General features: G+C 63.7%; 42 protein-coding genes, 1 tRNA gene and 1 pseudogene (1 of these 44 only partly in view). 19 read left to right on the top strand and 25 right to left on the bottom strand.

All coding sequences use genetic code 11. The features are described 5' to 3' along the window. The first annotated feature begins 77 nt into the window (after positions 1-77). Positions 78-1,547 (top strand): DUF349 domain-containing protein, encoded by a 1,470-nt coding sequence (locus tag AC1A0G_RS05005; RefSeq protein ID WP_476528008.1) that lies wholly within the window; start codon positions 78-80, stop codon positions 1,545-1,547. Between the two features lie 475 nt (positions 1,548-2,022). Here AC1A0G_RS05005 and AC1A0G_RS05000 read toward each other — a convergent pair whose 3' ends face one another. The 3 genes from AC1A0G_RS05000 to AC1A0G_RS04990 all read right to left on the bottom strand — a co-directional run bounded on the left by AC1A0G_RS05000 (position 2,023) and on the right by AC1A0G_RS04990 (position 6,071). Beyond that, complete coding sequence (locus AC1A0G_RS05000) at positions 2,023-2,778, bottom strand: creatininase (RefSeq protein WP_476528006.1); 756 nt, start codon at positions 2,776-2,778, stop codon at positions 2,023-2,025. A 186-nt stretch (positions 2,779-2,964) separates the two neighbouring features. Continuing rightward, positions 2,965-4,335 carry an MFS transporter gene (locus AC1A0G_RS04995; protein ID WP_476528005.1) on the bottom strand — a complete coding sequence of 457 codons (1,371 nt, stop codon included), beginning with the start codon at positions 4,333-4,335 and terminating at the stop codon, positions 2,965-2,967. A 236-nt stretch (positions 4,336-4,571) separates the two neighbouring features. Next, positions 4,572-6,071: a PucR family transcriptional regulator gene (locus AC1A0G_RS04990; protein ID WP_476528004.1), complete on the bottom strand. Its 1,500-nt coding sequence runs from the start codon at positions 6,069-6,071 to the stop codon at positions 4,572-4,574. A gap of 173 nt (positions 6,072-6,244) precedes the next feature. Between AC1A0G_RS04990 and AC1A0G_RS04985 the strand changes: the two genes are divergently transcribed. Further along, entirely contained in the window at positions 6,245-7,567 is a 1,323-nt protein-coding gene (locus AC1A0G_RS04985) for an amidohydrolase family protein (protein WP_476528002.1), read from the top strand. A gap of 386 nt (positions 7,568-7,953) precedes the next feature. On the opposite strand, the gene AC1A0G_RS04980 is transcribed toward AC1A0G_RS04985, so the two are convergent. After that, a complete protein-coding gene (locus AC1A0G_RS04980; protein ID WP_476528000.1) occupies positions 7,954-10,578 on the bottom strand; it encodes an ATP-dependent Clp protease ATP-binding subunit in 2,625 nt (874 codons plus the stop codon). A 149-nt stretch (positions 10,579-10,727) separates the two neighbouring features. Between AC1A0G_RS04980 and AC1A0G_RS04975 the strand changes: the two genes are divergently transcribed. Continuing rightward, positions 10,728-11,690 (top strand): universal stress protein, encoded by a 963-nt coding sequence (locus AC1A0G_RS04975; RefSeq protein ID WP_476527999.1) that lies wholly within the window; start codon positions 10,728-10,730, stop codon positions 11,688-11,690. A gap of 538 nt (positions 11,691-12,228) precedes the next feature. On the opposite strand, the gene AC1A0G_RS04970 is transcribed toward AC1A0G_RS04975, so the two are convergent. From AC1A0G_RS04970 to AC1A0G_RS04950, 5 genes are all read right to left on the bottom strand, one after another. Beyond that, the gene (locus AC1A0G_RS04970; protein WP_476527997.1) at positions 12,229-13,287 is read right to left on the bottom strand and encodes a DUF3027 domain-containing protein; all 1,059 of its coding nucleotides are present in this window, start codon (positions 13,285-13,287) and stop codon (positions 12,229-12,231) included. 11 nt (positions 13,288-13,298) lie between these two features. Further along, complete coding sequence (locus AC1A0G_RS04965; RefSeq protein ID WP_476527995.1) at positions 13,299-13,688, bottom strand: cold-shock protein; 390 nt, start codon at positions 13,686-13,688, stop codon at positions 13,299-13,301. A gap of 92 nt (positions 13,689-13,780) precedes the next feature. Then, positions 13,781-15,748 carry a sensor histidine kinase gene (locus tag AC1A0G_RS04960; RefSeq protein ID WP_476527993.1) on the bottom strand — a complete coding sequence of 656 codons (1,968 nt, stop codon included), beginning with the start codon at positions 15,746-15,748 and terminating at the stop codon, positions 13,781-13,783. A 50-nt stretch (positions 15,749-15,798) separates the two neighbouring features. Beyond that, positions 15,799-16,542: a response regulator transcription factor gene (locus tag AC1A0G_RS04955; protein WP_214373240.1), complete on the bottom strand. Its 744-nt coding sequence runs from the start codon at positions 16,540-16,542 to the stop codon at positions 15,799-15,801. Between the two features lie 54 nt (positions 16,543-16,596). After that, positions 16,597-17,463, bottom strand: a complete 867-nt coding sequence (locus AC1A0G_RS04950; RefSeq protein ID WP_476527992.1) for a TPM domain-containing protein — start codon at positions 17,461-17,463, stop codon at positions 16,597-16,599. 86 nt (positions 17,464-17,549) lie between these two features. Between AC1A0G_RS04950 and AC1A0G_RS04945 the strand changes: the two genes are divergently transcribed. Beyond that, entirely contained in the window at positions 17,550-17,840 is a 291-nt protein-coding gene (locus AC1A0G_RS04945) for a WXG100 family type VII secretion target (RefSeq protein ID WP_476527990.1), read from the top strand. A gap of 338 nt (positions 17,841-18,178) precedes the next feature. On the opposite strand, the gene groL is transcribed toward AC1A0G_RS04945, so the two are convergent. From groL to AC1A0G_RS04930, 3 genes are all read right to left on the bottom strand, one after another. Continuing rightward, positions 18,179-19,795 (bottom strand): chaperonin GroEL, encoded by a 1,617-nt coding sequence (gene groL / locus AC1A0G_RS04940; RefSeq protein WP_476527989.1) that lies wholly within the window; start codon positions 19,793-19,795, stop codon positions 18,179-18,181. A gap of 246 nt (positions 19,796-20,041) precedes the next feature. Continuing rightward, positions 20,042-20,245, bottom strand: a complete 204-nt coding sequence (locus AC1A0G_RS04935) for a cold-shock protein (protein ID WP_476527988.1) — start codon at positions 20,243-20,245, stop codon at positions 20,042-20,044. Positions 20,246-20,438: 193 nt separating this feature from the next. Then, entirely contained in the window at positions 20,439-21,212 is a 774-nt protein-coding gene (locus tag AC1A0G_RS04930) for a LytR C-terminal domain-containing protein (protein WP_476527986.1), read from the bottom strand. A gap of 221 nt (positions 21,213-21,433) precedes the next feature. Here AC1A0G_RS04930 and AC1A0G_RS04925 point away from each other — a divergent pair, with 221 nt between their 5' ends. From AC1A0G_RS04925 to AC1A0G_RS04895, 7 genes are all read left to right on the top strand, one after another. Then, the gene (locus AC1A0G_RS04925; protein WP_476527985.1) at positions 21,434-22,138 is read left to right on the top strand and encodes a uracil-DNA glycosylase; all 705 of its coding nucleotides are present in this window, start codon (positions 21,434-21,436) and stop codon (positions 22,136-22,138) included. 142 nt (positions 22,139-22,280) lie between these two features. Beyond that, on the top strand, positions 22,281-23,366 hold the full coding sequence (locus AC1A0G_RS04920; RefSeq protein WP_476527983.1) for an AAA family ATPase: 1,086 nt from the start codon (positions 22,281-22,283) through the stop codon (positions 23,364-23,366). After that, complete coding sequence (locus AC1A0G_RS04915; protein ID WP_476527981.1) at positions 23,363-24,295, top strand: DUF58 domain-containing protein; 933 nt, start codon at positions 23,363-23,365, stop codon at positions 24,293-24,295. Before AC1A0G_RS04920 ends, AC1A0G_RS04915 begins: the two co-directional genes overlap by 4 nt. Beyond that, positions 24,295-24,831 carry a hypothetical protein gene (locus AC1A0G_RS04910; protein ID WP_476527979.1) on the top strand — a complete coding sequence of 179 codons (537 nt, stop codon included), beginning with the start codon at positions 24,295-24,297 and terminating at the stop codon, positions 24,829-24,831. Before AC1A0G_RS04915 ends, AC1A0G_RS04910 begins: the two co-directional genes overlap by 1 nt. Then, entirely contained in the window at positions 24,828-25,892 is a 1,065-nt protein-coding gene (locus tag AC1A0G_RS04905) for a vWA domain-containing protein (RefSeq protein WP_476527977.1), read from the top strand. The genes AC1A0G_RS04910 and AC1A0G_RS04905 overlap by 4 nt, the downstream gene beginning before the upstream one ends. Before the next feature lie 17 nt (positions 25,893-25,909). After that, complete coding sequence (locus AC1A0G_RS04900; RefSeq protein WP_476528032.1) at positions 25,910-26,941, top strand: vWA domain-containing protein; 1,032 nt, start codon at positions 25,910-25,912, stop codon at positions 26,939-26,941. Positions 26,942-26,951: 10 nt separating this feature from the next. After that, entirely contained in the window at positions 26,952-27,569 is a 618-nt protein-coding gene (locus AC1A0G_RS04895) for a DUF6466 family protein (RefSeq protein WP_476527976.1), read from the top strand. Positions 27,570-27,898: 329 nt separating this feature from the next. Here the strand turns inward: AC1A0G_RS04895 and AC1A0G_RS04890 are convergent, their stop codons facing one another. From AC1A0G_RS04890 to AC1A0G_RS04865, 6 genes are all read right to left on the bottom strand, one after another. Next, positions 27,899-29,170, bottom strand: coding sequence for a glutamate-cysteine ligase family protein (locus AC1A0G_RS04890; RefSeq protein WP_476527973.1), 1,272 nt, complete (start codon positions 29,168-29,170; stop codon positions 27,899-27,901). A gap of 493 nt (positions 29,171-29,663) precedes the next feature. Next, positions 29,664-34,862: an acyl-CoA dehydratase activase-related protein gene (locus tag AC1A0G_RS04885; protein WP_476527971.1), complete on the bottom strand. Its 5,199-nt coding sequence runs from the start codon at positions 34,860-34,862 to the stop codon at positions 29,664-29,666. Positions 34,863-35,035: 173 nt separating this feature from the next. Then, positions 35,036-35,242, bottom strand: a complete 207-nt coding sequence (locus AC1A0G_RS04880; protein WP_476527969.1) for a hypothetical protein — start codon at positions 35,240-35,242, stop codon at positions 35,036-35,038. 215 nt (positions 35,243-35,457) lie between these two features. Next, on the bottom strand, positions 35,458-36,300 hold the full coding sequence (locus AC1A0G_RS04875; protein ID WP_476527967.1) for a carbohydrate ABC transporter permease: 843 nt from the start codon (positions 36,298-36,300) through the stop codon (positions 35,458-35,460). Position 36,301: 1 nt separating this feature from the next. Further along, a complete protein-coding gene (locus AC1A0G_RS04870; protein WP_476527965.1) occupies positions 36,302-37,288 on the bottom strand; it encodes a carbohydrate ABC transporter permease in 987 nt (328 codons plus the stop codon). 189 nt (positions 37,289-37,477) lie between these two features. Continuing rightward, positions 37,478-38,722, bottom strand: coding sequence for an ABC transporter substrate-binding protein (locus tag AC1A0G_RS04865; protein WP_476527964.1), 1,245 nt, complete (start codon positions 38,720-38,722; stop codon positions 37,478-37,480). Between the two features lie 382 nt (positions 38,723-39,104). On the opposite strand from AC1A0G_RS04865, the gene AC1A0G_RS04860 reads away from it, so the two are divergent. Then, positions 39,105-40,652 (top strand): glycoside hydrolase family 31 protein, encoded by a 1,548-nt coding sequence (locus AC1A0G_RS04860; protein ID WP_476527962.1) that lies wholly within the window; start codon positions 39,105-39,107, stop codon positions 40,650-40,652. Positions 40,653-40,808: 156 nt separating this feature from the next. After that, positions 40,809-41,861 carry a LacI family DNA-binding transcriptional regulator gene (locus tag AC1A0G_RS04855; RefSeq protein WP_476527960.1) on the top strand — a complete coding sequence of 351 codons (1,053 nt, stop codon included), beginning with the start codon at positions 40,809-40,811 and terminating at the stop codon, positions 41,859-41,861. Positions 41,862-42,048: 187 nt separating this feature from the next. On the opposite strand, the pseudogene AC1A0G_RS04850 reads toward AC1A0G_RS04855, so the two are convergent. Further along, positions 42,049-42,189 (bottom strand): annotated as a pseudogene (locus tag AC1A0G_RS04850) (anaerobic ribonucleoside-triphosphate reductase activating protein); the annotation flags it as partial. A gap of 244 nt (positions 42,190-42,433) precedes the next feature. Here AC1A0G_RS04850 and AC1A0G_RS04845 point away from each other — a divergent pair. After that, positions 42,434-43,708, top strand: a complete 1,275-nt coding sequence (locus tag AC1A0G_RS04845) for an MFS transporter (protein ID WP_476527958.1) — start codon at positions 42,434-42,436, stop codon at positions 43,706-43,708. Positions 43,709-43,823: 115 nt separating this feature from the next. Here the strand turns inward: AC1A0G_RS04845 and nrdG are convergent, their stop codons facing one another. Then, a complete protein-coding gene (gene nrdG / locus AC1A0G_RS04840; protein WP_476527957.1) occupies positions 43,824-44,537 on the bottom strand; it encodes an anaerobic ribonucleoside-triphosphate reductase activating protein in 714 nt (237 codons plus the stop codon). A gap of 236 nt (positions 44,538-44,773) precedes the next feature. Further along, the gene (nrdD, locus tag AC1A0G_RS04835; protein WP_476527955.1) at positions 44,774-47,170 is read right to left on the bottom strand and encodes an anaerobic ribonucleoside-triphosphate reductase; all 2,397 of its coding nucleotides are present in this window, start codon (positions 47,168-47,170) and stop codon (positions 44,774-44,776) included. 315 nt (positions 47,171-47,485) lie between these two features. On the opposite strand from nrdD, the gene xseA reads away from it, so the two are divergent. Continuing rightward, the gene (xseA, locus tag AC1A0G_RS04830) at positions 47,486-48,736 is read left to right on the top strand and encodes an exodeoxyribonuclease VII large subunit (protein WP_476527954.1); all 1,251 of its coding nucleotides are present in this window, start codon (positions 47,486-47,488) and stop codon (positions 48,734-48,736) included. 292 nt (positions 48,737-49,028) lie between these two features. After that, positions 49,029-49,319 (top strand): exodeoxyribonuclease VII small subunit, encoded by a 291-nt coding sequence (locus AC1A0G_RS04825; RefSeq protein WP_476527952.1) that lies wholly within the window; start codon positions 49,029-49,031, stop codon positions 49,317-49,319. An 874-nt stretch (positions 49,320-50,193) separates the two neighbouring features. Here the strand turns inward: AC1A0G_RS04825 and AC1A0G_RS04820 are convergent. After that, positions 50,194-51,285, bottom strand: coding sequence for an endonuclease/exonuclease/phosphatase family protein (locus AC1A0G_RS04820; RefSeq protein WP_476527950.1), 1,092 nt, complete (start codon positions 51,283-51,285; stop codon positions 50,194-50,196). A 169-nt stretch (positions 51,286-51,454) separates the two neighbouring features. Here AC1A0G_RS04820 and AC1A0G_RS04815 point away from each other — a divergent pair. Further along, positions 51,455-51,527: transfer RNA gene (locus tag AC1A0G_RS04815), tRNA-Arg, on the top strand. A gap of 386 nt (positions 51,528-51,913) precedes the next feature. Here the strand turns inward: AC1A0G_RS04815 and AC1A0G_RS04810 are convergent. Together AC1A0G_RS04810 and AC1A0G_RS04805 are read right to left on the bottom strand one after the other, a co-directional pair. Next, entirely contained in the window at positions 51,914-52,702 is a 789-nt protein-coding gene (locus tag AC1A0G_RS04810) for a hypothetical protein (protein WP_476527949.1), read from the bottom strand. 162 nt (positions 52,703-52,864) lie between these two features. Continuing rightward, complete coding sequence (locus tag AC1A0G_RS04805; RefSeq protein WP_476527948.1) at positions 52,865-53,800, bottom strand: FxLYD domain-containing protein; 936 nt, start codon at positions 53,798-53,800, stop codon at positions 52,865-52,867. 201 nt (positions 53,801-54,001) lie between these two features. Here AC1A0G_RS04805 and AC1A0G_RS04800 point away from each other — a divergent pair, with 201 nt between their 5' ends. Continuing rightward, on the top strand, positions 54,002-54,733 hold the full coding sequence (locus AC1A0G_RS04800) for a response regulator (RefSeq protein ID WP_476527946.1): 732 nt from the start codon (positions 54,002-54,004) through the stop codon (positions 54,731-54,733). Positions 54,734-54,737: 4 nt separating this feature from the next. Next, a complete protein-coding gene (locus tag AC1A0G_RS04795) occupies positions 54,738-56,174 on the top strand; it encodes a hypothetical protein (RefSeq protein ID WP_476527944.1) in 1,437 nt (478 codons plus the stop codon). Between the two features lie 622 nt (positions 56,175-56,796). On the opposite strand, the gene AC1A0G_RS04790 is transcribed toward AC1A0G_RS04795, so the two are convergent. Beyond that, positions 56,797-57,671: the end of a beta-galactosidase gene (locus AC1A0G_RS04790; RefSeq protein ID WP_476527943.1), read on the bottom strand. Its footprint extends 1,477 nt past the window's final position; 875 of the gene's 2,352 nt are visible here — the last part of the coding sequence; its start codon lies beyond the right edge, outside the window; its stop codon occupies positions 56,797-56,799.

Genomic DNA, 57,671 nt, shown 5'->3' with positions numbered 1-57,671 from the left:
GAAAACGCGGCAGGGTTTTCGTTGCCCTGCGCGCAGTCCGAAACCCCTCTACCACCTTGTAGCTTAAGGAGCTGGCCATGGCCGACGAGAACGTCACCGAATCCGAGAACACCACCGAAACCACCGAGCAGGCAAGCACGCCCGCTCCCCAGGAGCAGGCCAGCGCCGCCGCAACACCGTCACCCGCAGCAGCCGCGAAGCCGTCTCCGGCCGCGCTGGCGAAGCCGCACGCGCCGTCGCCGGCCGTCTTCGCGAAGAAGCCGCAGCACACCGCCGCCCCGGCTCCGACCGCCACCGGCTACGCCGAGGATCAGGTCAAGGCCGCCGAGGCGTTCGGCCGCGTGGACGACAACGGCACCGTCTATGTCAAGGACGGCGAGTCCGAGCGCGAGGTCGGCCAGTTCCCCGACGTGTCGAAGGAGGAGGCGCTGGCGCTGTACGCCCGCCGTTTCCTCGACCTCAAGGGCAAGCTGAACATGTTCGCCGGACGCCTCAAGTCCAACAACGTGAAGGCGCATGAGATCGACGAGACGATCAAGTCGCTCGCCGAGGAGACCGCTCAGCCGGCCGTCGTCGGCGACATCGCCGCGCTCAAGGCGCAGTTCGAGGCCCTGAAGGCCGAGGGCGAAGCCAAGAAGGCGAAGATCACCGAGGCCCGCAAGGCTGCGGTCGCCAAGGCCGTCGAGGAGCGCACCGCGATCGTCGTCAAGGCCGAGGAGCTGGCCGCCTCGCTGGGCGACAGCACGAACTGGCGTTCCACCGCCGACAAGTTCCGCGCTCTGTTCGACCAGTGGCAGGAGCACCAGCGCACCACGGTCCGCATCGACAAGGCCGACGCGGACGCGCTGTGGAAGCGTTTCTCCGCCGCCCGCACCACGTTCAACCAGGCTCGCCGCAAGTGGGCGCAGGCCCGCGACACCGAGCGCAACGCCGCGAAGGAGGCCAAGGAGGCCATCATCGCCGAGGCGAACGCACTTAAGGATTCGACCGCGTGGGGCGAGACGTCGCGCAAGTTCAACGAGCTGATGGACCGCTGGAAGCAGGCCGGCCGCGCTGGCCGCAGCGAGGACGACGCCCTGTGGGCGCAGTTCCGTGCCGCCGCCGACGCGTTCTTCAACGCGCGTCAGGCCGACCGCGACCAGATCTCCTCCTCCGAGAAGGAGAACCTCGCCAAGAAGGAGGCCCTGCTGGTCAAGGCCGAGGCGCTCGTGCCGGTTGCCGACGAGGCCGCCGCGAAGAAGGCCCGTCAGGCCCTCGCCGCCATTCAGGAGGAGTGGGATCAGATCGGCTACGTGCCGCGTGACGACATGCGCCGCATCGAGGGCCGTCTCGACGCGGTCGACAAGCAGATCAAGGCCGTCGAGGACGCCGCGTGGAAGAAGACCGATCCGGAGGCCGACGCCCGCAAGTCCAGCTTCGAGGAGCAGCTCAACGCGCAACTCGCCGAGCTGAACGAGAAGATCGCCGCCGAGTCCGATCCGAAGAAGAAGGCCAAGCTCGAGGCCGAGAAGGCCACCAAGGAGCAGTGGCTCAACGCCATCAAGTAAGGCCCTGAAGTCATACTGATACGGACTGACAGAAAGGGGCGGTCACCGGAAGCACATTCCGGTGACCGCCCCTTTGTCATACATGAAGACTGGGGAGGATTGCAAAGCTGGTGTGACACAGTTTGCTGTCACGCATCTCGGAGATGGGAGGTTTTGTGGGTTGTGTGACAGCGAATCTGTCATACAACCCACAAAACCTGATTTTCAGACGAAACGTGACAATCAAGAGACGTCAAGACCCCTGCAATACCAACAATTCTCAGGCAACAAACCGAACGCGGCCATTGGAAGCCTGTCACGCTTACGCAAAACCGCCCGCTTTCGCCAAAGCATGACACGATATCCAGCCACACCCGGCATGTAATCGTGCGCAACAGCAAAGCGTGACATCACACAAAGGCCCCTGCAGGACGAACCTTGCAGGGGCCATGCGGCTATCGACCGTTCAACCGGTTCTGCCAATCGCACGTGACGATCACGCGAACTCGGCCTCGCAGATGCGGGCCACCTCGTCCACGCACGCGTCGGCGATGAGCTTGCCGCGCTCGTCGGACGAACCGGCCGGATTCGCCAGGCCGCCGTGCGCCGGCACATCGCCCTGTCGCACCGGGTAGCGCACATACGACTTCGCTTCCGCGCCGGCCTCCTCGACCGCACGGTCCATGTGCACCAGCTCGGGCGCGTAGTGCAGCATCAGCGACGTCTCGGTCACGGCCGCATGTTCCAGCGCCCAGCCGGGGAACACCAGCCCGTCGAACACCTCGTCCACCACGGACTGCGGCAGCGGGTCCCACCAGTTCGTCTCGACGATGGTGGCCACTCCCCCGGTCTCTCGCGTGATCAGGTCGATCGCCTCCACGATGAACGCCTCGTTCTCGAAGTGCGCGTTCATCACCACGATCTTGGTGAAGCCGTCCGCGATCAGTTCGCTGAGCACGTCGTGCATCTGGTTGATGACGGTCACGCCGTTCATGTCGATGGTGCCGGGGAACAGCGGGCCGCCGCCGGACAGCGGCTTGGACTTGTACCCGTAGCTCAGCGTGGGCAGTACGGTGCCGTCGATCTTCTCGGCCAGATCTTCGGAGATGCGCGTGGCGAGCACCGCGTCGGTACCGATGGGCAGATGCTGCCCGTGCTGTTCGGTGGACCCGATCGGCACGATGACGGGACGGTTCTTCGCCTCCTTGAATTCCGGCCAGGTCATGTGGTCCATACGACGGTTGCTGCCCATTGCTGTACTCCTTTGCATTGCGGCGTGCGGTTTGTGGTTGGTTGAACAAGATAGTCGGGTTGCGTTAACGCGATGAGTTAACGAAACAAGATAACGCAGTAAGTTAACGCACATGACGAGCCCCCCTCGCCAAGGAGGGGAGCCGATCAGCGGGATATGTGCGTATCAGGATGCGAGACGCACCGATCAGATGTGGTTCAGATCCTTGTCCGTGTTCTCGTGGGAGAGGATCATGGCGACCAGCGCGATCGCGGCCACGCCCACCATGTACCAGGCCGGAGCGATGGACGAACCGGTCAGCGCGATCAGGCCGGTGGCGATGAAGGACGCGGTGCCGCCGAAGATCGCGTTCGCGAGGTTGAAGCTGAACGCGAAGCCGGTGAAGCGCACGGAGGTCGGGAACGTTTCGGTCAGATAGCTGGAGAGCGTGCCGTCGTTCGCGGTGAGCGTGGCGCACATGAGCAGCTCGACGATCAGCACCGGCCAGAACTGGGAGGTGTTGAGGATCAGGAAGGCCGGCACGGTGAGCGTGATGAACGCGACGCATGCGCCGATGAGCACCTTCTTGCGGCCGAACTTGTCGGAGATGTGGCCCATGCCGAACACCATGAACACGTAGGCGACCAGGCAGATCGTGGTGATGGTGCCGGACTGGGTGGCGTTCATGCCGACGGTGTCGGACAGGTAGGTCGGCAGGTAGGTGAGCACGGTGTAGAAGCCGACGGCGTTGAGCACGCAGGCGCCGAAGCTGATGGCGAGCGCCTTGAAGTGGCCGCGGAACAGCTCAGCCAGCGGGGCGAACATGCCGCCTTCGGCCACGGCCTTGTCGCCGGTGTTCTTGTCGGTCTTGGCTTCGAGCGCGTCGTTCATCTGCTGGTAGACCGGCGAGTCGGAGAGCTTGGTGCGGATGTAGAGCACGATCAGGCCGAGCGGACCGGCCATGAGGAACGGCACGCGCCATCCCCAGCCGACCATGACGAACTGGTCGAGCTGCGCGGTCATGACGGTGGCGAGCGTGGAGCCGGCGAGCAGGCCGATGGCGGTGGAGGCGGGGATCAGCGAGCAGTAGATGCCGCGCTTGCTGGTCGGCGCGTATTCGCCGAGGAACGTTGCGGCGCCGGCGTATTCGCCGGATGCGGAGAAGCCCTGCACCATGCGCAGGATCAGCAGCAGGATCGGCGCGCCCACGCCGATGACCGAGTAGGACGGCAGGCAGCCGATAAGGAAGCTCGCGCCGGACATGAACAGGATCGAGTGGGCCAGCGCGGCCTTGCGTCCCTTCTTGTCGCCGTAGCTGCCCCAGAACAGCGCGCCGATCGGGCGCAGCACGAAGGACAGCGCGAACACACCGAAGGTCTGGAGCATGGCGACGGTGTGGTTGCCGGTCGGGAAGAACACGAGCGCGATCGTGGTGGCGAAGTACGAGTAGGACGCGTAGTCGAACCATTCGATGAAGTTGCCGAGGAAGGAGGATACCGCCACCTTCCTGACCATCGCCTGTTCTTCGGTTTGCGGTGTGTTCATCAGTCGTGCGGAGGTGATCGTTGCCGAGCTCATGATGTCACGTCCTTTCGGGTGGGTGCAGATTTCGAACGTCTGTAAAGCTTGTGTTGTGCGGTTGTGTCTGTGGGGATGCGGTTCGTCGCCGTGAGGCGGCCGGATATCGTTCGCTTCGGATTGGCCTTGTCCGTTGCGGTAGTCCTGACTATGCCGCACAAGATTTGCCGGAAGATGAACCTCGGATTACGTCGTTCGCGATCATGCTGGACAGTCTGTCCGTACTGTTCCAGCGGTCATCTGCGGTGCGCGGATTGCCATGCCTGCGCCAGTTTCGCGGCGAACAGCAGCGTGGACCAGTCCCGATGATCGTTGTGGTCGACGCCGATCATCTGCGTCACTTTGTCCAGTCGGTTGTACAGGGTCTGCCGTCCGATGCCCAATTGCTCGCATGCGCCGGTCTTGTTGTCGAGGTTGTCGAAGCATGCGCACAGCGTGTCGAGCAGCATGGGCTGCGAGACGATCTCCATGCCGATGGTCTGCACCATGAGCGTGCGGATGGCGTGGTCCATGTCGTCGGTGGCGACGAACCGGTCGATGGCGGCGGACATGGCGCCCGTCACCTGCCCGTAGCGGGCGTCGCCCTGCATGACCGCGTTGACGCCGGCGAATCCGTCCACCAGGGCGACGGTGTCGGTGGCGACCTTGCCGTACACGACGTATATGCCGTCGCCGCCGAGGCCGCGCAGTGCCGCAAGGCATCGCTCGTTGAACGCGGACACGCCGCCTGTGGAGTCCTCGGCCGACATCCAGCCGGTCATCGTGTCGCCGTTGAGCATGCAGGCGATCTCGTATCCCGGCTGTTCGCAGAACCGTTCGATCATGTCGGAGACCGCATCGAGTCCTTCCACCAGCGAACGGAACCGCAATGCGAACGGCAGGTAGATGCACGAGCCGGCGAAGCCGAGCGCGGCGAGCATGGCGTGGGCGTCCTTGGCTTCGGATGCCGAGACGTGGATGCCGTCCGCGGGCCCGCATGTCAGGTGACGGATCATGCCGATGCGCGCGCCGCCGTCGATGTACAGTGCGGCGACCGGCGAGACGACGGCCGCGATCGTGCTGAGTTTGCTCCGGTCCAACGTCATCGCACGCTGGGAGATCTCCAAGGCTCCGATCGGACGGGATTGTCCGGTCAGCGCGACCGTCACGGTCGTCTCCCCAGGCCGGATCGGTCCGCCGGCTTCGGCCGCGAGCAGTCCGTCCGCGTCGAAGATCGCCACGGACTGTCCGAACAGTTCCGCGACGGTCGCGGCCACGGCGTCGATATTGTCCGCGTGAGACAATCCTTCCCGCAGCGAGGTGGACATAGTGTCCACCTCCAGTTGGAAGCTCATCTGCTCGCGCACGATCGCCGTATTGACCTCCTGACACAGGTCCACGAACGGCACGCGGGCCTTCAGGCCGATCAGCGTCAGCCGTCGCGCGCGGGCCGCGGCCAGCAGATTCGCCGGCATCTGCCGCACGCCTTCGACCAGCTCGACCACCAACGCAGCGACGTTCACCGACGTCAGGCTGCGTACGTATTCATCAATGGTTCCAGACCATCCGGCACCGCGCAGCGCGTTGCCTTCGACGATGAGCATCTCGCCGCCGGACAGGAAGTTCGCCACGTCCTCGCGCTCATTGGTGAACACCCATCGCACCGGGCGGTCAAGCCCTTTGCCCTCGACCTCGACCACGGGCCGTGCGCGGCGGAACCACTCCTCATCCAAGGCGTCTCGAATCGAAATGACCATACAATCTGTCCAATCTCCGGTAATACACCGGTTGCATCGGTTAAACGTCATCGCAAAGCGCTGTGCCGACAATAACCGCAGTTGGTTACGTAAACCCTTGACGCACGTAACCAGTCGGCAACACATCCGGACACATTGACCGGAACTAGGACCCGAGGAGCAAGGAGCTTCGCATGACCGCCACACTGTTCACCAACGCACATATCGCCACCGGCAACCCGGGCAGCACCGCGGCGGACACCGCGCCGCTGCAGGACATTCTGGTCGAGGACGGCACGTTCGCGGCCATCGGTCCGGATCTCGCCGCAAGTCTTGCCGCGCAGGGCAAGGATCTGAGCGGCGTGGAGACAGTGAATCTGGGCGGCAAGCTCGTCTGCCCGCCGTTCTGCGACACGCACCTGCACCTCGACTACGTGTTCACCGCGCGCAAGCCCGGCGCCGTGAACGAGACGGGCACGCTGTTCGAGGGCATCCAGCGCTGGAGCGAGACGAAGTCGGATCTGACGGTGGACGAGGTCAAGGAGCGCGCGAAGATCGGCATCAAGAAGGAGATGCTGCACGGCGTGCAGTTCATCCGTTCGCATGCAGATGTCACCGACCCGAATCTGACGTCGCTGAAGGCGCTGCTGGAACTCAAGGAGGAGTTGAAGGACACGGTCACGATCCAGATCGTGAGCTTCCCGCAGGAGGGCATGTACTCGTACGAGGGACCGCACGGCGAGTCCGGCGCGGACCTGGTCGAGGAGGGTTTGAAGATGGGCGCGGACTGCGTGGGCGGCATTCCGCATTTCGAGCAGTGCCGTGAGTTCGGCGAGCGTTCGATGCACACGGTGGTGGAGCTGGCGTCCAAGTACGGCAAGCTCATCGACGTGCACTGCGACGAGACCGACGACCCGAATTCGCGTTACGTGGAGCTGCTGTCCGCACTGGCGTACAAGGCGGGCATCGGCCCGAAGGTCACGGCCAGCCACACCTGCTCGCTGGGATCGGCCGACAACGCCTACTTCTTCCACCTGACCAAGCTGCTCAAGGCCGCGCACATCAACTTCGCGTGCGCCCCCACCGAGAACCTGTATTTGCAGGGCCGTCAGGACACGTTCCCGAAGCGCCGCGGCATCACGCGCGTCAAGGAGCTGACCGAGGCCGGCGTGAACGTGTCGCTCGGCCAGGATTCCATGCAGGACCCGTGGTATCCGGTCGGCAATGGCAATATGATGCTGATTCTCGACTACGTGCTGCACTTGGCGCAGATGATGAGCTTCGAGGAGATCGACGACGCGCTGAAGTTCCTGACCGTCAACGGTGCCACGACGCTGGGCCTGCGCGATTCGTACGGTCTGGAGGCGGGCAAGCCGGCGAACTTCATCGTGCTGGACGCCTCGAGCGTGTTCGATGCCGTGTACGAGCGCTGCTCCGTGCTGCGTTCCGTGCGTGGAGGCCGCACGCTGTTCACCCGTCATGAGTCGGTGGACACCCCGCTCGACCTGCTGCGCTGATCGGCATCATCCGACTCTCTCAGCGCAACTATTCCCGGAAATCAACCCTATCGTCCGGGAATAGTTGCGCTGTCATCTTTTCAGCGCAACTGTTTCAGGAAATCAACCCCATCATCCGAGAATAGTTGCGCTGCCGGCTTCTCCGCGCAACTATTTCAGGCAATCAACCCTGGTTTCCGGGAATAGTTACGCTACCGACTTTCCAGCGCAACTATTTTCGGAAATCAACCCAATCATCCGGGAATAGTTGCGCTACCATCTTCCCAGCGCAACTATTCCCGGCAAACGGCACATCGTCGTGTCGCCCGGATGTCCCACCACGAGAAAGGGGTTCAGCCCGAAAGGACTGAACCCCTTACCCTGTGACGCTACCCGTCAGATCACCATTACTCGGCGGCGTTCTCCTGAGCGGCATCGCCGTCGGCGGCAACCGGCTGCGGCTGGTCGCCCGCGGCGTCGCCGGCGTTCTCAGCCGTCTCGCCGGACGCGTCGGCAGCTTCGCCAGCAGCCGCCTTGTCGGTCGCCGGCTCCTCGAACTTCTCGCCCTTGAAGGTGAACTCCTCTTCAAGCACGTTGTCGCCCTCGGTGCCCACGATCACACGCTGGCCGTCCTCCAGCTCGCCCATGAGGATCTTCTCGGAGATCGCATCCTCGATGTCGCGCTGGATGACGCGGCGCAGCGGACGCGCGCCGAGCAGCGGGTCGAAGCCCTTCTGCGCAAGCAGGTCCTTGGCCGCATCGGTCAGTTCGAGCGACATGTGACGGTCGAACAGGCGGTCGTTGAGCTGCTTGACGTCCAGGTCGACGATCTGGCGCACCTGCGGCTCGGTGAGCTGCTTGAACACGATGATGTCGTCCAGACGGTTGAGGAACTCGGGGCGGAACTGCTGCTTGAGCTCCGTGCTCACCTGGTCCTTCATGCGCTGGTAGCTCGACTCGGTGTTCGTGCCGAGGTTGAAGCCCGTGTTCGCCATCTTCGCGATGTCGCGCGTGCCGAGGTTCGTGGTCAGGATGATGATGGTGTTCTTGAAGTCCACCTTGCGACCCTGGCCATCGGTCAGATGACCGTCGTCCAGCACCTGCAGCAGCGTGTTGAAGATGTCCGGATGAGCCTTCTCGATCTCGTCGAACAGCACGACGGAGAACGGCTTGCGGCGCACCTTCTCGGTGAGCTCGCCGCCCTCCTCGTAGCCGACGTATCCCGGGGGCGCGCCGAACAGACGAGACGCGGCGTACTTCTCGGAGAACTCGGACATATCCACGCGGATCAGCGCATCCTCGTCGTCGAACAGGAACTCGGCGAGCGCCTTGGCCAGCTCGGTCTTGCCGACACCGGTCGGACCGGCGAAGATGAACGAGCCGGCGGGGCGCTTCGGGTCCTTGAGGCCCACGCGGGCGCGGCGGATCGAACGCGACAGCGCGGAGACGGCCTCGTCCTGACCGATGATACGCTTGTGCAGCTCGGCCTCCATGTTCATGAGCTTCTTGGACTCGGCCTGCGTGAGCTTGAACACCGGGATGCCCGTGGTGTTCGAGATCACCTCGGCGATCACGTCCTCGTCCACGGTCATCTTGACATCGGATTCACCCTGCTTCCAGGCCGTTTCCTTGTCCTTGCGCTCGGCTTCCAGCTTCTCCTGGCTGTCGCGCAGCGTGGCCGCCTTCTCGAAGTCCTGGGCCTTGATGGCCTCGTCCTTGTCGGCGGCGAGTTTGGCGATGCGGTTGTCGAGCTCCTTGAGTTCCGGCGGCGCGGTCAGGCGCTTGATGCGCAGTCGTGCGCCGGCTTCGTCGATCAGATCGATCGCCTTGTCCGGGAGGTTGCGGTCCTGAATATATCGTGCCGACAGTTCGGCCGCGGCCTGCAGCGCACCGTCGGTGATGGTCACCTTGTGGTGGTTCTCGTAGCGCGAGCGCAGACCTTTGAGGATTTCGATGGTCTCCGCGATCGACGGCTCGTGCACCTGGATCGGCTGGAAACGACGTTCCAGCGCCGCGTCCTTCTCGATGTACTTGCGGTACTCGTCGGTCGTGGTCGCGCCGATGGTCTGCAGCTCGCCGCGCGCGAGCATCGGCTTCAACATATCGGATGCGCCGAGCGCGCCGTCGGCCGAGCCGGCGCCGACGATCGTGTGAATCTCGTCGATGAACAGCACGATGTCGCCGCGCGTCTTGATCTCCTTGAGCACCTTCTTGAGGCGCTCCTCGAAATCGCCACGGTAGCGCGAGCCGGCCACCATCGAACCGAGGTCGAGCGAGTAGACCTGCTTGCCCTTGAGCGTTTCCGGCACATCGCCCGCGTTGATCTTCTGCGCGAGGCCCTCGACGACGGCGGTCTTGCCGACGCCGGGCTCGCCGATCAGCACCGGGTTGTTCTTGGTGCGCCGCGAGAGCACGACCATCACGCGTTCGATCTCCTTGGAACGTCCGATGACCGGGTCGAGCTTGCCTTCGGCGGCCTCGGCCGTCAGGTTGCGGCCGAACTGGTCGAGGATCGCGGAACCGGTCTGCGCGCGCTTGTCCTGCACGCCGCCGGCGTTCGCGAGGTCACCCTTGTTCTGGCTGTCGGAGGATGCGGAGTTGCCGCGGATCATGTCGATCGTCGTCGAACGCAGTTCGCCCAGATCGACGTCCATCTTGATGAGCACCTGCGTGCCGACGCCCTCGCCTTCGCGAATCAGGCCGAGCAGGATGTGCTCGGTGCCGATGTAGCTGTGCCCCAGCTGCAGCGCCTCACGCAAGCTCAGTTCCAGCACCTGCTTGGCGTGCGGCGTGAAGGGTATGTGCCCGCCGGGCGCCGCATTGCCCTTGCCGATCATCTCTTCGACCTGTTTGCGGGTGTCCTCCAAAGTCACGCCCTTGGATGCGAGCGCCTTCGCGGCCACGCCGTCGCCTTCGCGGATCAGGCCGAGCAGCAGATGCTCGGTGCCGATGTAATTGTGCTGGAGGGCACGAGCCTCTTGCTGCGCCAGCACGATCACGTGCCGGGCACGGTCGGTAAACCGTTCGAACATGCTTGTCCTTCCACTCTTGTTAGTCCATAACACTCTACCGATTTGCGGTGACGTTTATTGCGTTTCTTCCATGAATTGCGCTGTGGACGCAACCCGATTCGTTATGCTGGGACTAACGGTTGTTACGCACGTTGCACAAAGGAGGCATCATGGCTGACAATACGGTTCTCGCCGACATCGTGGTCGGCGTGGACGGTTCCGATGAGTCGTTCGCCGCGCTGCGCTGGGCGTTGCGCGAGTCGCAGCTGACCGGCCAGCAGGTGAACGCGGTGTATGGCTGGACGCGGTCGTGGGACATGGGTTCCGAGCCGGACAGCGAGGAGGGCTGGCAGCAGTTGCGCGCCCGGATCGCGCAGCGGCTCAAGTCGTGGGTCGACGAGGCGGTCGCCGCGACGCCGGGAGTCGATACGGATCGCATCAAACTGACGTCGGTGCATGCGTCCGGTTCGGCGGCGCTGCTGCGGATCGGCAAGGACGCGCAGCAGTTGGTCGTCGGACGACGTTCGCTGGGACGCGTGGCACGCTGGTTCACCGGATCGTTTTCTGCTTCGCTCGCCGAGGAGGCGACCGTTCCGGTGACGGTGGTGCGTATCTTCTCCGACGAGGACGAGTCGATGCAGGATGCGATCGCGAACGCGTTGACGCCGGCGAACGTGACGACCGGCTATGATCGACCGCGGTTGGCCGACAGCGGACGGCCCGTGGCGGTGGGCGTGGACGGTTCGGCCACGTCGCGCCGCGCGTTGGAGTTCGCCGCGCATGAGGCGCGCGTGCATGGCGTGCCGCTGCATGTGCTGTTCTGCTGGCAGCTGCGTGACTTGGGAGTGGTGCCCGGCTATGAGAACGCGGTCGCGCCGGTCGAGGCCGGTCAGGCGCGGGCCGAGCAGATCCTTGCCGACATGCTGGCCGATGCGCCGTTTGCCGAGGGGCTTGACGTGCAGCCGCACGCCTTCCATATCTCCGCGGCGAAGGGCCTGATCGCGGCATCCCGCTATGCGAGCCATCTGGTGGTCGGCTCGCGCGGCCTGTCGGGCTTGGACGCGCATTTCCTCGGCTCGGTCTCCAAGCAGCTCGTCGCCCTATCCGAGTGCACCCTCACCGTCGTGCACTGACGGGATGAGCGGATAAGCGCACATGGTATCGTCCGCGCTTTCGCGCGTCCGATGCTGTGTGATAGTCGAACGGCCTATGCCGTTCGACAGTACCCCAACCCGGCGGCTTCGCCGCCACCCTCCCCTGAGAGGGGAGGGAAGTGTTCACCCCCTCGTTGAACGGGGAGGGAGAGGCTCGATTGGGTTCCTCAGTGGTGAGGTAATGGGATCGCGCTTCGCGCGATGCTGTGTTGATGAGCGGCTTCGCCGCGTACCCCACCCGCCCGGCCTACGCCGGGCACCCGTCCTGCAATTATGGACGGACTTCGTCCGCGCTGTTGCTGGCTCGCCTGTCAGCTCGCACTTCGCCTACAAACGGCCGCCGGCGTTTGCTTCACGGCAAAGTCCCTGAAAGGGGAGGGAAGTGCTGTAACCTTTCCCTCCCCTTTTAGGGGAGGGTGTCAGCGAAGCTGACGGGTTGGGGTACTGCGGCGCCAGCCGCCGATAATACAGCATCGCGCGAAGCGCGATCCCGCTATCCTGCGCTACAGGCACACCCCTACAGCTGCGACTTGAGGACGATGACGCCCTTGCCGACCTTGATGCCGGCGTCGGCGAGGCGCTCGAGCAGTTCGATCTGGCCACGCTCCTCGCGCGGGGCCTGGGCGATGATGTCGATGTGGTAGTCGTCGTATGCCGGCTTGGACTGCACCCATAGATGCGTCGGCTCCGGCGGTTCGATTTCGGAATGTTCGCCGCAGCCGTGGTCGATCGACACCACGCGACCGTCATCCGGACTCCACTTGTTCGCGCACACGCCGAACAGCATGTTCAATTCGCCCTTGAGCTGGATGAAGAACCCGCAGTTCGCGCAGATGTTGCCGTCCGCGGTCTTCGTGGACAGCGACTTGGGGCCGTGCGGGCCCTCGTACCAGCGCTTCGCGGTCTGCGAACGGCCGAGCGCGCTCAGCACATGGCGGCGCGACAGATCGAACTCGGCCACGGCATCGTCCACATCCTCTTCGGACGTGACGGCCGGCGCCGGCTCGTCATCGGATTGCGAGGGCTCCCCCGCGGATTCGGACGCACCGGCGGCATCAGTGGCATCAGCTGCAACGGCGTCGGCAGACGCATCAGCATCACCGTCGGCCGCCGAAGCCGCATCGCCGGCATCATCGGCCGCCGACGTACTGTCAGCCAGCCCATCGGCCACGGCATCGCCCGCACCGGCATCCGTCACCGGCTCCGTCTTGCGGAACCCGTCCTCGATGCGCGGATCGTCCGGATCGGTGCCGATCGAATCGGTCACCGACAGGTCGGTCGGCTCCAACCGGTCCTTCCAGGGCACCCACTGCGGCGGGCGCAACGCGGCGGACGTCGGAATCAGCGACGATTCGTTGACCGTCCACCGTTCGGCTTCCTCGTCATGGTAGAGCGTGACCGACCACTGCCAGCCCTCGTATCCCTTGATACCGCAGACGAACCGGAAATCGGTCACATGATCGCCCATGTCAATCGATTCAACGAACGCACCCACCTGATCGGCGGTGTCGGCCATATCCAGCGCCACGGATCGGGCGAGCTCGGTCGGCTCCTGCAGGGTCATCTCATCGCTCATGCGTGTTCCTATTACTCCTGAACGTCGAAGTTGTCGGCCACGGCGCGCATCAGCGTGGCCAGCTTGCGGCTGTCCGCGGACGACGGATAGTGGTGGCGGCGCAGGTCGTTGCCGGCCGCGTCGAGCAGCTTGATGAGATCCTCGACGATGGCGGCCATGTCGTCAGGCTTCGGACGGGTCGCCTTGACCAGCGACGGGGCGCTTTCCACCAAGGTCACGCCCATCGCCTGCGGCCCGCGACGGCCGTCGACCACCGAGTACTCCACCTTCGCGCCCTTGCGCAGCGTGGTGACTCCAGCCGGCAACGCGGCGGCGGGCAGGAACACGTCCTTACCCTCCTCGTTGATGATGAAACCGTACTTCTTGTTCGCATCAAACCAGCGCACTCGTCCACTGGGCATCGTGATTCACACCTCGTTCTTCGCCTCACAGGTCAGCGGGCCCCGTGTCCGCCGACGTTCAAACCAAAGTAACAGTTTACCTCAAGGTCTGTTCAGCGAACACGGGTTTTCTTGTCGGGCTTAGCGCCGTGCGGGCGCGACGCGACCACGCCGTTGACGATGCCGGCCGGAGCGGACGATGCCGAGGCTGCGACCGGGCCGACCTGCGGTTCGACCGGTGCGACCGGCAGCACGACGGTCAGCGTCAGGCCGCCGCCCTCGGAACCGGACGCGCAGATGAATCCGCGGTGCGCCTTGACGACCGACAGCGCGATCGCCATGCCGAGACCGGTGCCGCCCTTGAGCCGGGCGCGCGACGGGTCGGCGGTGTAGAACCGCTCGAAGATCTGCGAGCGCGACGCCTCCGGAACGCCGGGCCCGTGGTCCGAGAACCGGACGAACGCGTAGTTCATGCCGACGTGCATGGTCTGGCCGACCTCGACCGCCTCGACCAGGTGCTTCATCGAGGCTTCGGTGGCGGGCATGCGGGCCAGCGACTCGGGGCTGATCGATGCGGGCAGCACGCTCATCGACACTTCGACCGGCGAGTCGGCCGGCGTGTAGCGGTGGATGTTGCCGACGATGTTCGTGACGACCTGGCGCAGGCGCGAACCGTCGCCGGAAAGCGTGATCTGCGGCATGTCGCCTTCGGTGAACATGAACCGGGAACCGGAACCGTCCTGCGCCGGCACGAGGTCGAGCCGGCCCTTGCGGATGCCGCGTTCGGGGTCGAGCGCGTGCAGGTCCTCGGTGGCGTCGGAGACGATCGACGTGAGCGGCACCTGCTGGGTCAAGTCGATGCCGCGGCCTTCGTCGAGTCGCGCGAGCGAAAGCAGGTCCTCGACGAGCACGGTCATGCGGGCGCTGGACGCCTCGATGTGCTCGATCGACTCGTCGGCACGCTCCAAGGCCCCCGGGAATTCGCGCTGCATCTTGTACAGCTCGGCGTAGCCGTGGATGGCGGCGAGCGGCGTGCGCAGCTCATGGCTGGCGTCGGAGACGAACCGTTTCATCTTCTCGGTCGTCTCCTGCTGCTCGTGGAAGCTCTGCTCGATGCGGGCGAGCATGGCGTTGAGCGACGCGGCGAGCGAGCCGACCTCGGTGTTTTCCGGCGCGGACGGAACGCGCTGGCTCAGGTCGCCGGCGGCGATCTTCGCGGCGGTTTTCTCGATGCGCTTGAGCGGGGTGAGCGTGGTCTGCACGAGCAGCGTGCCGATCGCCGCGCCGAGCAGCACGACCGCGATGCCGACCATCGCGCTGTACCGGGTGAGCGTGTTGGTGGTGTCGACCACGTCCTTGAGCGGCAATGCGATGAACGCGTAGCCGTTGGGTGTGCCGTTCTTGTCGGCGGTGGGCAGCACGAGCACGCGCCACGGCGCATTCGACTTGGTGACGGTGATCTGGCCCTGCTGGGTCTGCGTGTTCTGATTGTTCTGGCTGTTCTGGCTGTCGGAGCCGTTCTGCGAGCCGCTGTTCGAGTCGCCCTGACCGTTGTTCTGGCCGTCGCCTTGGCTGCTGTTCTGGCTGGACATCGTCGCGGTCGTCACGACCGCGGTGGTGGTGAACGGCACGCCGAGCTGCACCGATCCCATCGACCCGTCGTCCGGCAGCAGCGGCGCGATGCTGGTCGTACCGTTCGCGGACGTGGGCTTGAGCGGCACGCGCACGATCTTGTAGTCGAGGTCGCGCAGCTGCACGTAGTAGTCGTTGAGTCCGAAGTTGGATTGGCTGGGGTCGGCCTTGGCGAGGATGTCGGCCGCGTTGACGACCAGCTCGCTTTGGTTGGACAGCTGTTTGTCGGTTTTCTCCATCAGGTAGCTGCTGACGAGCTGGCGGATGGAAAACGACAGTGCGAACGATCCGATGGTGAGCAGCACGATGATACAGGCGACGAGTTTGGTGCTCAGCGGGACCGCGTCGATGCGGCGGCGCACGTGACGCTGGAACCAGTTCGGCTTGGCCGGCGCTGCGTTCGGCGCGGGAGACGGCTGCGGCGCACCGTTCGTCGGGTTCCCGTTCATGGAAGTGCCGTTCGATGGTGCGCCGCCCGTGGGTTGCTGCGATGCGTTGCTCATGCGCCGGGTGCGGTCTTCGGTTCGCGGATCATGTAGCCGATGCCGCGCTTGGTTTCGATCAGCGGGGTGACCTTGCGCGTCTCGCCGTTGGCGTCGGTGTAGGTGATGCCGTCCACCTTCTTGCGCAGATACGAGATGTACGATTCGACGATGGCCGCGTCGCCGCCCCAGTCATACTGCCAGACATGGTCGAGGATCTGCGCTTTGGAGAGCACGCGCCCCTCGTTGTCCATGAGGTAGCGCAGCAGCTTGTATTCGGTGGGGCTCAGGTCGATCGGCTGGCCGGCACGGGACACGTCGTGCGAGTCCTCGTTGATCTCGAGGTCGCCGACGCGGATGATCGGATCGTCCTCGACCTGCTCGCGGGTGCGGCGCAGGATCGCGCGGATGCGGGCGACGACCTCCTCGAGGCTGAACGGCTTGGTGACGTAGTCGTCACCGCCGACGGTCAGGCCCATGACCTTGTCCTGCGTGTCGTCGCGCGCGGTGAGGAACAGCACCGGCGCGCTGATGCCTTCCTGACGGATGCGACGCGTCACGGTGAAGCCGTCGATGTCAGGCAGCATCACGTCGAGCACGATGAGATCGGGATCGGTCTTTTCGATGACTTCGATGGCTTCGGAGCCGGATGCCGCGGTGGCGACCTCGAAACCGGCGAAATGCAATGAAGCGACGAGCAGCTCGCGGATGGAGGGCTCGTCGTCCACAACTACAATCGATGCTTCAATAGGCTTACTCATGCCTCCCAGCATGTCGCGCCCATCTGAAGGTTTCCTGAATGCCGTCTGTAGGTTTTATTGTTTCCACATGCCGGCCTTGCGGCGCATGCGGATCTCCCTGCGGCTCAGGCGCTCCTCGCCGTTGTCGTCATCGTCGCCGGCCTCCTCGGCGCGCTTCTTGCGCTCGGCCTCCATCTGCTTCACCTTGCGCTTCATGCGGCGGCGGATCACGATCGCGGCCGCGATGATCGCCACCAGCACCGCCAGCACGATCACCATCACGACGATGCCGACCGCCACCGAGGAACTCGAGGTCGCGGTTTTGCTCTGCTTGACCAGCTCGTCCATCATCGCGGTGGCCGCCCCGGCCCAGTCCGGCGTGCTTTCGAGCAGCGGATCGGCCGCGGCCTTCGACAGATCGTCGACGGTCTGCTGTTTCTTGAGCCATTCGTCGGAGTTCGACGAGACGGCCACCACCAGATTGCCGTCGTTGGAGGCCACCGCCAGCATCACCGTGTTCTTGGCCGGGGTGACGGCTTCCAGCACGCTGCTCGCCCACTTCGCTGGCTTTTCCGTGGAGCCGAAGCTCGGCAGGTACATGAGTCGGACAGTGACGCCGGTCTCGTCCTTGGTCTTCTTGATCGCGTCGGTGACTTTGGTCAGGTCCGCGCCGAGCAGATTGTTGACGTCGGTGACGTCGTCGGTGAACGTGGACGATGTGCCGGACGTATCGGACGACGACGAATCGGACGACGTACCGCTGGTCGAGGAGGAATCAGATGACGTTCCCGCATCGTCCGCTACGGCGATCGCGGAAAAATTTCCACATCCGAACATCAGGGTTAGTAGCGCTACAAGCACTGCGACCAGCCGCGACACGCCGTGCGAATACCGTTCGACCACATAGGTCGGTTTTGCCTCTGCGATTGCTCGTTTTGTCATATCGTCCACCTTAGCGACCGGGTTCGCCAAGCATCCGGGCGCGCATATAACCCACACATCATCCGTTCTTTGGAAAGGAGAACACCATGCCGCAGTACCAAGTGGATTCCGAACAGATCCAATCCTCGTCCGCAGCCGTGAACGCGTCGGTCGGCGCGATCCGGCAGGCCGTCGACGGCATGTATGCGAACCTCAACAACCTGCAAAGCGTGTGGCGCGGCGGCGCGGCCACGCAGTTCGCGTCGGTGGCCGAACAGTGGCGTGCCGCGCAACTGCAGATGGAGCAGTCGCTCCAATCGATCCAGCACGCGCTGGCCTCCGCCTCCGCCGTCTACGCCGACGCAGAGGCCCAGGCCTCCCGCCTCTTCGCGGGTTGATCCACCCGGCTGCGCAGCATGCGCCCTATATATCGGGATCGTGCCGCGCACGATGCGGTGTATATTGGCGGCTTTCGCCGCAGTACCCCACCCGTCAGCTTCGCTGACACCCTCCCCTGAAAGGGGAGGGAAGTGTTTTGGCCTTTCCCTCCCCTTTCAGGGGAGGGTGCCCGGCGCAGGCCGGGCGGGTTGGGGTACTGCGGCGAAAGCCGCCAACAACACAGCATCGCGCAAAGCGCGATTCCGCCCCTTTGCAAGCCAAGCCGCAAAAACGCAAAAAGGAGGCTCCCCTTGCGGGGAGCCTCCTCAAACTCACTCAGCGAGCGATGAGCCTACGATCAGTAGCCCATGTCAGCGCCGGCGGCCGGAGCGGCGGTCTTCGGCTCCGGCTTGTTGGCCACCACAGCCTCGGTGGTCAGGAACAGGCCGGCGATGGAAGCCGCGTTCTGCAGCGCGGAACGGGTCACCTTGGCCGGGTCGGCAACGCCGGCGGCCAGCAGGTCCTCGTAGGTGTCGGTCGCGGCGTTCAGGCCCTGGCCGGCAGGCAGCGAACGCACCTTGTCGATGACCACGTCACCGGACAGGCCGGCGTTCTCGGCGATCTGCTTGATCGGGGCTTCGATCGCGCGGAACACGATCGCGGCACCGGTGGCCTCGTCGCCTTCGAGCTTGACGTCCTTCTCGGCCTTGGCGGCAGCCTGAATCAGGGCCACACCACCACCGGGCAGCAGGCCTTCCTCAATGGCGGCCTTGGCGTTGCGCACGGCGTCCTCGATGCGGTGCTTGCGCTCCTTGGCCTCGACCTCGGTAGCGGCGCCGACCTTGATGACGGCCACGCCACCGGCGAGCTTGGACAGGCGCTCCTGCAGCTTCTCGCGGTCGTAGTCGGAATCGGTGTTGGCCATTTCGCCACGGATCTGCTCGACGCGAGCGGCGATCTCGTCGGCGGAGCCGGCACCGGACACGATGGTGGTCTCGTCCTTGGTGACGGTGACCTTCTTGGCGGAGCCCAGCATGGACAGGTCCACGGAGTCGAGCTTGAGGCCCAGATCGTCGGAGACGACCTGGCCGCCGGTCAGGATGGCCATATCCTGCAGCATGGCCTTGCGGCGGTCGCCGAAGCCCGGGGCCTTGACGGCGCAGCACTTGATGGCGCCACGGGTGTGGTTGATGACCATGCCGGCCAGAGCCTCGCCGTCGACGTCCTCGGCGATGACCAGCAGCGGCTTGCCGGTCTTGACGACCTGCTCGGCGATGTGGGTGAAGTCGTTCATGCTCGACATCTTGCTGGTGGTCAGCAGGATGTACGGGTCGTCGAACGACACGGTCTGGTTCTCGGAACCGGCCGCGAAGTAGCCGGAGATGTAGCCCTTGTCGAAGCGCATGCCCTCGGTGAACTCGAGGTCCAGGCCGAAGCCCTGGTTGTCTTCGACGGTCACGACGCCGTCCTCGCCGACCTTGTCGAGCGCCTCGGCGATCTTGTCGCCGATCTCCTCGTCACCGGCGGAGATGGTCGCGGTCGCGGCGATCTCGTCCTTGGTCTCGACTTCCTTGGCGGAAGCCTTCAGCTCCTTGACGATGGCCTCGGTGGCCTTCTCGATGCCGCGGCGCAGCGCGATCGGGTTGGAACCGGCGGTCACGTTCTTCAGGCCTTCGTGCACGAGGGCCTGGGCCAGCACGGTGGCGGTGGTGGTGCCGTCGCCGGCGACGTCGTCGGTCTTCTTGGCGACTTCCTTGACCAGCTCGGCGCCGATGCGCTCGTACGGGTCCTCAAGATCGATTTCCTTGGCGATGGAAACGCCATCGTTGGTGATGGTCGGCGCACCGTAGGCCTTGTCGAGCACCACGTTGCGGCCCTTCGGTCCGAGGGTGACCTTGACGGTGTCGGCGAGCTTGTCGAGGCCCGCGAGCATTCCCTGACGAGCTTCCTCGTCGTACGAAATGATCTTTGCCATGGTTGATATCCTCCACATGACTTCACATGTACTTGTACTCACTGCGAGAGGCGTCGGGCGAGCCGGCCGTCAGCTGCCGGTTATCACTCTCACCTCCCGAGTGCTAATTGGGAGATTAGCACTCTCGGTGCCCGAGTGCCAACCGGGTGCGCGGCGATTGTGCTCACGGCATACGAAAAAGCCCCGGCACGCACCTGAATGCGTCCGGGGCCCGATTGCGGAGAACTGCTCGAATCAAGGCGATCCCTACAGCTTGATCACCTTGGTGGCCTGCATGCCCTTTGGGCCACGCTCGGCCTCGTATTCGACCTTGTCCCCCTCGTCCAGCGTCTTGAATCCATCGGCCTGTATCACCGAGTAGTGGACAAACACATCCTCGCCACCATCGTCCGGGTTGATGAAGCCGTAACCCTTTCCTGCGCTGAAGAACTTCACGGTTCCGTGTGCCATAACCATTCTTTCTTAGTAATCCGAACATCGCAGACTCAAAGGAAGAGAACACACACAGCACAAATCGCACTCCCCCCGCCTTGCGACTATCCCTATTGTAGCGAGCCGCGGGACGAATGGATACCGCCGGGGCGCGAATCTACGCGCCGCCGGAACCGAATCGTTCGATCAGTGGACCAATCGACCGGCCGTATCAGTTGAGCAGCACGACCACGACCGGTACGTCCAGACCGCTGACCTGCTGCACGGCGGTGATGCCGAGCGTCGATGCGACGTCTTCGGCGGTGGCCTTGTCGGCATCGTTCTGATACCACACGACCGTGGATGCCGGCAGATTGGTCGACGTCGGGTTCGATGCCTCGACGGCAGTGTATCCGGCCGACTCCAGCGCGGTCTTCTTCTGCGCGGCGTATCCGCTGATGCCGGCCGCGTTCACCACGCGCACGGACGTGGACTTGTTGACCTGCGCGCTCTGGTCGGTCGACTGATCGGACTTGTTGTCCGTGGTCGACGAGTCGGTGTCAGTATCGGACGAGTTCGAGTCGTTGTTCGACGAGTCGGTATTGTCGGACGACGAACCGTTCGTATTGTCCGTGGACGACGAACCGTTCGTATTGTCCGTGGACGACGAGCCCTTCGACGAATCGGTGGAATCGGACGAGTTCGTATCGTTGGAGCCGGAGCCGGACGACGAGTCGTTCGTGGTCGACGATCCGCTGCCATCCGTCGTGTTGGTCTGCGCGGTGTTCGTCGTGCCGCCCAGTCCGGTGATCTTCGAGAATTCGCCGGTCACGAGGCTCCATGTGAGCGCGCCGGCAAGCACTGCGATCACCAGTACGATGAAGTACGGAGCGATACGGGCACCGGCCGATCGCTGACCGCGATGCACGCCGACAGGTCCGGCAGGCGGGTTGTCGAACATATCGGGAGCATACGAATCGTAGGTCGCTTTGTCTTGTTTCGCCATATCAGCCCTTCCATACACAGCTAGTCATGAGTCTAACCGCCACCTTGGCCAACGGCCATGACTACGTTGGCTTCGCCGGCGTGCAGCCGGCCCGGATCGTATGTCCCGCATCGTCTTGCCTCGCGTCTCGCCCGCGCCTCGCATCGTGCAGTGCGGCACCTCGACCGCGCCCGGACGGCAGGCCGTGTCGCACGACCGGCGGTGCGCTTACAGTGGCTGATATGAATGAACCTCATGTCAAACCGCTGTCCGCGCTGATCGAGGCCGGATGGGCCGAGGCGCTGGCACCCGTCGAGCCGGACGTGCACCGGATGGGTGATTTCCTGCGCGGCGAGATCGCCGCCGGACGGCCGTATCTGCCGGCGAGCCGCAATATCCTGCGCGCGTTCACGATTCCGTTCGATTCGATTCGCGTGCTGATCGTCGGGCAGGACCCGTACCCGACGCCGGGCCATCCGGTGGGATTGAGCTTCTGCGTGGCTCCGGACGTGCAGCCTCTGCCGAAGAGCCTGATCAACATCTACAAGGAGCTCGTCGACGACTTGGGCGTGCCGATGCCGTCGAACGGTGATCTGACGCCGTGGACCGAGCATGGCGTGATGCTGCTCAACAGGTGTCTGACCGTGGGCGTGGGCCGGCCGAACTCGCATCAGGGCAAGGGCTGGGAGAAGATCACGGACGCCGCGATCCGCGCGCTGAACGCGCGCACCGACGAGCATGGCAACCCCAAGCCCCTGGTGGCGATTCTGTGGGGGCGCAACGCGCAGACCCTCGAACCATTGCTGTCGAACGCCTATGTCATCAAATCCCCGCATCCGAGCCCGTTGTCCGCCTCGCGCGGCTTTTTCGGCTCCAAGCCCTTCTCCCGCGCCAACGCCGCCCTCACCGCCATGGGTGCCGATCCTGTTGATTGGACGCTGTCGTAAAGAAAATAGTCCTGTGGACTGTTTTCCGACAGCGTGCGAGCCGACAGGCGAACCAGCAAACAGCCAGCCGAAGGCTGTCCGTAATTGCACTTCCCTCCGTAAGCTGAATGAGTTCTCAGCAACTGCGGTTACAGTGGGGCGCATGCCTGTATTCCCATTGCAATCGAATCTTCCCCCGCAGCCGGCACAGCCCGGCCCGGCCATGCCGGCCGTCCCGCAGCCGACCGCGGCGGTCGGCCTGGCCGCGGACGACGTCACCCGCGCCCGTCAGCTGGCCGATCGTCTCCGCTCGCGCTTCGCGGCCACGCTGATCGGCCAGACGAACCTGCGCGAGTCGCTGATCGTCACATTGGTGGCCGGTGGCCACATCCTCATCGAATCGGTACCGGGCCTGGCCAAGACCACGGCCGCGCAGACCCTCGCCACCTCCGTGTCCGGCACGTTCAAACGCGTCCAGTGCACGCCCGATCTCATGCCGTCCGATCTGGTCGGCACGCAGGTCTTCGATTTCGCGTCGCAGAAGTTCACCACGCAGATCGGCCCGATCCACGCGAATTTCGTGCTGCTGGACGAGATCAACCGTTCCAACGCGAAAACCCAGTCGGCGATGCTCGAGGCGATGGCCGAGGGCGCGACCACGATCGGCGGCGAGCGCATCCCCCTGCCCAAGCCGTTCATGGTGATCGCCACGCAGAATCCGATCGAGGAGGAGGGCACGTTCAACCTGCCCGAGGCGCAGATGGACCGTTTCATGATGAAGGCGGTGATGACCTATCCGAGCGCCGATGAGGAGGCCGCCATGCTGGCGATGCTCACCCGCCGCGGTTCGGATACGCTCGACCCGACCATGCTGGCACCTGACGTGCTGTCGATCCGCGACGTGGAGTTCCTGCGTGCGGCGGCCCGCCGTGTGCATGTGTCGGATGCGATCATGCGCTATGCGGTCGATATGGCCGCCACATCGCGCGGCGCCGGCTCGCGTCCGGTCAAGGGCCTGTCGCAGCTGGTGCGGCTCGGCGCCAGCCCGCGCGCCTCGATCGCGTTGACGCGCATCGGTCAGGCGAACGCGTTGCTGGCCGGCCGCGATTACGTGGTGCCGGAGGATATCAAGGCGTTCGCGCATCAGGTGCTGCGTCATCGCATCATGCTCACGTTCGAGGCGCTGGCGGACGGCGTGACCGCCGATCAGGTGGTCGATTCGATCGTCAAGGCGGTTCCGGTTCCATGATCGATCGCAGACCGTCCGAGGACCCGATTCGCAGGAAGATCGAGTCGCTCGGCACGTCGTTGAGTCTGCCGACCGTGCGCCGCGCGTTGGGCATTCTCGAGGGCGAGCACGCGTCTGGCCGCCGCGGCGGCAACGAGGACGTGATGGATGTGCGCGCCTATGAGCCGGGCGACGAGGCGCGTTCGATCGATTGGAAGTCGAGCGCAAGGCAGGGTCGTCCGATGGTCGTGCAGCGCGAGCGTCGCGTCACCAGTCAGGTGTGGCTGCTGTTGGATGTGAGTCGGCCGATGACCGGCGCGTGCGAACGGGGCGAGCGTGCGTGGCAGGTCGCGGCGAACGCGTTGCGCATGTTCGCCGCGTTGTCGTTGCGCCGTTCGGATGATATTTCGCTGGTGTTCGCCGATGCGGCGAGCATCACGCGCGTGCCGTTCCACGGCGGGTTCAGCCAGTTCGAGCGCACGCTCGATCAGGCGTTGGATCGCGCGTGGGATCATGACCGCAACATCGACGCGCTGTTGGCGTATGCGCGCCGCATCCGCGACCGTGACGCGCTGATCGTGATCGCCACCGACGAGCATGCGCTGGATCACAAGCATGTGGCCACGATCGGGCATATCGCCCGCACGCATCCGCTGGTGCTGATCGACGTGGCGACGGTGAACCCGTTCGCCGCGAACGTTGGCATGCATGTGGTTAACGGCGCAAACGGTCGCAGCATGCCCGCGTTCCTGCGCAATACGACGGCGGCCGAGCAGGTGGATGTGCACCGCAAGTTCGTGGCGGCCGCGTTGCAGCGTGAGCTGACGCGCTGCGGCTCGCGCATGATCCGGGGCGCGTCGAGCGAGGCGATGTTCGACGAGTTCGTGCAATTGGTGTCGCTGGCGTCGGTGTCGGCCGCGTTCAACCAGATCCGTGCGGGAGGTGCGTGATGATCGGCATGATGATGGCCGACGGTCTCGGCGACCTGCATCCGGTCGGGCGGCTCGACCTGTCGACGCCGCTGGCGATGGCCTCGATCGGATGTCTGGTCGCGGCGATCGCGCTCGTCGCGCTGGTCGTGGTCCTGTCGCGCCCGAGACGCCGAGCGAAGGCGAAGCCGGCCCGCCATGGCGCGCATATGGACGGCAATGCGCTCGATCGTTGGCGCGCCGAGGTCAATGACATCGTTCGCCATCATGAATCGGGAGAGCTGTCCCGCGAGGACGCGTTCGTCGAACTGGCCGAACTGGCCCGCCGGTTCGCTTCCGAAGCCAGCGGTTCGGACATGAGCGCCCGCACGCTGAGCGACCTGACCGTATTACCGCGCACCACCGGCAACCGGCAGAGTCTGGACCTGCTCAAGCATACGATCGCAGCCCTGTATCCGCCCGAGTTCGCCGATGCCGCGCTCAACCGCCATGCCGGCGCGGTCGGCGTGCGCGAGGCCGCCGGATGGGTGGCGAATCTGATCGAAAGGTGGCGTTGATGGTGACCTGGCAGTGGCCGTGGGCCGCGCTGGCCGGCGGTTTGGCCGCGCTGGCCGTGATCCTGCTGATCGCGATGCTGGCCGGCAAACGCAGGAACACGGACTTGGATGCGCCCGTATTCTCATTGGACGACGATCTGGCGACCGAGCACGCCGCGAAGGCGTGGAGGACGTGGCGGCTGTTCAACCGTGTCGCCGTCGCGCTGCTGGCCGCGGCCGCGGTCATCGCGGTCACGCTCGTCGCCCGTCCGTCCACCGTGGACGTCGGCGAGGAGCGCGCCAGCCGCCGCGACATCGTGCTGTGCCTCGACGTGTCCGGTTCCACGCTGCCGTACGACCGCGAGGTCATCGAAACGTATCTCGATCTCGTGTCGAACTTCCAGGGCGAACGCATCGGCCTGAGCATCTTCAACTCGACGTCGCGCACGGTCTTCCCGCTGACCGACGACTACGATCTGGTCACCGGCCAGCTCACGTTCGCCGCCAAGCTGCTCAAGGGCGTCGAAACGCAGGACGACATCGACAAGATGAGCGACGCGCAGTACCAGAAGATCTCCGACTGGCTGGACGGCACGCAGAACCGCACGAACGCGACGTCGCTGATCGGCGACGGCGTGGTCAGCTGCGCGGCGATGCTGCCCGGCTTCGCGTACGGTTCGTCGTCCGGCGCGAACGCGACCCGCCAGCGTGCCGCGTCGATCGTGCTGGCGACCGACAACGTCGTCTCCGGCGAGCCGACGTACACGCTTGCCAAGGCGCTCGATCTCGTCTCCGGCGCGGGCATCACCGTGGACGGCCTGTTCTCCGGCCCCAAATCCAGCGAATCCGAGTCGACGACCACCGAGATGCGCACGCTGATCGAATCGCACGGCGGGCAGTTTCTCACGCAGTCGGACGGCACGAGCGTGAGCCAGCTGGTGCGTGAGATCGACCGGCGGCGCGAGGCCGTCAGCCAGCAGGACGAGAAGGCCGCGATCAGTGACTCGCCGGGCTGGTGGACGCTTGCGTTGGCCGTGCTCGTGGCCGGCTGGATGATCGTGGCGTGGAGGTTGCGTCGATGAATACGCTGTTGAATACGTTGTCGAATCTGACGTTCTCCCCCGCGCTCGGATGGCCGGCCGGCGTCGTGATCGCCGTGGTGATGACAGCGTTTGCGATCGCCGGCATCGTGCTGCATGTGCGTCGTCGCGGCGGTGCGAGCGACGAGACGGTCACGGCCTGCGTGCTGCGCGTATTGCTGTGCGTGACGGTCGCGCTGATGGCGCTCACGCCGAGCGTCGTGTCCACGACGACCAGTCAGGCGGTGAACGCGACCGACGTGGTGATCGCGGTCGACGTGACCGGTTCGATGGCCGTGTCGGATGCGCACTACGGTTCCGAGGAGACGATCAGCCGGCTCGACGCGGCGAAGAAGGCCGTCGCCGACATCACGTCGCTGTATCCGGACGCGAGTTTCATGGGAATGCGGTTCGGCAACACCGGCACGGTGGATGTGCCGCTGACCCCGGATTCGCTCGCGATCGACAACTGGGCGAACACGCTGACGGTCGAGGCGACGAGCGTGTCAGGCGGTTCGAGTCTGGACGCGCCGATCGACCCGCTGCTCGTCAATCTCAAGACGATACGCGAGTCGCGACCGGACGATGCGATCATCCTGTATCTCATCACGGACGGCGAGCAGACCAGCACCACCACGCGACGGTCGTATTCGACGCTGCGTAAGTATCTGAATGACGGGTTCACGGTCGGCGTCGGTTCGAGTGAGGGCGGCAGAATTCCGGTCGTGCGCGACGGCGTGAACGGCTCGACCACGCAGGACGGCGCATGGGTGACCGATCCGGACACCGGCCAGCCGGGCATTTCCAAGATGGACGAGACGAATCTCGCCGCGATCGCGGACGAGATCAGCGGCACGTTCGTGGCCGTGAACGCGACCACGACGATGTCGGCCGGCGTGTCGAAGGAGCAGTCGTCGCAATGGCAGGTGCGCACGACGACCAAGCAGCGCACGCGGGCCACGCCGGTGGTATGGCCGCTGGCGATCGTGGCGTTGGCGTTGATCGCGTGGGAGCTGGGCGCGTGGATCGCGCTCGGTAGGACGTTGCTGTAGGGAGGCTGATATGAGCGATATGAGCGGAACATCGTCGCGCGGGGATGCCGCGGCGCAGCGTCGGAGCACGCGCGTGCCGGCGCGGGCGAGTCTTGCCGTGCGGATCGCGCTCGGCGCGCTTGCCGCGCTGGTATTGGTCGTCGGCGTGCTGGCTTCGGTGAACCTGCGGGCCGCGAGCACGTTCAATCAGGCGACGGACGCGCTGAACGAGCACTTGGCCGCGGCCGCGCAGGAGACGCCCGATTACGGCAAGCTGAGCACGCTGCAGGAGCAGACCGACGCGCAGTTCCGCGACGCCGCGTCGGCCGGCGTGATGCTGTTGCCGCAGATCCGCGAGGCGATCGCGGCCAACGCCGCGGTGTCCGGGAAACTGTCGCAGTATGTCAAGGACCAGTTGGCCGCTCAGAACGCCGGTTCCGATCAGCAGAACCAGTCATCGTCGAACGGTTCCGAAGCATCCTCGTCGTCCTCGTCCGGCGGCGGACTGACCGACGAGCAACGAAAGCAGGTCGAGGAGCTGCTCAAGGCCAACGAGCAGTCCACGCCGGCCGAATCGGACAGCACCGCCACCGACTCCTCCCAGTCGCAAACCACCAACAACACCGGCAACACCTCGAAGCCGTGGTGAACCTTCCTGGCCAAGAGGTTGGCCTTGTGGGAATCGGTGCTGTCTACCGTGGTGCCGGTGAACCTTTCCGGCTAAGGGGTTAGCGGGTGGGGCGTAGTTCGCGTGCCTCTGTGCCTCTCTCGCATTTCCCTCCCCTATGAGGGGAGGGTGCCCGCAGAGCGGGCGGGTTGGGGTGTATGGCGCCATCACGTCCCTCAAAGCAGTATGGGCATCGCTCTCCTCGCGATGCCCATACCGTACGCGCGGCTCCCCTACGCTTGGAACATATCACCGTGCTGAGGGAGCCGGCAGCCGTAGGCTGACTGAGGGAGCGTCAAAGCAACGCGCCCCTACGCCTGGAACACGTCCGGGTGCTTCGGGTCGCCCGGCTCGTCCGCCAGCACGCCCTCAAGTCCCAGGAATTCCTTCCAGAACTCGAGCGGCTGACCGTACGGCGCGGCGTTGCGGCCATGCGCCTGCAGGTTCGCTTTCGCCTCGAACACATCCTCCTCGCGGATGCCGTCGAAGTAGCTCACGAGCCGCTCGCGGTTCTCCGGCACGTAGAACAGCGACGCGACGATCTCGGTGAGCCGTTCGGCGCGGGCCAGCGGCAGCGAATCCCAGTGGCGCAGTTCGATGAAGTTCTTGAGGCGCACGTCGTTGAAGTGCGTGGAGATGATGTGGTTGATCTCGTACGGGTTGAGCGGACGGTCGGGATACACCTCCCCCGCGTTCTCGTAGAACGCCGGATGATGCAGTTCCTTGCCGCTGAGGCCTTCGGCCTCGGGCGTGTGCGTCAGGTCGGCGAACATCAGCGGCGTCGACAGCACGTCCACCGCATAGTCCTCCCAGCCGAAGCGCGGGTCGAACAGTCCGGGAATCACGTTCGTGCGCTGGAAATCAAGATAATCCCACATACGCTGGCGCAGCAGCGGCCACGGGTTCGGCTCGCCTTCGAAGTACGGCGTATTGCGGAAGTACCACGCGAGAATCGGTCCGATCACGGTGCCAAGCCGCAGCTTCTCGATCGCATCCTGCTCGTCCACGTAGTCGATGCTCACCTGAGTGGACGCGGAGCAGCGCATCATGCACGGGCCGAACTGGCCGACGCGGCCCAGATACGCGGTCATCGCATCGTAACGGTCCTTCGGATTGACCTTCACGTCCGCGTAGCTCGACTTCGGCTGGTAGCCGTAGTTGACGAGACGGAAGCCGAGTTCGTCGAGCACCGGGTCGATGTCGCGACGGAACGAACGGTAGAGCGTGTTGAGATCCTCGGGCTTCTTGAGGATGCCAAGCGAACACTCGACCTGGCCGCCCGGCTCGAGCGAGACGGCGATGCCTTCGCGACCCAAGCCGACCAAATGTCCGTTCTCCCAGTATTCCTTGGTTTCGTCGTAGTACGGGGCGATGCGCTTGAGCAGGGTCTCGATGCCGTTCGGCTCGTAGTAGCTCACGGCGGTGTCGTCGCTGTTGTGCACCGGCAGGTGTTCGATCTCCACGCCGAAGCCGCCGGTTCCGCGTTTGGACCGGCCGTGCTCAAAGAAGTCGAGCAGGCTTTGGACATGCTTCGGGTTCGGCTTTGCCAGCAAATGGGCATAACTGATGCGCGGTGTACTCATGCGCCCAGCTTAGCCGACGAACACGCGACGACGCGGCCGTCCGGCTATACGAAAAACCGATAACGGACTACCCGGCCGCCAACCGATGCATGTCAACCGAGACCAATCATCATGTACCGATCGGCCAGCACCGGTCGATCGGCCGATGCCAGCCACTGACCATAACCATTGGAACCGATACCGGTAATCGCCCACAATAGCTCGCTCCCAAATCGCGGATGCATAATCTCTGCCGTGACATTCTGGCTATTACCGATCCGATCCTATCCCAAACATCACGCAGACAGCCCCTCTAGCGTGATGTTTTGGCGAGTAACCCACATCACCTATCCCGAACATCACGCAACCACGGACTAATCCGCGGCGGTGAGCTTCTCGTGAGCCTTCTTGGCTGAGCCGTCAAGCGGACAGTGCAGTGCACTGTCCGTAGGCGAAGTGAGCGGGTTGCAGGACAGGCAACCCGCGAAGGGCGGCCAAGCTACGCAACCACGGACTAATCCGCGGCGGTCAGCTTGTCGTGGGCCTTCTTGGCCGCCGCGATCATGAGCTTGATGCGGTTGAGCTGGTTCGCCTCGGAAGCACCCGGATCGTAGTCGATGGAGACGATGTTGGCCTCCGGATGCAGGCGACGGATCTTGCCGAACATGCCGCGGCCGGTCACGTGGTTCGGCAGGCAGGCGAACGGCTGCGCGCAGATCACGTTCGGGCATCCCTGTTCGATCAGTTCGAGGATCTCGGCCGTGAGCAGCCATCCTTCGCCGGCCTGTACGCCGATCGACGTGACCTCGGCCGCCTTCTTGACGAGTTCGGGCATCGGATCGTCCTGCTTGAACTTGCCGTGGGCGAGCGCGATGGCTTTGCGGATCGGCGCGTTGTACCGGTCGAGCCCCCAGCGCATGAGCGCGTAGAGTCGCTGATTGCCGCCCATGCCGAGGTTGCGCTCGTTCCAGTCGGTGATGTACGGGCGGGTCGTCATGAACTCCATGATGCCGGGCACCACGGCTTCGCAGTCCTGTGATTCGATCACGTCGACCACGTGGTTGTTCGCGTCCGGCTGGTACTTGACGAGGATCTCGCCGACGACGCCGACGCGCACCTTGCGCGGAATGTCCTTAAGCGGCAGCGCGTCGAACGACTTGACGATCTCGGCCGCGATCACGTTGTATGGCAGGTACGCCTTCTTCAGCCACGGGGTCTTGGCCGCGGTCTTGGAGAAGCCGTGGTGTTCGAGCGTCTCGCGCACGATCACGTCCCACTGCTCGTACAGCTTGTTCGCCGCACCCGGCTCGACCTCGTACGGGCGCACGCGGTACAGGCACTTCATGAGCAGGTCGCCGAGGATCAGCGCCTTGATCGCGCGGTGCAGCATCGCCGGCGTGGCCTTGAAGCCCGGATTGTCCTCCAGGCCTTGCGTGGAGATCGCAATGACCGGGATCTGCGGGTATCCCGCGTCGATCAACGCCTTGCGGATGAGGCCGAAGTAGTTGGTCGCACGGCACATGCCGCCGGTCTGCGTGATCGCGAGCGCGACGTGGTCGGGATCGTACTTGCCTTGGATGATCGCGTCGATGAGCTGTCCGATGACCATGATGGCCGGGTAGCAGGCATCGTTGTTCACGTATTTGAGTCCGGTTTCGACGTCCTCGCGGCTGGCGTGCTTCAAGATGTCGAACTTGTAGCCGCCGGAGCGGATGACCGCCTCGACGAGGGACATGTGGATCGGGCTCATCTGCGGGGCGACGATCGTGTAGTCCTTCTTCATGTTCTTGAGGAACTTCTGGCGGTGCGCGTAGCGCGACATGGTCGCGTTGTTGTGGCCGGACTTGGACGGTTTCTTGGCCTTGGCGGACTTGCCGTCCGTGCCGGATTGAGCCGCGGCCGCCTCGATGTCGCGCTGCGCGGCGAGACGCGAGGCGCGACGCACCGATTCGGTGAGCTTCGGATTGGCGGCCATCGTCGTGTCGAGCAGGACCTGACGGCCCGGGGTCGGCGCGGCCGAACCGGTCTTGCGGAAGCCGGTCGACGTCGGCGCACCGGACGGAACCGTATCGTCGGCGGTGATGGCCGAATCGGCGGCCGCGCGCTTCGCCTCCGCGGCCTTGACCGCGGCCTGTGCGGCGGCGAGCTGTTCCTTCGCCGCCTGAAGCTGCGTTTCCGCAGCGGCCAGATCAGCCTGCGCCTTGGCCTGTTCGGCTTCGCGCGCCTTGATCTCGGCCGCGGACGGACCGTCGACGATCAACTGGTCCCGCTTGCCGACGGACTGCGCACCGGCAGCACCGGCAGCAGCCGTACCAGCACCGGCCGCTGCGGACACCGCCGCAACCGCCTTCGCCTTGTTGCGTTCGCGTTCCTCGACCGCGGCCTTGAGCGAACGCAGTCGGATCTTCGCCGCGCCCAGATTCGACACCTCGTCGATCTTGAGCAGCGTATACACGTCAGCCTTGTCCGCGAGGATCTCCGACACCTGGTCGGTGGTAATCGCATCGAGGCCGCAGCCGAACGAGTTGAGCTGCACGAGCTCGAGTCCCGGATACGAGGCGACGAAGTGCGCCGCCGCGTACAGGCGCGAATGGTACGCCCACTGGTTGGTCACGCGCAGCGGCATGCGGTTGACGCTCACCTTGCGGTCGCCGACGTGACGGAACCCGTTCGCGTTCTTCTTGCGCGGATCCTCCTCGCCTGCGGCCAAGAACTCGGTCAGATCGAGCTTTTCGCCCGGCTGCAGCTCGCAGATCGAATCCTCCGACAGCACGACCATGCCGAGCGAGCAGATCGTCTCGGGGATGCCGTGGTTGATCTCCGGGTCGACGTGGTACGGGCGGCCGGCGAGCACGATGCCGCGGCAGCCGTGCTCCTTCATATAGGCGAGCGCCTTCAGGCCTTCCTGCTGCACGTCGTTCTTGAACACCTTGTCCTCGGCGTACGCGGCCTTGACCGCAACCTCGGCCTCCTCGCGCGTCACGTTGGCCCACGCGAACTCCTCGACGATGCGGTCGACCATGAGCTCGTGGTTGGCGAGGTTGAAGTACGGGTGCATGTAGCGCACGCCGTCTTCGCGCAGTTCGGGCATGTTCGCGCCGACGACGAGCGGATAGTTCGCCACGACCGGGCAGTTGTAGTGGTTGTCGGTGTTGGGCACGAGGTTGTCCTCGTAGCTCACGCACGGGTAGAAGATCGTCTTGATGCCCTTGTTCAGCAGCCACTTGATGTGGCCGTGCACGAGCTTGGCCGGGTAGCAGATGTTCTCGGAGGCGATCGATTCGATGCCGGTCTCGAACAGTTCGTGCGAGCTGCGGCCGGAGATCATGACCTTGAAGCCGAGCGAGGTGAGCAGCGTGAACCAGAACGGGTAGTTCTCGTACATGTTGAGCGCGCGCGGGATGCCGATCTCGCCGCGCGTGGCCTTTTTGTCGGTCAGGCGGCGGTAGGCGAAGCAGCGCTTGTACTTGTAGTCGTACAGGTTCGGACGGTCGGAGCGCTGCTTCTTCGCGTCGCCGCCGCGTTCGCAGCGGTTGCCGGTCACGAAGCGCGAGCCGTCGGAGAACGTGGTGATGGTGAGCTTGCAGTGGTTCTGGCAGAGCTTGCACACGTCGCGTTCGGTGGTCATCGACATGGTGTCGAGCGCTTCGCCGGTCAGGATCGATGATGCGGTGTGGTGCACGCCGTCGATCACGACCTCGTGCTCGTGGCCGGCGGCGGTGTCTGCCGCATTGGTCACGTCGACTCCGGCCATGTCCGCGTTCGACTCGACCGACGATCCGTCCGCGAGCACATGCTCATGATCGTCGTCGGCGACGTCCTCGTAGTGCATGCGTGCGGTGAGCGCCGCGCCGTACGCGCCCATCAATCCGGCGATGTTCGGTCGGGTCACCTTGCGTTCGGTGAGCAGCTCGAACGCGCGCAGCACGGCGTCGTTGAGGAACGTGCCGCCCTGCACGACGACCGTATCGCCGAGTTCGCCGGAATCGCGCAGTTTGATGACCTTGTACAGCGCGTTGCGCACGACCGAATAGCACAGGCCTGCGGCGATGTCCTCGATCGAGGCACCTTCCTTCTGCGCCTGCTTGACGGACGAGTTCATGAACACGGTGCAACGCGAACCGAGATCGACCGGATGGGTGGAGGCGAGCGCCTTCTGCGTGAATTCCTGGATGGTCAGGCCCATCGACATGGCGAAGGTCTGCAGGAATGAGCCGCAGCCGGACGAGCACGCCTCGTTGACGGCGATCGAATCGATCACGCCGTCGGTGATGGCGAGGTACTTCATGTCCTGGCCACCGATGTCGATCACGGCCGTGACGCCGGGGCTCACCATTTCGGCGCCGCGGTAGTGTGCCATCGTCTCGACCACGCCCTCATCGAGATGGAGCCCGGTGGTGATCAGGCCCTCGCCGTAGCCGGTCGCGCAGGATCGCGCGATCCATGCACCTTCCGGCAGCTGGGACTGGATCTTCTTGACGATGTTGATGGCGGCCGTCAACGGGCTGCCTTCGTTGTTCGCGTAGGAAGACCAGACGATCTCGCGGTCGTCGTTGACGAGGGTCGCCTTGATGGTGGTCGATCCCGCGTCGATGCCGAGAAAGTGGGGCCCACGCGCGCCGTCGAGCGTGCCGATGTGGATGTGCTCGCGGTGGTGGCGCTCGTTGAACGCCTCGCGGTCGGCCTCGGTCGGGAACAGTGGCGGCATGGTGGGCGTGTTGGACGGGAGGTTCTTGAGCTCGTCGAGTCGCTTGAGAATGTCGTCGCATGTGCGCGCCTCGAAATGGTGGCCTTCGTCGTCGGTGTCCATGTCGGCCTGCAACGCGGCACCGTACGCGACATACAGGTGCGCGTTGGTCGGCACAATAAACTCGTCGACCTTGCCGTCGAGCGCGCGCTGGAACGCGGCGCGCAGCTCGCTCATGAAGAACAGCGGGCCGCCGAGGAAGATGACGGTGCCGTGGATCGGGCGGCCGGAGGCGAGGCCGGCGATGGTCTGCGTGGCGACGGCCGTGAAGATCGACGCGGCAAGGTCGGGCTTGGCCGCGCCGTCGTTGATGAGCGGCTGCAGGTCGGTTTTGGCGAACACGCCGCAACGCGAGGCGATCGGATACAGGTTCTCGTAGCTTTTCGCCATCTCGTTGAGGCCCGAGGCGTCGGTGTCGAGCAGCGTGGCCATCTGGTCAATGAACGCGCCGGTGCCGCCCGCGCACGAGCCGTTCATGCGCTGTTCGGGGGTGGGCTTCAGATACGTGATCTTCGCGTCCTCGCCGCCGAGCTCGATGATGACGTCGGCTTGCGGGTATTCCTTGTCGATCGCCTCGGTTTCGGCGATGACTTCCTGCACGAACGGCACGTGCATGCTGTCGGCGAGCGCGAGGCCGCCGGAGCCGGTGATGGCCAGGCGGATCGGTTCGTCGCCGCGGCCTCGTGTTTCGAGTTCCTTGCGAATGTCGACGAGCAGTCCCGCGACGGTGGCGCGTACGTTGGCATGGTGACGGCGATAGTCGGAGAAGATGGTGCTGGACAGCGAGTCGGACTGACCCAGCACCACGGCTTTGACGGTAGTGGAGCCGATGTCGAGCCCCACGCGCAACGGCTTGGCGTTCCCCGATGCGACTGCCGCGACCGCGCTTGCCTCCGACGCGGTGTTCACGCGCGCGTTCGCGGTGCGGGCGGCGTCCGTGGTCACGTTCGATGCGGTGTCAACCATGTATTCCTCTTAGCTTCGGCCTCCGGGATAATCGCCCTCTCACACACCGCAAGGCATCCCGAACCGTTTCGGACGGCTGGCAGACACCCTGCGGACGGCTTCGCCCGGCTACTTCTCGCCCTAAGAATAGTCCGACCACCTGCCCAACATGACGTCCCGCAAGGTGATTTCGCTCACGGGAAGCACGTTTTCCAACACTTTTCAAGATATTGACGGTGCTTCTGTGCAGAACGTCCATGATTCACGGACAACCGTTGCCAGACATAGGTGGCGGCGGAGGCCTGATGCGGGAACGGCCAGCGGTCGCCCATGTACATCGCAATCTCGCCATGCCCGGTGTGCACCGGCAGCACGTACAGCGTCTGCGAATTGCAGGTCATCGCGCCTTCCGGCCATGGTCGTCGAACCACGGTACTCCGCTGATGATAAGTGATTGCCGCGGCATAGCTTCATCTCCTTGAACGCAAAGCCGCCTTCCCGGTAGCACCGTCGACACCGCCGGACGGCACACACCGGAAAGGCACTGCTCAGAAATGGAACCAATCATGCGCAGGATGGTTCCGGAAAACCGCAAGGACCAATCTTGCCTCCCGAATCACCCCTTCACCGATCCGGCAACCAGTCCGGAGACAATCCACTTCTGGCAGAAGATGAAGAAGACGAACACCGGAACCAGCGCGATCACCGTGATTGCCATGAACGCCGGCCAGTTGGTGGTGAACTGGCTCATGGAGTTGAACACCTGCAGGATGATCGTGCGATTGTCCGTGGAGGACAGGAACACATTCGGCTGCAGGAAGTCGTTCCACGTGGACAGCGTCTGAAACACGACCACGGTCGCCAGAATCGGTGTGATCATCGGAAGGACGATCTTGTAGTAAATCTTGAACGGGCCGGCACCGTCGATGCGCGCCGCTTCCAGCACCTCCATCGGCAGCTTGCGCATGTATCCGACGATCAGGAAGTAGCAGAAAATCGAGTTGACCAGATACAGCGCGATCAGGCCCCACAATGTGTTGACGAGATGGAGATTGGCCTCCATGCGGTACTGCGGGATCAGCGTGGCCTGCAACGGGATGCAGAAGGCTATCATCAGCACGGCGCCGACTCCGGCAGTGAACCAGCTTTTACGCAGGATCATGCCGTATGCGGCCAGGGAACCGATGAACAGCTGAAGGAACACCGCCACGACCGTGACGATCAGCGAGTTCAGGAAACTACGGGCGATCGGCAGGTTGGCGAAAGTGTCGATGTAGTTCTGGATGGACCATGTCTCAGGCAATCCGAACGGAGACTTCGCCATGTCGATGGAGGTCTTGAACGAATTGATGATGATGTAGTACAGCGGGAGCGCCATGATGATTGCCACGACGTTGATGAGGATTGTACGCACCCACACGCCGATCTTCGCCCTGGTGCTTGGCTTGAGCTTGTTCATATTACGCAAACCTCCTAGAGATGGCACTGGTGAGTGCCGTCTGTCCGAGAACCACGATCAGGCACGCCAGTGTAAACAGCACTGCCAGCGCCGAACCGAGACCGTACTGCGACTGCGAAATACCATGGACGATAATCGCCTGGGTGATGGTGTTGGTGGAATATCCGGGGCCACCCTTGGTCATGCCGAAGGGCAGGTCGTACACCTTCAGGCCGTTGGTGATGAGCAGGAACGTGGAGACCACGATTCCGGGAATGAGCTGCGGCAGCGTGATGTGGATGAACTTCTGGAATCCGCTGGCACCGTCGACGGCGGCCTGCTCGTAAAGATCTGCGGGAATCGCCTGCAGATACGCCAGATACAGCGTGGCATGCCAACCCACAGCAGCCCAGATGGCCACGAAGATCACACAGCCACGAGCCAAGGTCGCATTGGACAACCACGGAATGGAATCCAGCCCCATCGACACCAGCACGGAATTGAGTGCGCCCGTCTTGAGCGGGGAGAGGATGAAGCTCCACACCATACCCAGCACAATCAGCGAAGGAACTCCAAGGAAGAAGAACAGGGAGCGGGCGAACGAGCGGCCGTAGAACTTCGTGTTGAGCAGCACCGCCAGAGGAATGGCGATAATCGTGGTGATCAGCGTGGTGGCGAGCGCGAACAGGATGGTGAATCCCAGGCCCACCAGCAGGGAGGGATCAGTGAACACCTTGCGGTAGTTGTCGAAGCCGACGAAATTCACATTGGGGTTGAATCCGGTGTAGTCGGTAAAGGAGTAATACACCGTCTGGATCAAGGGGATCAGCGTCAGCACGACGAACACCGCGAGGACGGGGATCAGGAATCCGGTGGACGATGCCGATTCAACGAATCCGCGGGTTTTATACCATGGCGTCTTGCGAACGCCATCACGTCCACCGACTGTAACGTCGCCGCTGCTGTCGGTCTGCCGCACCACTGCGGGGTTGCATGTTTGTGCCGTCATGTCTTAATTGCCTTTCCATAAGGAATGAGTCGGGGCGAAGCTTCTCTGGCGTAAAGGAGAGGAGAATCGTCAGGAGGTTCGCCCCGGCCGGAGCGGCGACGCGCATCGGAGCGTGGAAGCTCCGCACCCAGAGAACCGGTCGCCGCTGATTTGCGCATTCGCTTTGATTGCGCATTCACACCAATCGCGTTACTTGGCGTTGGCCTTCCAGGTCTCGTCCATGTGCTTGGCCACCGAAGCGGCGTCCGTGCTGCCCTGGATGAGCAGCTGCCATTGGGAGGTCATCTCCGTGGCCATCACGTTGCCGTTCTGGGACCAGTTGGTCCAGTAGTACTTGCCGGTGGTCACGTACTCGTCGTAGATGTCCTGCAGCTGCGGAGCCACATCGGCGGCGTATTCGGAGGAGACGGAAATCTGACCGATGTTCTTTTCCTCAAGCTTGAGGCCCTCTTCGGAATTCATGAAGCTAAGGAACTTCTCGGCAGCCTTGAGCTTATCGCCATCGATCTTCGAGGAGATGGCGAACGGGGAGTCCGGACCACCGCCCACGTACGGTTCGCCGCCTTCCACCGCGGGGAACGGGGCGGTGGCGTAGTCGACGCCAGAGGAGTTCAGATCAGGGAAGTCCCACGGGCCGGAACGGAACATGGCCAGCTGGCCGGTCATGAATTGCTGCTTGATCTGGTCGTTGTTCACGCCCACGACCTCCTTGGGCATGGTGCCGGAGTCGATGAGCTTCTGCCATTCCTTGATGATCGGGGTCCACTGCTTCTCGAAACTTCCGCCTTCGCCCATTTCCGGCCATTCGCTGGTATCGATGCCCTGCTTGGCGTAGTAGCCGCCAAGCATCGGCTGGAACGAGCCGGAAACGACGGTCGGATCGTCCATGTACGGTGTGATTCCTGCTGCCTGCAACTTCTTGCCCAGCTCGCAGAACTCGTCGATCGTCTCAGGCACGGAATCGTATCCGACCTGCTTGAGCAGGTCTTTGTTATATACAATGACGCCGACCCATGCGGTGGGGCTCATGCCATAGACCTTGCCGTCACGGGTATAGAGGTCCTTATTGGTGTCCGGAATGGAATCCATGAACGGCTCATTAGTCAAATCCTTGGCCAATCCGGCGTCCAGCACTTCATTGCGCGTCTCGATGGACATGTGGAACACATCGGGCAGCTGGTTTCCTGCGGCACGTGCGGTCAGCGTCTGCGCGTAATCGGCGGCTTCGCCCTGCGCGGTGCTCAGATCGACCTTGATATCGGGATTGGCTTTCTCGAACGCCTCGATGATGGGCTTGACCTGATTCTCGTTGTTCCATGAGAAGTAGGTGATGGTGGTTTTGCCAGAATCAGCTGTTCCACTACCGCATGCGGCCAAAGGAACGATCATCGCCGCTGCCGCTACAGCCGCGATGACGGTCTTGGAGAACTTCATGGTGTTTCTTCCTTCCTGCGACACCCGCTTTGGTGTCGCCAAGAACGTTAATCAAGTTCGGCTCGAACCTCGGGGCCACTATGCCCCTCCATTGTGCACCGTCTTGATTTGTTAATACGTATGAGTAACTACGTGACTTCAGTATGCCACCAAGGGGCACTGACGGCAAAACGGCGTGTCGCAATAACACCATTCACATGAAACCTCACAATAAAGCCATTAATTGACGTCAGACAGCACAGCAATTACCCTCCGGGCTACCCGCAAGAAATCACGCCACGCCGGAATTTGTAAATCGGTACCTTCGTCGTAATAATACGTATTAGATACACGCGGCACCGCAGCTGCGTCAGATGTTTACCGCACATAGGAAAGACCGATTATGAACAACACGGCTCAATACACAACAATCGATCTGCTGCCCGATGAACGCTGGTGGGGAGGCAGGGCCGCCGATGGCCGCTTCATGCCGTTCGGCGCACAACCGTTCTCCTGCGACCTGGCCACCTGGAAGCACGAGGACGGCCAGCTGCCCGAAGCCTCGAACCAGAGCGCGCCATTGCTGGTCTCCACCTGCGGCCGGTATATATGGTGCGACAAGCCGTTCACGTTCTCCCTTGAAGGCGAACACCTGACCGTACAGGCCGATCATCCCGTCACCGTGCACGGCGATGGCGACGGCACGTTGCGAGACGCCTTCCTCGCCGCAAGCCGGAACCACTTCCCCCCGTCCGGCGCGACTCCCGCCAAGGCCATGTTCGCCAAGCCGCAATACAACACGTGGATCGAAATGCCCTATCGCCCGACCCAGCAGGCGGTGCTTGCCTACGCCGACGCGATGCTGGCCGCCGACATGCCCCCGGGCGTGTTGATGATCGATGACAAGTGGAGCCCCGACTACGGAACCTGGACCTTCGACCCATCCACGTTCCCGGATCCGCAGAAGATGCTCCGCCAGTTGCACGGCAAGGGATTCGACGTCATCGTCTGGCTGGTGCCGTTCGTCAGCCCCGATTCCGCGGTGTTCCGCGAGCTCGAGGCACGCGGGCTCATGCTGCGCGATCGCCACGGCCGCACGGCCATCCGCCGCTGGTGGAACGGTCTGAGCGCCGTGCTCGACCTGAGCAACCCCGAAGCGCGGCAGTGGATCCGCGACCGGCTCGACGCACTGTGCGAGCTCGGCGTGGACGGCTTCAAGTTCGACGGCGCCGACCTGTATGACTTCCACGATGACGATCTGCCGTTCACTCCGATGACGTCCAATGACATGTGCGAACAGTGGGCCGCCATCGGCGTGCACTACCCGTTCAACGAGTTCCGCGCCTGCTGGAAGATGGGCGGCCAGCCGCTCGCGCAAAGGCTTCAGGACAAGCCCGCCGCCTGGGATGAGCACGGCATCGACTCGCTGATCCCGGAGATGCTGGCACAGGGCATGATCGGGCAGCCGTTCGTCTGCCCCGATATGATCGGCGGCGGCGAAGTCAACAGCGCCAAGCATTCGGACGTGGACCAGGAGTTCTTCGTCCGCTACGCGCAAATCGCAGAGCTTTCCCCGATGATGCAGTTCTCCACCGCACCCTCCCGCGTGTTGGACGCCGATCATCTCGAGGCCGTGCGCAAGGCATTGGCCATTCGCGAGGAATACCTGCCGACGATTCTGCGGCTTGCCGATCATGCGGCGCACACCGGCGAGCCGATCATCCGCCCGATGGCCTACCACTTTCCTGACATGGACACCGTCACCGACCAGTTCCTTCTGGGCAGCGACATCATCGTCGCCCCCTGCACGCAGCGCCATGCGGTCTCCCGGCGAGTATCGATTCCCGAGGGACGATGGCATGCGGATGACGGGCAGATCATCGAGGGCCCCACCATCATCGACACGCCTTGTCCAATCGACAGACTGCCGCGTTTCATGCGCGAAGACTGATCGCATGACCCGCAAAGCCCCCCTCAGTCGATCGGATAAAGCCAACCAAGAGACCGGCAACGTAAGGGGTTAGCCGCACGGGCTAATATCGAATAGCGGCGTGGCGACGACGCGACCGCCGGCGCATCCCGCCGAAATACAACGCAAGAGGACCTCATGACCACCAGACAAGCCGGAACCCGACCACCGACCAGCAAGGACGTCGCCGCCCTGGCGGGCGTATCCCAAAGCACGGTGTCGTTCGTCATCAACGGCAAGAACACCGTGTCCGAAGCGACGCGACGGCGGGTCGAGGATGCGATGCGCAAGCTCAACTACCAGCCGAACGCCGGCGCACGCACGTTGAAGACAAACCGCACCAACATCATCGCGCTGTTCGTGGAGATGAGCGAGACGATCGATGCCAATGAGACCACGCCGTACATCGACGCCATCGTGCGCAGCGCACGCGCACGCGATTACGACGTCATTCTCACCACCACGCACGACGGCGTGGCCGCGCTCAAACGCATGGCCGGCAAATCGATTTGTGACGGCTTTATTCTCATGGATGTCAGCCGCGAGGATCCCCGCATCCCTATCGCCGCCGAACTCAGCCAGCCCGTCACGCTCGTGGGCCGCGCCAACAACGCGCGCGGGCTGGACTGTGTGGACGCCGACGCCCGCAAGGCCGCACTGTTGGCCGTGGACGAGCTCGCCGACACTGGGCATCACCATGTGACGATGGTCGGTACGCAACTGGGTAGCGACCCGAATGAATACAACTTCGTCGACGAGTTCTACAGCACCGCACACCAACGCGCGGACGAACGCGGGCTCGGATTCTCCATAGTGCAACGACTCGGCGAAGGATGGTCCGGCATCGAGAAGACCGTCGATCAACTGCTGCTGCATGCCGACGATCGGCTTGGCATCATCGTCCGTCAGCCCCAACCGACCGAATGGCTGCTGCGCACGTTGCGTCGGCACGACGTGATTCCCGGGCAAGATGTCTCCGTGGTGTCGTACTGCTCGGACTACGCCGCAACATCATTCGAATGGCAGGTCACCAACGTATCCACCACGCCCGAACAGTTGTCCGAGCGAGCCGCCGGCCTGCTCTTCGACCGTCTCGAAGGCAATCACGACCGTGATGCACGGTGCGAGCTGATCGCGCCGGCTGGCATCACGCGACGCGCCACCACCATCGATTGGAACACCCACAGGTAGTCCGACGTAGCGGATACCTTCGCGTTCTACGGGTTTTGCGGCATGCGCCTTCCATAATCACCCAAGAGAGCACTTAGCTTCATGGATGGTGATGAAGCTATACCTTGCTCTCCACCATATGAAGACCGGCTCTCACGACAGAGGAACTCATGATTCCCCCGGCGCGAATTCGCCTCCCGGCTATCCGTCAGGAGGCTTGGCTGCCTTCGCCGGCCTCGCGGTCCTTCAAGTAAATTTCAGGGATGTCGCGTTCCCGATCATGAAGTTTGGCCCAAATGATCGGCTTGCATGCCTCCAGCGACTTGGGCACGTCAAGGATGCGCTGGTTGGCGGTCACGGGATCGCGTCTTCACTGTCATCATCGCGCCCACCGCCATAAGTTCAACATTTTGCAACTTTTGTGCACAAAATGTCACAGCATGTCGTATGATATATCATGTAAATGTTTACGCAAACATCATCAATAAACATAACGAACTTGATAACAAGCCCGACAAATAGAAGAAGAATGCCGTATGTCATCCCAAACAGTACCGTCAGCAGGCAACGGATCTGATAACGCAACCACATCAATGGAGATCGCCGAAAGCAAGCCCGCGTACGGCGTCACCAACGACCAGCAGCCCACGCTGCCCACCCGCCTCGGCGCCGGTCTCCTCGTCGGCCCGGCCTGCTGGATGCTCGCCTACGTCGGCGTGTCCGCCACGCTGCTGCCCGCCAAGCTGCAGATCCTCGCGCCCAACCAGAAGGTCGCGCTCATCCCGCTGTTCTCGCTGGTCGCCATGATCGCCGCGACCATCTCCAACATCATCGCCGGCGCCCTGTCCGACATCACGCGCTCCCGCTTCGGCTCACGCTCCCCGTGGATCGTATGCGCGTCGATCGCCTGCGGCCTGTTCTTCGTGTGGTTCGCGTTCGCCGGCTCATGGCCGACGCTGCTCGTGATCTGGACGCTGTACAACGTGGCGCTCAACTGCGTGACCGCCCCGATGATCGCACAGATCTCCGACCGCATCGCCCCGCGCTGGCGCGGCACGATCTCCTCGTGCTGGGGCATCGGCATGGCCATCGGCAACTACGGTTCGGGCATCATCGCGTCGAGCTTCATCAAGGACAACACGGCCATCTCGACCGGCGTGCTCATCTTCGCCGTCATCGCGGCCGTCGGCGGCGTCGTCTCGCCGATCATCATGCGCGAGCCGAGCAACCTGAACGCCGCGCGCGCCAAGTTCGACGCCGAGTCGATCAAGCGCAACTTCATGTTCCCGACGAAGAACTGCCGCGACTACTATTTCGCGCTCGTCGGCAAGATGCTCATGGTGACCGGCCAGTACGTGATCGTCGGCTACCAGCTGTACATCTTCAGCGACTACATGAAGCTCGACGCGGACGGCCAGAACGCGGCACTGAAGATCATGTCGATGATCCTGATGGTCACGGGCATCGTGTTCTGCGTGATCGCGGGACCGCTCGCCGACCGGTTCCACCGGCTCAAGCTGCCGGTCGCGATCACGACGATCATGCTCGGCGTGGGTGCGTTCTTCCCGTTCTTCGCAGCCGAACCGTGGACGATGTACGCGTACGCGCTGGTGGCCGGCATCGGCATGGGCGCGTACAACGCGGTGGACGGCGCGCTGAACGTGGCCGTGCTGCCCGACCCGAAGACCGCGGCGAAGGACCTCGGCATCATCAACATGGCGAACACGCTCGGCCAGATCTTCGGACCGGCCATCGCCGGCGCGATCCTGACGATCTCCGGCAACGACTACCGCTGGATCTTCCCGACCGAGACGATCATCTGCGTGATCGGCGGCCTGCTGATTCTCGCCGTCAAGCGCGTGAAGTGAGCGACGCTCGGACGGACTTGCTTCCGCAGGTTTCCGTCATATGATGATGGCCCCCGCACACCTACCATGTGCGGGGGCCATCATCATATGTATTGCAGAAACGTTCGCGGATCGGTCACGACGACGATTGCGAGTCCTCGCCGGCCATGCGGTCCTTCAAATAGATTTCGGGGATGTCGCGCTCCTGATCGTGCAGGCCGGCCCAGATGACCGGTTTGCCGGCCGCGAACGAGGCGGGAACGTCGAGGATGCGCTGGTTCTTTGAACCGCGGAACTGCAACAGCGAATCGTGCTGCGACTTGATGTAGCGCCCGTCGACGAGGATGTCGATCAGACGCAGCAGATCGAGCTTGTCTTCGGTTTCGCCGGGCCGCATGAGTTCCTCCCACGTGTAGCCGGTCCAGCACCAGATGTCTTTCTCATGGCCGAATTCGGCGCGGATGCGTTCGGCGAGCGGCACGAGCACGGGCGTGTTGAGCAGCGGTTCGCCGCCGAGGAACGTGATGCCCTGCACCCACGGGGCGCGAAGGTCGTCGATGATCTTGTCTTCGAGACGCTGCGTGTACTCGTGGCCGGCCTGGAAGTCCCAGATGGACGAGTTGAAGCAGTCGACGCAGTGGAACGGGCAGCCGGACACGTACAGCGAATTGCGCACGCCCTCGCCGTCGGTGACGATGAACGTCTTGTAGTCGGCGATCATGCGCTTGGACATGCGACGCCCGTCCCACTGCCCCGCCCGAGGATTGTTCGCCTCCCCGGTCGGAATCGAAGGCCCACGGCCCGTCTCCCCCGCCGCAAAATCACGCAACGTCGGCGTCTTATCCACCATCGCACCGTCCTCTCACCCGTCGGTCTTGCGACCAATCGCAGCATACCGGTCAAACGTAACCGGCCACATAACTTTTTCCGCTCCCATCCAACCGTAACGTTGAGCGATACGCGTGTCCCCTCTGGGGTCTGGTATATGTTGATCGACCGTAAGACTTGGCCGAGCGGCCCGGAGCGTGTCGAACAACATATACCAGACCCCAGAGGGGACACAAAAGGCAATCGCGATACCAGTAGTTACTTGGCTTCTTCGAACCACTCGCGCGTCTGCCCATCCGCCAGCGTCACGTGGCCGGTCTCGCCGCTCATGTGCTTGACGCGGTGTGAGATCTCCTCGTGGCGGCCGTGCACCATCGGGCGCTGGACCGGGTTTCCGAGGTAGCCGCAGGTGCGCTTGGTCACGTTGCACTTGTCCGGGTCGGAGTTGCCGCACTCGGGGCACTTGAAGCCTTCGTCGGTCGGCTCGAAGTCGCCTTGGAAGCCGCACACGAAGCAGTGGTCGATCGGCGTGTTGGTGCCGAGGTAGCCGATGCCGACGTTGTAGGCGTAGTCCCACACGGCTTCGAGGGCCTTCGGGTTGTCCTGCAGGCACGGGTACTCGCAGTAGTTGATGAAGCCGCCGGACGCGTAGTACGGGAAGTCCTTCTCGTAGTTGAGCTTTTCCATCGGGGTCGGCTGCAGCCACACCGGGTAGTGGAACGAGTTGGTGTAGAAGTCGTGGTCGGTCACGCCTTCGACGCGGCCGAACTTCTCGCGGTCCATGCGGTTGAAGCGGTCGGTGAGCGACTCGGCCGGCGTGGAGTACACGGAGTAGTGGTAGCCCTCCTGCTTGCTCCACTGCTTGCACAGCTCGTTCATGCGCTTGACGATCGAGAGCGCGAACTCCTTGCCTTCCGGGTCCCAGCCGTGGTCGCGAATCCAGTTCTTGCCGTAGAACACGGCGGTCGTTTCCGCGAGTCCGATGTAGCCGAGCGAGACGGTGGCGCGCTCGTTCTTGAACAGCTCGTCGACGTTGTCGTTCGCGCCGAGGCGGCCGAACGCGCCGAAGCGGAACAGGGTCGGGGCGTTGACCGGCGTGGCCTGCTTGCAGCGCATGATGCGGAACTGCAGGGCCTGGTGCGCGACTTCCATGCGCTCCTCGAACAGCTTCCAGAAGCGGTTCTTGTCGCCGTGGGATTCGAGCGCGATGCGCGGCACGTTGACGGAGACGACGCCGAGGTTCATGCGGCCGTCTTCCTCGTCCTTGCCGGTTTCCGGGTTGATCCAGCCCTGCAGGAAGGAACGGCAGCCCATCGGGGCCTTGAAGGAGCCGGTGATCTTGACGATGTTCTCGTAGAACACGACGTCCGGGTACATGCGCTTGGTGGCGCATTCGAGCGCGAGCTGCTTCAAGTCGTAGTTCGGGTCGCCCTTGTCGGCGTTCACGCCGTGCTTGAGGGTGAACACGAGCTTCGGGAAGATGGCGGTGTGGTGCTCCTTGCCGAGGCCGCGGATGCGGTTGAGCAGGATCGCGCGCTGGATTTCGCGGGCGAACCAGTCGGTGCCGAGGCCGAAGCCGATCGTCACGAACGGGGTCTGGCCGTTGGAGACGCGGTTGGAGTTGATCTGGTACTCCATCGTCTGCATGGCGTCGTAGATGGCCTTGCGGGTGCGGATCTTGGCGAGGATTTCGCGCTCCTGCTCGAGCTCGTCGACGTCGTCGTGGAACGGCGTGTCCATTGGCAGCGGCTCGCGGGAGCCGAAGTGCAGCTTGGTCGGCTCGTTCTGCTTCGCGTTCTCGACCTGACGGCGGGCGAATTCGACCGGCATGCCGTCGGGGATGGTTTCGCGGGCCTCTTCGAGGAACTTCTCGTAGTCCTTGCGCGCGTAGACGGCGAGGTGCTCGTCGGCGCGGTTGGCGGTCTGGCCGCCGTACTGGCTGGAGGCCACGTCCTTCATGATCTGCGTGATCTGGGTGGCGGCGATGGCGATGGACTTCGGGGAGGCCATCGGCGCGTTGCCGAGCGTGAAGCCGTTGGCGAGCATGTCCCAGAAGTTGGGCAGCGAGCAGTTGGACTGCGCGGTGAACGGCGAGTAGTCGGCGTCGTGGAAGTGGATGTCGCCCTTCATGTGCGCGTTGGAGACGGCCGGCGGCAGCATGTTGAACGCGGCGGCCTTGGAGACGGCGCCGGCGAGCAGGTCGCGCTGCGTGGCGTACACGTTGGCGTCCTTGTTCGCGTTCTCGTGGATCAGGGTCGGGTCCTGGTTGATGAAGCGGGCGACGGCCTCGTTCACGTCAGTGGCCTTGGCGCGCTGGATGTCCTTGTCGAGACGGTAGTTGGTGTAGGCGCGCGCCACGTCGTACAGGTGCGCGTCGATGAGCGCATGCTCGACGAGGTTCTGGATGTCCTCGATCTTGGCCGGGCCGTTGTAGCGGCCCTTGATCTCGCCTTCGACCTGGTTGGCGAAGCCGCGGATCATCTTCTCCTCTTCGGGTCCGATCTGCTTGTCGAGGTCACCGAAGGCGGACTTCACGGCCTCGATGATGTTGATCGGGTCGAAGTCGACCACGCGACCGTCACGCTTCTCGACCAGCACCGCGCCCTTGGTGGTACGGGTGGTCGTCGAGGCGGTGTCCATCACCTGAGTTTCCATCTGAAATCCTTCCTGTCGTCTGGCCGTTACGCCCGGTTTTCGCCGGCCGGATCACAGCCGTTAAGTTTTAAGCCCTATGTACTGTACGGCAACCCCACCCCGATATCTAGTGGCGACTCGCCGGCGTGAACCTAGATATAGTGGTGAATGGCGGAATGACGCGGCAAATCGCAGTTGTGTGATTTATGCGACGAATTTTCCTCCGCGTGTCGCGCGCCGGGGCTTGCGGCCGCATGCCGGCGACGCGTCGTAAGGCTCGCGGGCGGCCGGGCCTTGTCCGTTATATAGGCGAATCTGGACCGTATGAACTGGGATATGGGAACCAACGTGACGGCACCGCAGCCGCTCGACCAGCTGCCGCGGCTTGCCAGCGAGACGACGGCGGAACGGCCGTGGCCGGTGTCGGTGCTGAGCCAGAAGTTCCACACCGCCGTGGAGAAGTGGCCGTCCGCGTGGATCTGCGGACAGATCACCGAGATCAACACGCGCCGCGCCGGCTCCGCATACCTGACCGTGCGCGACGATTTCGAGGACATCGCGATCTCCGTGTCCGGCTGGCGCGCGTTCGCCGCGCAGGCCGCCGCGTTCAGGCAGGGCGACCGCGTGGTGATCCACGGCAAGGCCGACATCTGGGTCAAGCAGACCCGACTGAGTTTCATCGGCGATGAGATCCGCAAGATCGGCTCGGGCGGCGGCTTGAAGGAACAGATCGACGAGCTGCGCAAGAAGCTCAAGGGCGAGGGACTGTTCGACGCGGACCGCAAGGTGCCGCTGCCGGAATTCCCGTCGTGCATCGGACTGGTCTGCGCACCGCAGGCCCGCGCGGAGGGCGACGTGATCACGAACGTGAACCTGCGTTGGCCGTCGGTGCGGTTCAAGGTCGTGCACGCGCACGTGCAGGGGCCGCAGTGCCCGCCCGACATCGTGGCCGCGATCCACAGGCTGGACGAGGACCCGGATGTGGACGTGATCATCGTGGCCCGCGGCGGCGGCGCGTTCGAGGATCTCATCGGGTTCTCGGACGAGTCGGTGGTGCGCGCGACGGCGGCCTGCGTCACGCCGATCGTGTCCGCGATCGGACACGAGGACGATTGGACGTTGATCGATCTGGCCGCGGACCTCAGAGCCTCGACGCCGACCGATGCGGCGAAGAAGGTCGTGCCGGACGTGCATGAGCAGTGGCAGCTGATCGACAATGCGATCCACCGGGCGCGCATGCGCATCGAGGCACGGGTCGAGGGCGAGATCCGACTGGTCGAAGGCTATGCGAACCGGCCGAGCCTGACGCGGCCGCTCACGATGCTGGAGCCGCATCAGCGGTTCCTCGATGACGCGCGGCGACGCATGGACATCGGCCTGACGCGCATCGTGGACGACGCAAGCCTGACGATCGAAAAGCTGCACGCCAGCCTGACCGCGCTGAGTCCGCAGTCCACGCTCGACCGCGGCTATGCGGTCGTGCAAACAGCCGGCGGCCACGTGCTCGATGATCCGGGCGCCGTCTCAAACGGCGACCCGCTGACCATCACCCTGAAGCACGGCCAGATCGACGCCACCGTCTCCTGACCCGCATCTCATCCCGGTAAGGAGCATCAACCACCGTATTCTTTGCCCCCCTCTGAAAGGAAGGCTGCCTATCAGTCAACCACCAGCCAGAGGCATCCCGGTCCCTTCCCCGAGGGGGCCGAAGTAATCGGGGAATCTCCCGCCACCCCCTTTCTCTTTGCTCCCCCTGAAGGGGGAGCTGTCAGCAAAGCTGACTGAGGGGGTGACACACCCGATACGCACACCCGTCGCAACGCCTACGAACCCAAACCATTCAACGCACACGCACCCAACAACCCAAAAGGAATCCATCATGACCGATAAGACCAACGAATCTACCACTTCCTCCCTGACCGACAAGGAGCGCGAGGCTATCGCGCAGATGCCGTACGAAGAGGCCCGCGACAAGCTCATTCAGGCCGTACAGGCACTGGAAGCCGGCGGACTGAACCTCGATCAGTCGATGCGCCAGTGGGAGATCGGCGAGGCGCTGGCCAAGCGTGCGCAGAGCCTGCTGAACGACGTCAAGGCCAAGCTCGACGCGGCGCAGGCCGAACAGGCCACCAGCGCCAATACCGCCGGCACGCAAAGCAATCTGGACTGAGTTCCCTTCGCGACTCGCTATCGCGGCCGCTCCCCTCGTCTGCGAACGATACGCGTCCGCTTAACGGCTCAGCCCAGTCGAATCTCAACTGAGTACCCTTCGCGGCACAGCCGCTCACTTCGCCTACAAACGCTACGCATTTGCTTAGCGGCTCAGCAGCCCGACCTGGTACTGTAAACTGACATGTCTTTGTTCTCGGCCCCCTCGGCTGAGGGGGCTGTCGGCGAAGCCGACTGGGGGAGCGTCAAACCCATCACATTACATCCAACAAAATCCTAGTCCAATCTGAACTGAATCCTTTTCGCGTCCGGAACCGCCCACTTTCTTTCTATAAGTGGACGGTTCCGGACGCGAAAAACAGAAAGTGGGTGTTTGCCTACCACGACAATCTTCAAATCGAGGTTTTCGTGGTAGGCAAACACCCACTTTCATATTCATGGTAGGGATTCGCCCACTTACGAAGTCCGCTCATGGCCGGTAAACACCCACTTACCGAATCAGCGTCCGGGAACACCCACTTGCGGCCGGCCTTCATGGTAGGCGAACACCCACTTATCCAATCCACGTCCGCAAACGCCCACTTACAGCCGCGTCATATAGTCCGCAACCACCCACCTACGGGCCATCCCCTGCGACAAGAACCGATCATGCGTCATCGTTCCGTCCGTCAACGCCCACTTGCAAACGTCTCTCACGCCAAAAGCCATCCGATCATCATCGCTCGTCCGCAATCACCCACTTCCAGACCATCCCTCACGGCAAAGATCGTCTGTCTTCCATCATCCCGCCCACAGACACCCTCCGACGGCAATTCTTCGTCGCAACCATCACCCGACCGCCATCACCAGCATCCGCAATCGCCCACTTATTCCATCTACTCCACCGCAATCGTGGCGAGCAGCGCGGCATGATCCGATCCTGCGATCTTCTTGACCTGCATCTGCCCGGCCACGATGCCATCGTCGAGCACGATATGGTCGATGCCCGCGAACCGCGGCACCAACGCACGGTCCGCCGGCCACGTGAACGTGAACCCATGCCCTGACTGCCGGGCCGCATCAGCGAACCGGTCCCCAAGGAACCGCCGGAACGGGGCGTGATCGTACGTCGCGTTGAAATCCCCCATGAACACGTACTGCGTATCCGTGTGCGAGCGCATCAGCGCCAGCTCATCCAGCGACCGCTTCCACTGCTTCCAATATCCGGGTTTCGGCGAGGTCGTGTGCACCGACACGAACCGGATCGGCACGCCGGAGCCGTCCGCTCCAGTAAACGTCACGGTGCCGCCCGGCATGAACGACGCACTTGAGTTCACATCGTCGTCGGCCGGGTCCGCAAGCGGCGTGGCCGACCATAATCCGTTGCCGTACTTGCCGTCCGAGGACGCGACCTGCGAATACGGCAGGTAATCGCCGATGCCGGCCTGTTCGAGCGCGGAGACGAACTCGTCGGTCGTCTCCTGCAAGGCGAGCACTTCGACGCGCTGGTCGCGCACCAACTCGACCACGGCCGCGGCATCGGCCCGCCCCTGATACACGTTGAACGTCATAACCCGCGCATACCGGTCACCCGTGTTCGCAGAAGCGCCCGATACGGCCGCACTCGCCTCGGCCGGCAACGTCTGCGACGCGCGGAAGAACGGATACTGCCACCACACCTGCGCCGCAAGGCACAGCACCGCGACCAACGCGGCGACCCAACGCCGCCCCAGCAACGCCAGCGCCAACGCCAGCGCCGCAACCAACGCAAACCACGGCGTGACGGAAACCAGCACCGGCATGTACGGCAATGCCTGCATGTCGGCCGGCAGCACGCGCGCGACCACGCTCACCGCGGCCGCTCCGGCGAACAGCCATGCGAACCATCCCGCGACGCGCGTACGCCATGACGGCTCCGGGTTACGGCCAGGCCTGCGGCCGGCAGTCCGAACCGGCTTTCTGGTTTGTCTTGTTTGCTTCCCATGCACGGCGACTACTGTAATGGACGTATGCCGCGAACGCCGCGTCCATCACGCGACCATTACCAATCATCCCCACGATCGTTCCTCGTCCTCCCGAATTGCCGCCACAACTTCCTTCGCGAATTTCGGCACGCGCGCCGCAATGCCGCCGCCACCATGTACAATGGACATTTGCGCCTTGGTAGCTCAGGGGATAGAGCACCGCTCTCCTAAAGCGGGTGTCGTCGGTTCGAATCCGATCCAGGGCACGGTATACGGCCGGTGCCGCTCACTGATTCGGTGGGCGGCACCGGCCGTTCGCGGTTATCGGGGGTCACCGGTCACATGACGATTCCGGCGAGCGAGCCGCAGACCATAGAGCAAGCCAAGTCCGCCGTCCCCACAAACCTCCGCATCCACATTCCATCATCGGCCGTCCGCTGCGGCAAGCCCGTCCGCATCAACCTCCCCAGCCCCCGCTCAGCGCAACTGTTCTCGGCAATCATCCCATTGTTCCGGAAATAGTCGCACTGGCACCGTCTCCGCGCAACTATTCTCGGAGGAGTGGGCTGATTTCCGAGAACAGTTGCGCTGACGTGTGGAATGTTTGATTTGATATGTTGATCGATAGATTGGCAGTCAGCCGTTCGGCCGATCAGTAGCTGGACATGTCGACGACATAGAGGCTTTCGTCGTATTGCCTGATGATGGTGTCGGGCGAATCGGGATCGGACGGGATCGCGGGCTGATGCTTGAGCACGTACCCGGACGAATCGTCTTTCTGGATGCCTCGCGCGAACCGCTTGTCGGAGGTGACGACCGCGCCGTCGCGCCACCACCATTCGCGAATCTGCCCTTTGCCGTCGTGATGGATCGTGGCCGGTTGCTCGGCATCGTCCTTCTCGGCCCAGTCGGCGGCGATGTTCGGATCGAACCACAGCACGCGCACCGACACACCGCCGACGGCACCGCTGTCGCCCTCGCGGAACGGCCCGACGCCACGTACGACCAGTCGCAGCACGGACTCGCGGCCGGCGCGCACGTCATTCATGAATCGGTCGATGCGATCGTCGCCCGTCTGCATCGCATACTGCGGGAACTCCTCGCCGTCGACGCCATGCCAGCCATATGCGGCCTGACCGCCGTACACGTAGCCTCGCGCGGTCAGCTGGTCTTCGGTGACGTTCGGGGCGAGCGAGACGAGTTCGTCGTAGATCTTCTGCGCGGTGACGCGCGTGGTCCGCTGCCAGACGAACGCGCCGGTGACGATCACCGCGAACGCGAGGAACGCGGCGAGCAGCCACCACCACATCGGCCGGCGGGCCGGACCGGGCGAGGACTGCGGACCAGCTTGGGATCGGAGCTGCGGATCAGGCCGCGAGCCGCACTGCGCTTCGGTGTATGGCCGACCGTCCGGACTGTTGTTCATCGACGTGGGGTTCATGATGACCTCCTTGGATCATGCCGCGTGCCGGAGCGGCTGTCGATCGGCTGTTGTGCGCCGATGATGCAACGGTACGTCGGTTTCATTATCGCGCGACAGTGCGCGACATGCGACGCATGACACGATGACATCGCCCGTCCAACGCGCGGATGATGGCCGCGGTCACTGCATGACGTATGTCTTGACGTCGCTCCCGTACGTGCCGTTGATATAGGTCTTGCGTTGCGAGTCGGACGCCGCCCACTGCACCGGCACCACGGTCAGTCCCGACGTGTTCGTCTGATCGAGGAGAATCTCATACGTGTCCATCATGCCGCCCGGCGCAAGCGTTCCCGTTCCAACCGAATAATGGTTGTCGCCCACCTGTTTGCCCGACGCGTCGCGCAGCACATACGTCACCGTCGCCTGATCGAACGAAACCTGCGTGTTGTTGCGCACGACGAAATGCACCTCATGCGACCCCTCGCGCGGCAGTTCCTCGGAAAAACCGGCGACCTGAATCATCGCGCCGTTGGTTGCGTCAGCCTCAGTGGAGGCGGCGGACTTGAGCCGTTCGTTCTCCTTGGTGAGTTCCTTGTTCGTCGCGGTCAGCTTGTCGTTGTTCGCGACCAGTTCGTTGTTCCGCTTGGTGAGATCGTCGTTCTTAGACTTCAGCGACCCTTGTTCATCGGCGCTTGCGGCCTTGTACTGCTTGAGTTCCGTCTCGGCGGTCTGGGCTTGCGATTCCCATCGTTGGACGTCCCCGGTGCGGCCGAGCCAGCCGATGCACAGCCCGAGCACCAGCGCGACCGCCGCAACGATCGCGGCCGTGCGCGTGGGAACATTGCGGGTGGCGAGCGGCCTGCCGTCTGCAGCGGGAGCGTCGGTCGCTGCGGTCCGATCAGTGACCGTACGAGCGTCATCGGCCGGCTGTATTTGTGCCGTATCGACTACCGTATCGGTTGTCGTATCGGTCTCGCCCGCGGTGGCCGTATCGGACATATCCGTCGTATCCGTCGTCGTATTGTTCGCGGCCGTCGCATCTGCCATGTCCGCCGCGGGTTGTTCGTACGGCGCGCCTTGGGCGCTCATCGTCGATGATGTCGACTCGTCGTTCATGACAGCCCCCTCTGATCATTCGTTTTCAGTCTACCCGCACATGCCCCGCGTGTGCCCTCTCATGCGGCCGATCGTTGCCGTTGCGCGCCGGACGACACCGCCGCATTCCCTCGATGAGATATGACGCATGACATGCGCAGCATGACGGCAATGCCCGGTTGCGAGCCACGCGAGTTTAGACTGGACGGCATGGAGCGGAATGTGCGGCGTCGATCGGTTTCGATCGCGATAGTGGACAACGACCGTATGGCGTTGATGGCGTTGTCGTCGCTGCTGACGCGCGCCGGTTTCACCGTGATATGGACGGCGCAGCTGGGTGCGGCCGCGATTCAGCGATGCATACGTGCGCAGGATCGGCCGGACACGCTGCTGGTCGACATGGCCTTGTCCGACATGACCGGCATCGACGTGTGCCAGGCCGTGCGCAAGTGGGCGCCGGACCTGCCGATGATCGGTGTGACCGCCTACGATCCGACCGTCTATCGGGATGCCGCGATCGCCGCCGGTGCGGTCGCAGTGATCAGCAAGGATGATATCGCCGCGATCACGGCAACCGTTCGCAGGCTTTCGGCAAGCCGTCAATCCGCAATTGTCGCCGGTCCCAAGCCGGCCCGTCAGACGAACGCGGCATCCGCGTCAGAACAGTCTTCCCGTATGTCGCAAGCCAACGCGCCCGCCGCTCTTGCACGAACTTCACCGGATCGTTCCTCTCCCGCGCAATCCACGCAACCGGAGCGATCGTTCGCATTGTCCGCGCAACAAGCCGCGATCATGCGCATGTATGCCGACGGCCGGTCGACCGACGAGATCGCCGTCGAACTCGGCATCTCCAAAGGCACGATCTTCTCGCAGGTCGCGCGCGTACGCGAGAAACTGCACGCCCGTGATCGCGACGAGGCAGTCGCCCTGTGCCGCCGTTATCTGAGGATGTGACGCGATGGATGGACGATCTGATAGCAAACGTTTGCTTTGGGACGGGCGGACACGCGTGCTGCTGGCATGCGCGTCCGCGCCGGCGGTGATCGAGACCGCGTATCTGTATGCGGTCGGGGAAGCCGGCGACGCCGCGCTGCTGATCGCCCTGCTGACGGTCGTCGCCGGACTGTTCATGGCGCTGCTGCCGCGTCTCGGTGGCTGGGCGGTCGTCGCGCTGTGGCTCGCACGTTGCGTGATGCCGGAAACGACGCCGTTTGCGGTGCTGTTCTGTCTGCTGATGGCCGTCACGATCATGGCGTATCTCAATATCGGTATGGCGCTGCTCGCGGCGGTTGTGGCGGAAGCGGCGACGGCTGCGCGCATATGGCTGTATCCATGGGATTCGTCGGTGTTCGCGATCGTATGCGCGACCGCCGCGTTTCTGATGGTCGCGTTGTGGCTCGGCTCGATGATGAGCTGGCGGGAACGTCAGGAGATCGAGGAACAGCGGCGGGCCGAACTGGTGCGGCGGATAGCCGATCAGGAACTCGCCACGCAACTGCATCATTCGGTCGCCAACGATCTGACCACGATCGTGCTGCTCGCCCGACAGCTTCAGTCGGCGTCGGAGCAGCCGGTTTCTGCTGACGACGGTGGCTCGCCCGTCAATGCGACAGGCGAACCGGTCATCGGTTCCGCCGGCGACAGCCAGACGCATGCTTCTCAGTCAACCGGCGCAGACAGCGGTCAAGCGTATGCACCCGGGTCAGTCGGCGGAGGCAACGGAGATGATGCGCATATCATTGCGCTGATCGAGCGGACTGCACAGGAGTCCCTTGCCAAGGTTCGCACATTGATCGCGGGATTGGATCGGGATAACGGCCGAACCGCCAACCGAACGAACGTATCCCGGACCGACGCCGACGATTCCGTTCCGGCTCCTCATCCAGCGCCGGCCCGTCTCGCCTCCATCACCGCGGACGAACTGCATACGATTGCGGGAACATACGCCGAACGATTGCGAGCGAACGGGCTGGCCGGCGACATCATCATCGGCGGCGGCGAACCGTCATGCCAATGCACGGCCGAACGCAGGGACGCGCTGCTCGACATTCTGCGCGAGATCGTCGGCAACATGATGAAATACGCCGACCCGGCGGCCGGGTACTGTATCGCGATCACGCTTGCGACCGGGCTGGCCACATTGTCCGCGTCCAACGGGGTGCGGTATCCGGTCGCGGGTGACGTGACTTCATCCGGCGATGGCCTCTCCTCACTCAGCGACGGCTCAACCGTCAGCGCGCATGACGGCGACGCCGCAATCCGCATGTCCGACGCGCTCAGCGGCGGCACCGGGCTTGATCGATGCCGCCGCCTCGCCACGGCACTCGGCGGCGAATTCACCGCCGAACACGACGTCTCCTCTTGGACCGTGCTGCTGAAACTGCCTCTGGCCTGAGCGGGGCAAGTTCCGGAAGAGATTATGGAGTTGCCCCGCTCAAACCACCCTCAGAGGGGTGATTCCGGGAGAGATCAGGGGATTGCCCCGTTGGGCACCCGGCAAGCAGGGCAACTTACGGAAAGGATCATGAAACCGCCTCGCTCGTCCCCTCGAAGCGAGGCAAGTCACAGACATTCTCGGAGAACCGTCCCGGCAAGCATCCCGCAGCGAGGCAACACCATGAAGCAATATGGGAACGGCCCTGCCATTGTGATTAAGCGGGGCGATAAGCCCGCCACTTCCATGAGCGGCCTCGCCCATACCGCCCTCAACGGGGCAAGTCGCCGAAGAACACGAGGATCGCCCCGCTATTGGATCTCAGCGAGGCAGGGTCCGGAAGAGATTATGGAGTTGCCCCGTTCAGACCACCCTCAGCGGGGCGATTCCGGGAGAGATCAGGGAAGAGCCCCGTTTAACGTACCTGTAGCGAGGCGATTCCCGGGAACATTCACGGAGTTGCCCCGCTTAACCACCTCACAGCGGGGCAGCTCCCGGAAGAGATTATGGAGTTGCCCCGCTCAGACCACCCTCAGCGGGGCAAGTTCCGGAAGCATCCCGCAAGATGCCCCGCGAAGCCGCATCAGCCGGCGATGACGGCGAGATTCCAGCGGGGCAAGGCGAGAGTGTCTCCGGCCGCGACACGATAGCCCTCGTGCAAGGCGAGCGCGGCGGTGGCGGATTCGTCGACCAGCCCGTTGGTGGCGATGACCTTCGGCGCGACGACCACTTCGCCGGAAACCGGGCTGGCGAACGACACCGGACCGGCGGAGTAGTTGAGCAGATAGGTCACCGTCTCGCCACGGGCGTTCACCCCTTGACGCACCGTGACCGCAGAAGGAGCCACGGCACTCGAAACTCCCGCAACAGCCTCCTCGTCGGCAGCCCCGCATCCGCATGCATCGGCGGAAACATCATGCGCCACACCGGCATCCTCGGCGTCAGCACCCGCAACGCCGACGGCATCGCCGGCAGCCGCCGTCACGCACAGCGTTGTCACACCTGCAGCATCCAATGCCTCGCGCATCACGGCACGCGTCGTATCCGGGTCGAGCACGGTGCCGATCCATTCGGCACTACCCTTGCCGAACGCGTGACGGGTGATCGCCGCATAATCGGCCCACGCATAGTGCCCGTAGCGTGCAAGCACCTGCGCGCCCGACGAACCGGCAGTGTCACCGCCATCGGCACCGTCGAACCCGTTCTCGGCCGAGAACACGGTCGATCCGTTCGGCTTGAGCAGCTCGATCAGCGTGTCGGCCTGCGCGGCCGGCAGTCCGGCGAGCGCCCCGCCTTCGCCAGCAGCGTCCGAACCGTCCCCGAACACGACCGGTACGCGTCCCTTCGGCGGCGTGAACTGGTTGTAGCTCATGCCGAACACATCAGTCAGCCGGTGCGGCGCACGATCGTGCCATACGGTCGTCTCCTCGTCGGCGACGAACGAGCGCAGCGTCGAGA

Source organism: Bifidobacterium sp. LH_230 (assembly GCF_056357555.1).
Note: the sequence above shows the minus strand (reverse complement) of the source record. Positions and strands in the feature narration are given on the sequence as shown.

What these genes read in the sequence shown, in the direction of transcription:
- AC1A0G_RS05005 (WP_476528008.1), top strand. Translation starts at nt 78, where the DNA reads ATGGCCGACGAGAACGTCACCGAATCCGAGAACACCACCGAAACCACC.
- AC1A0G_RS05000 (WP_476528006.1), bottom strand. Translation starts at nt 2,778, where the DNA reads ATGGGCAGCAACCGTCGTATGGACCACATGACCTGGCCGGAATTCAAG.
- AC1A0G_RS04995 (WP_476528005.1), bottom strand. Translation starts at nt 4,335, where the DNA reads ATGAGCTCGGCAACGATCACCTCCGCACGACTGATGAACACACCGCAA.
- AC1A0G_RS04990 (WP_476528004.1), bottom strand. Translation starts at nt 6,071, where the DNA reads ATGGTCATTTCGATTCGAGACGCCTTGGATGAGGAGTGGTTCCGCCGC.
- AC1A0G_RS04985 (WP_476528002.1), top strand. Translation starts at nt 6,245, where the DNA reads ATGACCGCCACACTGTTCACCAACGCACATATCGCCACCGGCAACCCG.
- AC1A0G_RS04980 (WP_476528000.1), bottom strand. Translation starts at nt 10,578, where the DNA reads ATGTTCGAACGGTTTACCGACCGTGCCCGGCACGTGATCGTGCTGGCG.
- AC1A0G_RS04975 (WP_476527999.1), top strand. Translation starts at nt 10,728, where the DNA reads ATGGCTGACAATACGGTTCTCGCCGACATCGTGGTCGGCGTGGACGGT.
- AC1A0G_RS04970 (WP_476527997.1), bottom strand. Translation starts at nt 13,287, where the DNA reads ATGAGCGATGAGATGACCCTGCAGGAGCCGACCGAGCTCGCCCGATCC.
- AC1A0G_RS04965 (WP_476527995.1), bottom strand. Translation starts at nt 13,688, where the DNA reads ATGCCCAGTGGACGAGTGCGCTGGTTTGATGCGAACAAGAAGTACGGT.
- AC1A0G_RS04960 (WP_476527993.1), bottom strand. Translation starts at nt 15,748, where the DNA reads ATGAACGGGAACCCGACGAACGGTGCGCCGCAGCCGTCTCCCGCGCCG.
- AC1A0G_RS04955 (WP_214373240.1), bottom strand. Translation starts at nt 16,542, where the DNA reads ATGAGTAAGCCTATTGAAGCATCGATTGTAGTTGTGGACGACGAGCCC.
- AC1A0G_RS04950 (WP_476527992.1), bottom strand. Translation starts at nt 17,463, where the DNA reads ATGACAAAACGAGCAATCGCAGAGGCAAAACCGACCTATGTGGTCGAA.
- AC1A0G_RS04945 (WP_476527990.1), top strand. Translation starts at nt 17,550, where the DNA reads ATGCCGCAGTACCAAGTGGATTCCGAACAGATCCAATCCTCGTCCGCA.
- groL (WP_476527989.1), bottom strand. Translation starts at nt 19,795, where the DNA reads ATGGCAAAGATCATTTCGTACGACGAGGAAGCTCGTCAGGGAATGCTC.
- AC1A0G_RS04935 (WP_476527988.1), bottom strand. Translation starts at nt 20,245, where the DNA reads ATGGCACACGGAACCGTGAAGTTCTTCAGCGCAGGAAAGGGTTACGGC.
- AC1A0G_RS04930 (WP_476527986.1), bottom strand. Translation starts at nt 21,212, where the DNA reads ATGGCGAAACAAGACAAAGCGACCTACGATTCGTATGCTCCCGATATG.
- AC1A0G_RS04925 (WP_476527985.1), top strand. Translation starts at nt 21,434, where the DNA reads ATGAATGAACCTCATGTCAAACCGCTGTCCGCGCTGATCGAGGCCGGA.
- AC1A0G_RS04920 (WP_476527983.1), top strand. Translation starts at nt 22,281, where the DNA reads ATGCCTGTATTCCCATTGCAATCGAATCTTCCCCCGCAGCCGGCACAG.
- AC1A0G_RS04915 (WP_476527981.1), top strand. Translation starts at nt 23,363, where the DNA reads ATGATCGATCGCAGACCGTCCGAGGACCCGATTCGCAGGAAGATCGAG.
- AC1A0G_RS04910 (WP_476527979.1), top strand. Translation starts at nt 24,295, where the DNA reads ATGATCGGCATGATGATGGCCGACGGTCTCGGCGACCTGCATCCGGTC.
- AC1A0G_RS04895 (WP_476527976.1), top strand. Translation starts at nt 26,952, where the DNA reads ATGAGCGATATGAGCGGAACATCGTCGCGCGGGGATGCCGCGGCGCAG.
- AC1A0G_RS04890 (WP_476527973.1), bottom strand. Translation starts at nt 29,170, where the DNA reads ATGAGTACACCGCGCATCAGTTATGCCCATTTGCTGGCAAAGCCGAAC.
- AC1A0G_RS04885 (WP_476527971.1), bottom strand. Translation starts at nt 34,862, where the DNA reads ATGGTTGACACCGCATCGAACGTGACCACGGACGCCGCCCGCACCGCG.
- AC1A0G_RS04880 (WP_476527969.1), bottom strand. Translation starts at nt 35,242, where the DNA reads ATGACCTGCAATTCGCAGACGCTGTACGTGCTGCCGGTGCACACCGGG.
- AC1A0G_RS04875 (WP_476527967.1), bottom strand. Translation starts at nt 36,300, where the DNA reads ATGAACAAGCTCAAGCCAAGCACCAGGGCGAAGATCGGCGTGTGGGTG.
- AC1A0G_RS04870 (WP_476527965.1), bottom strand. Translation starts at nt 37,288, where the DNA reads ATGACGGCACAAACATGCAACCCCGCAGTGGTGCGGCAGACCGACAGC.
- AC1A0G_RS04865 (WP_476527964.1), bottom strand. Translation starts at nt 38,722, where the DNA reads ATGAAGTTCTCCAAGACCGTCATCGCGGCTGTAGCGGCAGCGGCGATG.
- AC1A0G_RS04860 (WP_476527962.1), top strand. Translation starts at nt 39,105, where the DNA reads ATGAACAACACGGCTCAATACACAACAATCGATCTGCTGCCCGATGAA.
- AC1A0G_RS04855 (WP_476527960.1), top strand. Translation starts at nt 40,809, where the DNA reads ATGACCACCAGACAAGCCGGAACCCGACCACCGACCAGCAAGGACGTC.
- AC1A0G_RS04845 (WP_476527958.1), top strand. Translation starts at nt 42,434, where the DNA reads ATGGAGATCGCCGAAAGCAAGCCCGCGTACGGCGTCACCAACGACCAG.
- nrdG (WP_476527957.1), bottom strand. Translation starts at nt 44,537, where the DNA reads ATGGTGGATAAGACGCCGACGTTGCGTGATTTTGCGGCGGGGGAGACG.
- nrdD (WP_476527955.1), bottom strand. Translation starts at nt 47,170, where the DNA reads ATGGAAACTCAGGTGATGGACACCGCCTCGACGACCACCCGTACCACC.
- xseA (WP_476527954.1), top strand. Translation starts at nt 47,486, where the DNA reads ATGGGAACCAACGTGACGGCACCGCAGCCGCTCGACCAGCTGCCGCGG.
- AC1A0G_RS04825 (WP_476527952.1), top strand. Translation starts at nt 49,029, where the DNA reads ATGACCGATAAGACCAACGAATCTACCACTTCCTCCCTGACCGACAAG.
- AC1A0G_RS04810 (WP_476527949.1), bottom strand. Translation starts at nt 52,702, where the DNA reads ATGAACCCCACGTCGATGAACAACAGTCCGGACGGTCGGCCATACACC.
- AC1A0G_RS04805 (WP_476527948.1), bottom strand. Translation starts at nt 53,800, where the DNA reads ATGAACGACGAGTCGACATCATCGACGATGAGCGCCCAAGGCGCGCCG.
- AC1A0G_RS04795 (WP_476527944.1), top strand. Translation starts at nt 54,738, where the DNA reads ATGGATGGACGATCTGATAGCAAACGTTTGCTTTGGGACGGGCGGACA.